At 59.2% G+C, this 55789-nt stretch carries 59 protein-coding genes (2 of these 59 running past the window's edge); 32 read left to right on the forward strand and 27 right to left on the reverse strand.

Features of this window, described 5'->3' with window-relative positions; all coding sequences use genetic code 11:
- The 7 genes in view from arnB to arnF are tightly spaced (at most 1 nt apart) and all read left to right on the forward strand, a layout consistent with a single transcriptional unit that may run on beyond the window.
- A protein-coding gene (arnB, locus tag SK50_RS02945) for a UDP-4-amino-4-deoxy-L-arabinose aminotransferase (RefSeq protein WP_047642291.1) crosses the window boundary here: on the forward strand, nucleotides 1–886 show its 3' portion. Its footprint begins 254 nt before the window's first position; the window shows 886 of its 1140 coding nt (coding positions 255–1140); the start codon falls outside the window, past its left edge; its stop codon occupies nucleotides 884–886.
- Between the two features lies 1 nt (nucleotide 887).
- The gene (gene arnC, locus SK50_RS02950) at nucleotides 888–1871 is read left to right on the forward strand and encodes an undecaprenyl-phosphate 4-deoxy-4-formamido-L-arabinose transferase (RefSeq protein ID WP_017384101.1); all 984 of its coding nucleotides are present in this window, start codon (nucleotides 888–890) and stop codon (nucleotides 1869–1871) included.
- Nucleotides 1868–3850 carry a bifunctional UDP-4-amino-4-deoxy-L-arabinose formyltransferase/UDP-glucuronic acid oxidase ArnA gene (gene arnA / locus SK50_RS02955; RefSeq protein WP_045344689.1) on the forward strand — a complete coding sequence of 661 codons (1983 nt, stop codon included), beginning with the start codon at nucleotides 1868–1870 and terminating at the stop codon, nucleotides 3848–3850. The genes arnC and arnA overlap by 4 nt, the downstream gene beginning before the upstream one ends.
- Complete coding sequence (arnD, locus tag SK50_RS02960; protein WP_045344690.1) at nucleotides 3847–4749, forward strand: 4-deoxy-4-formamido-L-arabinose-phosphoundecaprenol deformylase; 903 nt, start codon at nucleotides 3847–3849, stop codon at nucleotides 4747–4749. Before arnA ends, arnD begins: the two co-directional genes overlap by 4 nt.
- Complete coding sequence (gene arnT, locus SK50_RS02965) at nucleotides 4746–6389, forward strand: lipid IV(A) 4-amino-4-deoxy-L-arabinosyltransferase (protein WP_048229084.1); 1644 nt, start codon at nucleotides 4746–4748, stop codon at nucleotides 6387–6389. The genes arnD and arnT overlap by 4 nt, the downstream gene beginning before the upstream one ends.
- Nucleotides 6389–6712, forward strand: a complete 324-nt coding sequence (gene arnE, locus SK50_RS02970; RefSeq protein WP_015571497.1) for a 4-amino-4-deoxy-L-arabinose-phosphoundecaprenol flippase subunit ArnE — start codon at nucleotides 6389–6391, stop codon at nucleotides 6710–6712. Before arnT ends, arnE begins: the two co-directional genes overlap by 1 nt.
- Nucleotides 6709–7092, forward strand: coding sequence for a 4-amino-4-deoxy-L-arabinose-phosphoundecaprenol flippase subunit ArnF (gene arnF / locus SK50_RS02975; protein WP_045344692.1), 384 nt, complete (start codon nucleotides 6709–6711; stop codon nucleotides 7090–7092). The genes arnE and arnF overlap by 4 nt, the downstream gene beginning before the upstream one ends.
- Here the strand turns inward: arnF and acpT are convergent.
- From acpT to SK50_RS03075, 20 genes are all read right to left on the reverse strand, one after another.
- A complete protein-coding gene (gene acpT, locus SK50_RS02980) occupies nucleotides 7064–7657 on the reverse strand; it encodes a 4'-phosphopantetheinyl transferase AcpT (protein ID WP_045142172.1) in 594 nt (197 codons plus the stop codon). The two genes, arnF and acpT, sit on opposite strands and share 29 nt — an antisense overlap.
- 2 nt (nucleotides 7658–7659) lie before the next feature.
- Nucleotides 7660–8889, reverse strand: coding sequence for a beta-ketoacyl-ACP synthase (locus SK50_RS02985; protein ID WP_045344693.1), 1230 nt, complete (start codon nucleotides 8887–8889; stop codon nucleotides 7660–7662).
- Nucleotides 8886–9617 (reverse strand): 3-ketoacyl-ACP reductase FabG2, encoded by a 732-nt coding sequence (locus SK50_RS02990; protein ID WP_026080665.1) that lies wholly within the window; start codon nucleotides 9615–9617, stop codon nucleotides 8886–8888. The genes SK50_RS02985 and SK50_RS02990 overlap by 4 nt, the downstream gene beginning before the upstream one ends.
- Complete coding sequence (locus SK50_RS02995; protein WP_074163424.1) at nucleotides 9611–10084, reverse strand: hotdog family protein; 474 nt, start codon at nucleotides 10082–10084, stop codon at nucleotides 9611–9613. The genes SK50_RS02990 and SK50_RS02995 overlap by 7 nt, the downstream gene beginning before the upstream one ends.
- The gene (locus SK50_RS03000; protein ID WP_023304573.1) at nucleotides 10084–11250 is read right to left on the reverse strand and encodes a beta-ketoacyl-[acyl-carrier-protein] synthase family protein; all 1167 of its coding nucleotides are present in this window, start codon (nucleotides 11248–11250) and stop codon (nucleotides 10084–10086) included. The genes SK50_RS02995 and SK50_RS03000 overlap by 1 nt, the downstream gene beginning before the upstream one ends.
- A 1-nt stretch (nucleotide 11251) precedes the next feature.
- The gene (locus SK50_RS03005) at nucleotides 11252–11830 is read right to left on the reverse strand and encodes a DUF3261 domain-containing protein (protein ID WP_045344694.1); all 579 of its coding nucleotides are present in this window, start codon (nucleotides 11828–11830) and stop codon (nucleotides 11252–11254) included.
- Nucleotides 11827–14148 (reverse strand): MMPL family transporter, encoded by a 2322-nt coding sequence (locus tag SK50_RS03010; RefSeq protein WP_045344695.1) that lies wholly within the window; start codon nucleotides 14146–14148, stop codon nucleotides 11827–11829. The genes SK50_RS03005 and SK50_RS03010 overlap by 4 nt, the downstream gene beginning before the upstream one ends.
- Nucleotides 14117–14722, reverse strand: coding sequence for an outer membrane lipoprotein carrier protein LolA (locus SK50_RS03015; protein WP_023295558.1), 606 nt, complete (start codon nucleotides 14720–14722; stop codon nucleotides 14117–14119). The genes SK50_RS03010 and SK50_RS03015 overlap by 32 nt, the downstream gene beginning before the upstream one ends.
- Complete coding sequence (locus tag SK50_RS03020; RefSeq protein ID WP_045344696.1) at nucleotides 14719–15141, reverse strand: acyl-CoA thioesterase; 423 nt, start codon at nucleotides 15139–15141, stop codon at nucleotides 14719–14721. Before SK50_RS03020 ends, SK50_RS03015 begins: the two co-directional genes overlap by 4 nt.
- Before the next feature lie 3 nt (nucleotides 15142–15144).
- Nucleotides 15145–16836: a glycosyltransferase family 2 protein gene (locus SK50_RS03025; protein ID WP_045344697.1), complete on the reverse strand. Its 1692-nt coding sequence runs from the start codon at nucleotides 16834–16836 to the stop codon at nucleotides 15145–15147.
- Nucleotides 16827–17177 carry an ApeI family dehydratase gene (locus tag SK50_RS03030; RefSeq protein ID WP_017693835.1) on the reverse strand — a complete coding sequence of 117 codons (351 nt, stop codon included), beginning with the start codon at nucleotides 17175–17177 and terminating at the stop codon, nucleotides 16827–16829. Before SK50_RS03030 ends, SK50_RS03025 begins: the two co-directional genes overlap by 10 nt.
- Nucleotides 17164–18510, reverse strand: a complete 1347-nt coding sequence (locus SK50_RS03035; RefSeq protein WP_045344698.1) for a class I adenylate-forming enzyme family protein — start codon at nucleotides 18508–18510, stop codon at nucleotides 17164–17166. The genes SK50_RS03030 and SK50_RS03035 overlap by 14 nt, the downstream gene beginning before the upstream one ends.
- On the reverse strand, nucleotides 18503–19102 hold the full coding sequence (locus SK50_RS03040; RefSeq protein WP_048229087.1) for a COG4648 family protein: 600 nt from the start codon (nucleotides 19100–19102) through the stop codon (nucleotides 18503–18505). The genes SK50_RS03035 and SK50_RS03040 overlap by 8 nt, the downstream gene beginning before the upstream one ends.
- A complete protein-coding gene (locus tag SK50_RS03045) occupies nucleotides 19074–19325 on the reverse strand; it encodes an acyl carrier protein (protein WP_003861262.1) in 252 nt (83 codons plus the stop codon). Before SK50_RS03045 ends, SK50_RS03040 begins: the two co-directional genes overlap by 29 nt.
- Nucleotides 19326–19336: 11 nt before the next feature.
- The gene (locus SK50_RS03050; RefSeq protein WP_003861263.1) at nucleotides 19337–19594 is read right to left on the reverse strand and encodes a phosphopantetheine-binding protein; all 258 of its coding nucleotides are present in this window, start codon (nucleotides 19592–19594) and stop codon (nucleotides 19337–19339) included.
- The gene (locus SK50_RS03055) at nucleotides 19575–20390 is read right to left on the reverse strand and encodes a lysophospholipid acyltransferase family protein (protein ID WP_026094337.1); all 816 of its coding nucleotides are present in this window, start codon (nucleotides 20388–20390) and stop codon (nucleotides 19575–19577) included. Before SK50_RS03055 ends, SK50_RS03050 begins: the two co-directional genes overlap by 20 nt.
- Complete coding sequence (locus SK50_RS03060; protein WP_017693839.1) at nucleotides 20387–21109, reverse strand: beta-ketoacyl synthase chain length factor; 723 nt, start codon at nucleotides 21107–21109, stop codon at nucleotides 20387–20389. Before SK50_RS03060 ends, SK50_RS03055 begins: the two co-directional genes overlap by 4 nt.
- A gap of 125 nt (nucleotides 21110–21234) precedes the next feature.
- On the reverse strand, nucleotides 21235–22284 hold the full coding sequence (locus tag SK50_RS03065; protein WP_003861270.1) for an AI-2E family transporter: 1050 nt from the start codon (nucleotides 22282–22284) through the stop codon (nucleotides 21235–21237).
- Nucleotides 22285–22419: 135 nt separating this feature from the next.
- The gene (locus SK50_RS03070; protein ID WP_003861272.1) at nucleotides 22420–22977 is read right to left on the reverse strand and encodes a DcrB family lipoprotein; all 558 of its coding nucleotides are present in this window, start codon (nucleotides 22975–22977) and stop codon (nucleotides 22420–22422) included.
- A gap of 72 nt (nucleotides 22978–23049) precedes the next feature.
- Complete coding sequence (locus SK50_RS03075; protein ID WP_003861274.1) at nucleotides 23050–23715, reverse strand: 7-cyano-7-deazaguanine/7-aminomethyl-7-deazaguanine transporter; 666 nt, start codon at nucleotides 23713–23715, stop codon at nucleotides 23050–23052.
- A 169-nt stretch (nucleotides 23716–23884) separates the two neighbouring features.
- Here SK50_RS03075 and tusA point away from each other — a divergent pair, with 169 nt between their 5' ends.
- The 4 genes from tusA to SK50_RS03095 all read left to right on the forward strand — a co-directional run bounded on the left by tusA (nucleotide 23885) and on the right by SK50_RS03095 (nucleotide 27151).
- On the forward strand, nucleotides 23885–24127 hold the full coding sequence (tusA, locus tag SK50_RS03080; protein ID WP_017693840.1) for a sulfurtransferase TusA: 243 nt from the start codon (nucleotides 23885–23887) through the stop codon (nucleotides 24125–24127).
- Between the two features lie 233 nt (nucleotides 24128–24360).
- Nucleotides 24361–25332: a TRAP transporter substrate-binding protein gene (locus SK50_RS03085; protein ID WP_032620982.1), complete on the forward strand. Its 972-nt coding sequence runs from the start codon at nucleotides 24361–24363 to the stop codon at nucleotides 25330–25332.
- Between the two features lie 12 nt (nucleotides 25333–25344).
- Nucleotides 25345–25854 (forward strand): TRAP transporter small permease, encoded by a 510-nt coding sequence (locus SK50_RS03090; protein WP_015571482.1) that lies wholly within the window; start codon nucleotides 25345–25347, stop codon nucleotides 25852–25854.
- Nucleotides 25855–25864: 10 nt separating this feature from the next.
- The gene (locus tag SK50_RS03095; RefSeq protein WP_015571481.1) at nucleotides 25865–27151 is read left to right on the forward strand and encodes a TRAP transporter large permease; all 1287 of its coding nucleotides are present in this window, start codon (nucleotides 25865–25867) and stop codon (nucleotides 27149–27151) included.
- A 99-nt stretch (nucleotides 27152–27250) separates the two neighbouring features.
- Here SK50_RS03095 and zntA read toward each other — a convergent pair whose 3' ends face one another.
- Both zntA and SK50_RS03105 read right to left on the reverse strand, forming a co-directional pair.
- The gene (zntA, locus tag SK50_RS03100) at nucleotides 27251–29422 is read right to left on the reverse strand and encodes a Zn(II)/Cd(II)/Pb(II) translocating P-type ATPase ZntA (protein WP_045344700.1); all 2172 of its coding nucleotides are present in this window, start codon (nucleotides 29420–29422) and stop codon (nucleotides 27251–27253) included.
- A 76-nt stretch (nucleotides 29423–29498) separates the two neighbouring features.
- On the reverse strand, nucleotides 29499–30125 hold the full coding sequence (locus SK50_RS03105; RefSeq protein WP_003861515.1) for a lysoplasmalogenase: 627 nt from the start codon (nucleotides 30123–30125) through the stop codon (nucleotides 29499–29501).
- A gap of 129 nt (nucleotides 30126–30254) precedes the next feature.
- Between SK50_RS03105 and SK50_RS03110 the strand changes: the two genes are divergently transcribed.
- Nucleotides 30255–30614 carry a DUF2500 domain-containing protein gene (locus SK50_RS03110; RefSeq protein WP_032620984.1) on the forward strand — a complete coding sequence of 120 codons (360 nt, stop codon included), beginning with the start codon at nucleotides 30255–30257 and terminating at the stop codon, nucleotides 30612–30614.
- Between the two features lie 80 nt (nucleotides 30615–30694).
- On the opposite strand, the gene SK50_RS03115 is transcribed toward SK50_RS03110, so the two are convergent.
- Entirely contained in the window at nucleotides 30695–30976 is a 282-nt protein-coding gene (locus SK50_RS03115; protein WP_015571478.1) for a DUF1145 family protein, read from the reverse strand.
- Entirely contained in the window at nucleotides 30960–31562 is a 603-nt protein-coding gene (gene rsmD, locus SK50_RS03120; protein WP_045344701.1) for a 16S rRNA (guanine(966)-N(2))-methyltransferase, read from the reverse strand. Before rsmD ends, SK50_RS03115 begins: the two co-directional genes overlap by 17 nt.
- 127 nt (nucleotides 31563–31689) lie before the next feature.
- Between rsmD and ftsY the strand changes: the two genes are divergently transcribed.
- The 6 genes from ftsY (at nucleotide 31690) to livJ (ending at nucleotide 38674) form a co-directional block, all read left to right on the forward strand.
- Nucleotides 31690–33150, forward strand: a complete 1461-nt coding sequence (ftsY, locus tag SK50_RS03125; RefSeq protein WP_045344702.1) for a signal recognition particle-docking protein FtsY — start codon at nucleotides 31690–31692, stop codon at nucleotides 33148–33150.
- A gap of 2 nt (nucleotides 33151–33152) precedes the next feature.
- Nucleotides 33153–33818, forward strand: a complete 666-nt coding sequence (gene ftsE, locus SK50_RS03130) for a cell division ATP-binding protein FtsE (RefSeq protein WP_006812284.1) — start codon at nucleotides 33153–33155, stop codon at nucleotides 33816–33818.
- Nucleotides 33811–34866, forward strand: a complete 1056-nt coding sequence (gene ftsX, locus SK50_RS03135; protein WP_017384126.1) for a permease-like cell division protein FtsX — start codon at nucleotides 33811–33813, stop codon at nucleotides 34864–34866. Before ftsE ends, ftsX begins: the two co-directional genes overlap by 8 nt.
- A gap of 250 nt (nucleotides 34867–35116) precedes the next feature.
- Nucleotides 35117–35974 (forward strand): RNA polymerase sigma factor RpoH, encoded by an 858-nt coding sequence (gene rpoH, locus SK50_RS03140; protein WP_000159624.1) that lies wholly within the window; start codon nucleotides 35117–35119, stop codon nucleotides 35972–35974.
- Between the two features lie 136 nt (nucleotides 35975–36110).
- On the forward strand, nucleotides 36111–37376 hold the full coding sequence (locus tag SK50_RS03145; protein ID WP_017693844.1) for a 4-aminobutyrate--2-oxoglutarate transaminase: 1266 nt from the start codon (nucleotides 36111–36113) through the stop codon (nucleotides 37374–37376).
- A gap of 197 nt (nucleotides 37377–37573) precedes the next feature.
- Entirely contained in the window at nucleotides 37574–38674 is a 1101-nt protein-coding gene (gene livJ, locus SK50_RS03150; protein WP_015571474.1) for a branched chain amino acid ABC transporter substrate-binding protein LivJ, read from the forward strand.
- Between the two features lie 162 nt (nucleotides 38675–38836).
- On the opposite strand, the gene panM is transcribed toward livJ, so the two are convergent.
- Nucleotides 38837–39220: an aspartate 1-decarboxylase autocleavage activator PanM gene (panM, locus tag SK50_RS03155; protein ID WP_048229089.1), complete on the reverse strand. Its 384-nt coding sequence runs from the start codon at nucleotides 39218–39220 to the stop codon at nucleotides 38837–38839.
- A gap of 424 nt (nucleotides 39221–39644) precedes the next feature.
- On the opposite strand from panM, the gene livK reads away from it, so the two are divergent.
- The 10 genes from livK (at nucleotide 39645) to ugpQ (ending at nucleotide 49737) form a co-directional block, all read left to right on the forward strand.
- Complete coding sequence (gene livK / locus SK50_RS03170) at nucleotides 39645–40754, forward strand: high-affinity branched-chain amino acid ABC transporter substrate-binding protein LivK (RefSeq protein WP_023295547.1); 1110 nt, start codon at nucleotides 39645–39647, stop codon at nucleotides 40752–40754.
- Nucleotides 40755–40800: 46 nt separating this feature from the next.
- Nucleotides 40801–41727 carry a high-affinity branched-chain amino acid ABC transporter permease LivH gene (gene livH, locus SK50_RS03175; RefSeq protein ID WP_015571470.1) on the forward strand — a complete coding sequence of 309 codons (927 nt, stop codon included), beginning with the start codon at nucleotides 40801–40803 and terminating at the stop codon, nucleotides 41725–41727.
- Nucleotides 41724–43001, forward strand: a complete 1278-nt coding sequence (locus tag SK50_RS03180) for a high-affinity branched-chain amino acid ABC transporter permease LivM (protein ID WP_003861542.1) — start codon at nucleotides 41724–41726, stop codon at nucleotides 42999–43001. The genes livH and SK50_RS03180 overlap by 4 nt, the downstream gene beginning before the upstream one ends.
- Nucleotides 42998–43762 carry a high-affinity branched-chain amino acid ABC transporter ATP-binding protein LivG gene (livG, locus tag SK50_RS03185; RefSeq protein ID WP_003861544.1) on the forward strand — a complete coding sequence of 255 codons (765 nt, stop codon included), beginning with the start codon at nucleotides 42998–43000 and terminating at the stop codon, nucleotides 43760–43762. Before SK50_RS03180 ends, livG begins: the two co-directional genes overlap by 4 nt.
- A 1-nt stretch (nucleotide 43763) precedes the next feature.
- The gene (gene livF, locus SK50_RS03190) at nucleotides 43764–44477 is read left to right on the forward strand and encodes a high-affinity branched-chain amino acid ABC transporter ATP-binding protein LivF (protein WP_015571469.1); all 714 of its coding nucleotides are present in this window, start codon (nucleotides 43764–43766) and stop codon (nucleotides 44475–44477) included.
- Nucleotides 44478–44724: 247 nt separating this feature from the next.
- Nucleotides 44725–46041 carry a sn-glycerol-3-phosphate ABC transporter substrate-binding protein UgpB gene (gene ugpB / locus SK50_RS03195; protein ID WP_023304564.1) on the forward strand — a complete coding sequence of 439 codons (1317 nt, stop codon included), beginning with the start codon at nucleotides 44725–44727 and terminating at the stop codon, nucleotides 46039–46041.
- Between the two features lie 157 nt (nucleotides 46042–46198).
- The gene (gene ugpA, locus SK50_RS03200) at nucleotides 46199–47086 is read left to right on the forward strand and encodes a sn-glycerol-3-phosphate ABC transporter permease UgpA (RefSeq protein ID WP_003861551.1); all 888 of its coding nucleotides are present in this window, start codon (nucleotides 46199–46201) and stop codon (nucleotides 47084–47086) included.
- On the forward strand, nucleotides 47083–47928 hold the full coding sequence (gene ugpE / locus SK50_RS03205) for a sn-glycerol-3-phosphate ABC transporter permease UgpE (RefSeq protein WP_017693847.1): 846 nt from the start codon (nucleotides 47083–47085) through the stop codon (nucleotides 47926–47928). The genes ugpA and ugpE overlap by 4 nt, the downstream gene beginning before the upstream one ends.
- 1 nt (nucleotide 47929) lies before the next feature.
- Nucleotides 47930–49000: a sn-glycerol-3-phosphate import ATP-binding protein UgpC gene (locus SK50_RS03210; RefSeq protein WP_015571467.1), complete on the forward strand. Its 1071-nt coding sequence runs from the start codon at nucleotides 47930–47932 to the stop codon at nucleotides 48998–49000.
- On the forward strand, nucleotides 48997–49737 hold the full coding sequence (ugpQ, locus tag SK50_RS03215; protein ID WP_017693848.1) for a glycerophosphodiester phosphodiesterase: 741 nt from the start codon (nucleotides 48997–48999) through the stop codon (nucleotides 49735–49737). Before SK50_RS03210 ends, ugpQ begins: the two co-directional genes overlap by 4 nt.
- On the opposite strand, the gene SK50_RS03220 is transcribed toward ugpQ, so the two are convergent.
- Complete coding sequence (locus SK50_RS03220; protein WP_017384131.1) at nucleotides 49727–50098, reverse strand: DUF2756 family protein; 372 nt, start codon at nucleotides 50096–50098, stop codon at nucleotides 49727–49729. The genes ugpQ and SK50_RS03220 overlap by 11 nt on opposite strands.
- Before the next feature lie 122 nt (nucleotides 50099–50220).
- Between SK50_RS03220 and ggt the strand changes: the two genes are divergently transcribed.
- Nucleotides 50221–51966 (forward strand): gamma-glutamyltransferase, encoded by a 1746-nt coding sequence (gene ggt, locus SK50_RS03225; protein WP_075553092.1) that lies wholly within the window; start codon nucleotides 50221–50223, stop codon nucleotides 51964–51966.
- A gap of 87 nt (nucleotides 51967–52053) precedes the next feature.
- Here the strand turns inward: ggt and yhhY are convergent, their stop codons facing one another.
- Entirely contained in the window at nucleotides 52054–52542 is a 489-nt protein-coding gene (yhhY, locus tag SK50_RS03230; RefSeq protein ID WP_015571463.1) for an N-acetyltransferase, read from the reverse strand.
- A 311-nt stretch (nucleotides 52543–52853) separates the two neighbouring features.
- On the opposite strand from yhhY, the gene SK50_RS03235 reads away from it, so the two are divergent.
- The 3 genes from SK50_RS03235 to gntR form a co-directional block, all read left to right on the forward strand.
- Nucleotides 52854–53891 carry an oxidoreductase gene (locus SK50_RS03235; RefSeq protein WP_017693850.1) on the forward strand — a complete coding sequence of 346 codons (1038 nt, stop codon included), beginning with the start codon at nucleotides 52854–52856 and terminating at the stop codon, nucleotides 53889–53891.
- A gap of 123 nt (nucleotides 53892–54014) precedes the next feature.
- Entirely contained in the window at nucleotides 54015–54710 is a 696-nt protein-coding gene (locus SK50_RS03240; protein WP_003861565.1) for a pirin family protein, read from the forward strand.
- A 91-nt stretch (nucleotides 54711–54801) separates the two neighbouring features.
- Nucleotides 54802–55789: the 5' portion of a gluconate operon transcriptional repressor GntR gene (gene gntR / locus SK50_RS03245; protein ID WP_003861567.1), read on the forward strand. Its footprint extends 8 nt past the window's final position; 988 of the gene's 996 nt are visible here — the first part of the coding sequence; its start codon is at nucleotides 54802–54804; its stop codon lies beyond the right edge, outside the window.

Consider the following 55789-nt stretch of genomic DNA (forward strand, 5'->3'; position numbering starts at 1 on the left):
GACGCTGAATATGATCGTGCTGCTGGGTGCCATACCGGTGATGATCGACGTCGACAGAGACACGCTGATGGTGACGCCTGAAGCGGTCGACGCCGCCGTTACGCCTCGCACCAAAGCCATTGTGCCGGTTCATTATGCGGGTGCGCCGTGCGATATTGACGCCATCCGCGCCGTCGGTGAACGTCACGGTATTCCTGTCATTGAAGACGCGGCCCATGCCGCCGGAACGTACTACCACAGCCGTCATGTGGGCTGGCGAGGCACCGCAATTTTCTCCTTCCACGCCATCAAAAACATGACCTGCGCCGAAGGTGGGCTGGTGGTGACGGATGACGAGCAGCTGGCGCAAAACATCCGTAGCCTGAAGTTCCACGGTCTGGGCGTTGATGCCTATGACCGCCAGACCCATGGCCGCGCGCCGCAGGCCGAGGTCATCACCCCGGGTTTTAAATACAACCTCGCGGATATCAACGCCGCGCTGGCGCTGGTGCAGCTCGGCAAGCTGGGCGAAGCCAATAAGCGCCGTCGCGACATTGCCGACCGCTACCTGCTTGAACTCTCGGATACCCCTTTCCAGCCGCTGTGCATTCCGTCCTGGCCGCATCTGCACGCCTGGCACCTGTTTATAATTCGCGTGGATGAGGCCCGGTGCGGCCTCTCGCGTGATGCCCTGATGGCCGCGCTGAAGGAGCAGGGCATCGGTACGGGCCTGCATTTCCGTGCGGCACATACGCAAAAATACTACCGCGAGCGTTTCCCTGATGTGTCGCTTCCGAACTCTGAATGGAACAGCGCGCGTATTTGTTCTCTCCCTCTTTTCCCGGACATGACCCATGACGACACAACCCGCGTCATTACCGCGCTCCATCAGCTTGCAGGACATTGATATGTTCAGTGCGCCGCCTGTACAAAAAGTTTCCGTGGTGATCCCGGTCTATAACGAGCAGGAGAGCCTGCCGGAACTGATCCGCCGCACGACTGCCGCCTGCGAGACGCTCGGCAAAGCTTATGAAATTCTGCTGGTGGACGACGGCAGCAGCGACAATTCCGCGCGGATGCTGACCGACGCCGCGCAGGCGGAGGGCAGCCACATTGTTGCCGTACTGCTCAACCGTAACTACGGCCAGCACTCGGCAATTATGGCCGGGTTCAGCCACGTTACGGGCGATCTGGTGATTACCCTGGATGCTGATCTGCAAAACCCGCCGGAAGAGATCCCGCGTCTGGTCGCCAAAGCCGACGAAGGCTACGACGTGGTCGGCACCGTGCGGCAAAACCGCCAGGACAGCCTGTTCCGTAAGCTGGCGTCTCGCACCATCAACCGTCTGATCCAGCGCACCACCGGTAAAGCGATGGGCGACTACGGCTGCATGCTGCGCGCCTATCGCCGCCACATCGTCGACGCCATGCTGCACTGCCATGAGCGCAGCACCTTCATTCCGATTCTGGCGAACACCTTTGCCCGTAAAGCGACGGAGATCCCGGTGCTGCACGCCGAGCGCGAGCACGGGGAGTCAAAGTACAGCTTCATGCGTCTCATCAACCTGATGTACGACCTGATCACCTGCCTGACCACCACGCCGCTGCGCCTGTTGAGCGTGTTCGGCAGCGTTATCGCGCTGGCCGGGTTTGCGCTTTCCGTTCTGCTGGTCGTTCTGCGGCTGGTCTTTGGTCCCCAGTGGGCGGCGGAAGGGGTCTTTATGCTGTTTGCCGTGCTGTTCACGTTCATTGGCGCCCAGTTCATCGGTATGGGTCTGCTGGGTGAGTACATTGGCCGTATTTACAACGATGTTCGCGCGCGTCCGCGCTATTTTATTCAACGTGTTGTCCGTCAGGAGCACCTGGCATCTCAAGAGGAAAACCACCCATGAAAACCGTCGTCTTTGCCTATCACGATATGGGTTGCACGGGCACGCAAGCCTTGCTGGACGCAGGCTTCGACATTACCGCCATCTTCACCCATCCGGATGTTGCCGGGGAAAACCACTTCTTCGGCTCGGTGGCGCGTATTGCGGCTGAACACGGTATTCCGGTTTACGCCCCGGACGATGTGAACCATCCGCTGTGGGTGGATCGTATTCAGAAGCTTGCGCCGGACGTGATTTTCTCTTTCTACTACCGCAATCTGCTTTGCGACGACATCCTGAGCGTGGCGACAAAAGGCGCATTTAACCTGCACGGCTCGCTGCTTCCTGCCTACCGTGGCCGTGCGCCGCTGAACTGGGCGCTGGTTAACGGTGAAACGGAAACCGGCGTAACGCTGCACAAAATGGTACGCCGTGCCGATGCGGGCGGTATCGTGGCACAGCTGAAAGTGGGCATTGGCGCTGATGAAACGGCGCTGGAGCTGCACCACAAGCTCTGCATCGCCGCGCAAAGCCTGCTTCGCGACGCGCTGCCGACGATCCGTCAGGGGACTTTTACCGAAACCGCGCAGGACGAAAGCAAGGCAAGCAGTTTTGGTCGCCGCACGCCGGAGGACGGGCGACTGGACTGGGCGAAACCGGCGCGTCAGCTGCATAACCTGGTGCGCGCCGTGACCGACCCGTGGCCGGGCGCGTACAGCTTCGCCGGGGTCAGTAAATTTATCGTCTGGAAATCCCGCGTGCGTGAGGACATTCCGGCGGCAAAACCGGGCACCGTCATCTCCGTCTCTCCGCTGATTGTGAGCTGCGGCGAGCAGGCGCTGGAGATCGTCACCGGACAAACGGATAACGGGCTGTACGTGCAGGGGGCGCAGCTGGCGCAGTCTCTTGGGCTGGTGGCGGGGGCGCTGATCACCAGCGCGCCGGTGGTGGCGATCAAACGCCGCACGCGCGTCTTAATCCTCGGCGTGAACGGGTTTATCGGTAACCATCTGACCGAACGGCTGCTGGAAGACGACAATTACGAGATCTACGGTCTCGATATCGGATCCGATGCGATCGGTCGATTCCTCTCTAATCCCCGTTTCCACTTCGTTGAAGGGGACATCAGCATCCATTCCGAATGGATCGAGTACCACATCAAAAAATGTGACGTGGTGCTGCCGCTGGTGGCGATTGCCACCCCGATTGAATACACCCGTAACCCGCTGCGCGTGTTCGAACTCGATTTCGAAGAGAACCTGAAGATTATCCGCGACTGCGTGAAATACGATAAGCGCATCATCTTCCCGTCGACGTCGGAAGTGTACGGCATGTGTACCGACAATAACTTCGATGAAGACACCTCCAGTCTGGTGGTCGGGCCGATTAACAAGCAGCGCTGGATCTACTCCGTCTCCAAGCAGCTGCTGGATCGCGTGATTTGGGCCTACGGCGAGAAAGAGGGGCTACGCTTTACCCTTTTCCGTCCGTTTAACTGGATGGGGCCGCGCCTGGACAACCTGAACGCCGCGCGTATCGGCAGCTCCCGCGCCATCACCCAGCTGATCCTCAACCTGGTGGAAGGTTCGCCCATTAAGCTGATTGAAGGTGGCAAACAGAAACGTTGCTTCACCGATATCAGCGACGGTATTGAAGCGCTGTTCCGCATCATCGAAAACAAAGACGGCCGCTGTAACGGAGAGATCATCAACATCGGTAACCCGGACAACGAAGCGAGCATCCGCGAGCTGGCGGAAATGCTGCTGGCAAGCTTTGAACGTCACCCGCTGCGCAGCCAGTTCCCGCCGTTTGCCGGTTTCCGCGAAGTGGAGAGCAGCAGCTACTACGGCAAGGGTTATCAGGACGTTGAGCACCGCAAGCCGAGCATCCGCAATGCGAAGCGCTGCCTGAACTGGACGCCGACGGTGAAGATGGAGCAGACCATTGATGAAACGCTCGACTTCTTCCTGCGCACCGTGGAGCTGTCGGAACAGGCATCATGAAAAAGGTCGGTTTACGCATTGACGTCGACACCTTTCGCGGCACGCGTGAGGGTGTGCCGCGGCTGCTGGAACTGCTGAGCAAGCACGACGTGCGCGCGACGCTTTTCTTCAGCGTCGGGCCAGACAACATGGGGCGTCATCTGTGGCGCCTGGTTAAACCGGCCTTTCTGTACAAAATGCTGCGCTCGCGCGCGGCATCGCTCTACGGCTGGGATATCCTGCTGGCCGGAACCGCATGGCCCGGCAGGCGCATCGGCGCGGAAAATGAAGCGATCATCTGCAAGGCCGCGCAGCATCATGAAGTGGGGCTGCACGCCTGGGATCACCATGCCTGGCAGGCCTGGGCGGGCGTGTGGGATATCCCCCGCCTGGCGCGTGAGGTTGAGCGCGGCGTGCTGGAGCTGGAAGCCATTACCGGCCAGCCTGTGCGCTGTTCCGCCGTGGCGGGATGGCGGGCCGACCAGCGCGTGGTGAAGGCCAAAGAACACTTTGCCTTTCGCTACAACAGCGATTGCCGGGGCACCGGACCGTTTTTACCGCTGCTGGGGGAAAACCGAACCGGCACGGTGCAGATTCCGGTCACTCTTCCGACGTGGGATGAAGTGGTCGGGCGCGAGGTGAGTGCCGACAGGTTTAACCGTTACATTCTGGATGCGATGCACCGCGATGCCGGTACGCCGGTTTATACCATCCATGCCGAAGTGGAAGGCATTGCGTATCAGCAGGATTTTGACGCGTTGCTTGCGCTGGCGGCGCAGGAGGGCATTCAGTTCTGCCCGTTAAGCCAGCTGTTGCCGGACGATCCTGGCACGCTGCCCCTGGGAAAAATCGTCCGTCGTGAAATGGCTGGCCGGGAAGGCTGGCTTGGCTATCAACAAACCGTGAGCCCGGCACTATGAAAACAGTCCGCTATGGCCTGACGCTTCTCGCCCTGTTTGTCGTTTACTACCTCCTTCCGGTCAACCTTCGCCTGTTATGGCAGCCTGATGAAACGCGCTATGCGGAAATCAGCCGCGAAATGCTGGCCTCCGGCGATTGGGTGGTCCCGCATTTCCTCGGGCTGCGTTACTTTGAAAAACCCATTGCCGGTTACTGGGTGAACAGCATCGGGCAATGGCTATTTGGACACACCAATTTTGCCGTTCGCGCGGGGGCGATATTCTGCACCGGGCTGACGGCGCTGCTGGTGATCTGGCTGGCCTGGCGTCTCTGGCAGGATAAGCGGGTGGCGATCTTCTCCGGCCTGATCTTCTTAACCCTGTTCCTGGTCTATGGCATCGGCACCTACGCCGTGCTGGATCCCATTATCACCCTCTGGCTGGTGGCGGCTATGTGCAGCTTCTGGCTGGCTTCGCAGGCGAAAACGATAGCCGGAAAAGCGGGGGGCTACATTCTGCTGGGGCTGGCCTGCGGCATTGGCGTCATGACCAAAGGCTTCCTGGCGCTGGCGGTACCGGTGATTGGCGTGCTGCCGTGGGTGATTGCGCAACGACGCTGGAAGGAGGTGCTGGTTTTCGGCTGGCTGGCGATCCTCAGCTGCGTACTTATCGTCCTGCCCTGGGGGCTGGCAATCGCTCAGCGTGAACCCGATTTCTGGCGTTACTTCTTCTGGGTGGAGCATATCCAGCGCTTTGCCCGGAGCGATGCCCAGCATAAAGCGCCGTTCTGGTACTATCTGCCGTTCCTCATCGCGGGAAGTCTGCCGTGGCTGGCGATGCTGCCGGGCTCGCTGCGCCTGGGATGGCGAGACAGAGAAAACGAGAGGGCGGGGCTTTATCTGCTGGGCTGGATAGTGATGCCGCTGCTGTTCTTCAGCATCGCCAAAGGCAAGCTGCCGACCTATATCCTGCCGTGCTTTGCGCCGCTGGCGATCCTGATGGCGCGCTACGCCTGCACCGTCGCCGAAAAAGCGTTACGTATTAACGGTGGGATCAATATCGCGTTTGGCGTGCTTGGCATGCTGGCGGCGCTGGTGGTATCGCCATGGGGGCTTGCTAAACATCCGGTCTGGACACCGGTCGAATTGTACAAAGTCTTCTGTGCCGTGGTGGCGTTTCTGGTCTGGGCCTCGGTGGGCTGGTTTACCCTTAAAAATCCGCAGCGCTGGTGGCTGGCGGCGCTTTGCCCTGCCGGGCTGGCCCTGCTGGTGGGTTTTGCGATCCCGGACCGGGTAGTGGATTCCAAACAGCCGCAGTCGCTGGTGGATTCCGTTCGCGAGCCATTGCAGATGAGTAAATTCGTCCTGGCGAACAACGTTGGTATAGCCTCCGGGCTGGCGTGGGAGCTTCAGCGTAATGACATCATTTTGTATGGGCAGAGCGGTGAGCTGAAATATGGCCTGGATTATCCGGACGCTAAGGGGCGTTTTGTGAGCAAAGATGATATCGCGCACTGGCTTGAAGCGCATCGTCAGCAGGGACCGGTGTCGCTGGTGATCCTGCTGTCGAAAAACGACGACCTGGCCCGCGCCGGGCTGCCAAAACCGGACAACCTGACGATTCAGGGGCGTCTGGCTTACCTGCAATATCTGCCGCAGTGATGGCCTGGATCTGGCTGGTGCTGGCAAGCCTGTTGAGCTGCGCAGGTCAACTGTGCCAGAAACAGGCGACCCGGGCAGGCGGCGGTCAGCAGGTCGCCCTGTGGCTTGGGCTGGCCCTGCTGATGCTGGGTGGCGGGATGGTTGCCTGGCTGGTGGTATTGCAGCATCTGCCCGTCGGGGTGGCGTACCCCATGCTGAGCCTTAACTTTGTCTGGGTAACGCTGGCGGCAAAAATCGTCTGGCATGAGCCTGTCCCGCTACGTCACTGGCTGGGCGTCGGGTTGATTATCGTCGGGGTTATTTTGCTGGGAGGAAGCCTGTGAACGGTGCGTGTTGGGCGTTATGCAGCGTAGTGTTAGTCAGCGTGGCGCAGCTGCTGCTGCGTCATGCGATGGTAACGCTGCCCCCGATGGGCGACGCTTTCTGGGCAGCCCTCTGGCATATAGCCCCCGGTACGGGCGCGCTGATGCTGGGGCTGACAGGCTATTGCGCCTCAATGGGCTGCTGGTATCTGGCATTGCATCGTATGGCGCTCAGCAAAGCGTATGCCTTGCTGAGCCTCAGTTACATCCTGGTGTGGAGTGCTGCAATTTTACTGCCCGGCTGGGGAGAACACTTTTCCTGGCGCGGGCTGGCGGGCGTCGGCTTGATTATACTCGGTGTGCTGGTCATTTTTATGCCGCAGAAATACCGGAGTAAGTAACCGCTTCCGCCGTTAAGGTGAAAGGCGTAGTGGTACAGACCGCCAGGCTCAGCGAGCCGAAGCGTAGCTGACTGACCGGGAGGGTCTGGGCGGTGCTGTCAATACTGACAATCTGCCACGCGCTGCCGCCACGCTGTTTGACGATCGCCTCTTTGCGCGTCCAGATGCGCCAGAATGCGGAAAGCTGCTCTTCCGGCGCTTCACGTTCCAGCTCGTCATGTTCGGTGAGGCTGAAAACGGCATTCGCCAGCGCCTGCCAGTTTTCCCGCGGGCGGATCACTTCGATATCGCAGCCCACTTCACCTTCATCGCTCATCAGCAGGGCAATGTCGTCCCCGCTGTGGCTCAGGTTAAACCACAGAGGATGGCCGTTAGCGAAGGCCGGTTTTCCCTGCTCGCCGTAAATTATCTCGGGAAGCGGTGAGGGGGATAAGGTTCTGGCGAGCAGCGTCCGGCCTGCAAGCCAGGAAGCGTGTCGTGCACCCTGAGGTGCCATGTCTGCGAGCGTTGACGCCAGCGGGTCCGCGCTAAGGGTGGAGATCTTTCCCAGTACAAACTGGTACATAGTTACGCCCAGCGTTTAATGATTATCGAGGTATTGATGCCGCCAAAGGCAAAGTTATTGCTCTGAATAAATTCGCAATCAATCGGGCGGGTTTCCCCCATAATATAATCTAAAGCGCCGCATTGCTCATCCGGTTGTCTTAAATTGAGCGTTGGCGTGAACCAGCCCTCCCGCATCATGTGCAGACTCAGCAAGGCTTCCAGCGCGCCGCAGGCGCCCAGGGTATGGCCGAAATAACTCTTTAAGGATGAGATGGGCACGCTGTCGCCGAAAATGGCGGCGGTCGCCTGACTCTCGGCGATGTCCCCGCGATCGGTTGCCGTGCCGTGGGCAGAAATGTAGCCAATCTCCTGAGGGCCAAGGCCCGCCATCGCCAGCGACTGCGCCATACACACCTGCATGGTTTCACGCTGGGGCTGGGTGATGTGCGCCGCATCGCAGTTGGTGGCAAAGCCCACGATCTCGCCATAGATTGTCGCCCCGCGCGCTCTGGCGTGATCCAGCGCTTCCAGCACCAGCGTGCCCGCCCCTTCGCCAATCACCAGGCCATCGCGCTGAACGTCAAACGGCGACGGCGTGGTTTTTGGCGCGTCGTTACGCTGGCTGGTGGCAAACAGGGTATCGAAAACCGCCGCTTCCGACGGGCACAGCTCTTCCGCGCCGCCTGCCACCATCACCGTCTGGTAGCCGTGACGAATCGCTTCCCAGGCGTAGCCAATCGCCTGGCTGCCAGAGGTACAGGCGCTCGAGGTGGGGATCACCCGTCCGCGCAGGCCAAAGAACAGCCCGGTATTCACCGCCGTGGTGTGCGGCATCATCTGCACGTAGGTGGTGCCGGTGATGTTGTGGGTGTGCTTATCGGTGAGCATAGAGGCAAACTCGCTGACCGGCCCGGTGCTGCCGGTCGACGAGCCGTAGGCGATGCCGGTCTGACCGTTGGTCAGCACCGCGTCGTCGATCAGTCCCGCCTGCTCCAGCGCCAGCTCGGTGGCGCGGGTAGAGAGCAGCGACACCCGGCCCATGGCGCGAATGCGCTTACGGGTATAGTGAGCGGGGAGAGTGAAATCTTCAATCGGCGCGGCGAGCAGGGTTTGCAGGCCGTCATACGCCTGCCACTCCGTCATGGTACGCACCGCATTTTCATACTCGCGCAGACGGCGCGAGATGGTCGGCCAGTCCTCGCCGAACGCGGTGACGCCGCCCATGCCCGTAATCACTACCCGGCGGGTCATAGCATGCCTCCGTTAATCGAAATCACCTGACGCGTCACATAGCCTGCTTTATCCGACATCAGGTAACTCGCCAGCCCGGCGACCTCCTCGGCCTGGCCCATACGCTGCATCGGGATCATCGACATCGCCGCGTGCAGCGCGGCTTCGTCCATCTCGATCATGCCGGTATCGATCAGCCCCGGCGCGATGCAGTTGACGGTGATTTTGCGTTTTGCCAGCTCGGTGGCGAGCGCTTTGGTGGCGCCGATGATCCCGGCTTTCGCCGCGCTGTAGTTCACCTGCCCACGGTTGCCCATAATGCCTGACACCGACGACAGGGTGATGATCCGCCCGCCCTTGCGGGTGCCGATCATCGGCATAATGCAGGGATGAATGACGTTATAAAAACTGTCGAGATTGGTGTGGATCACGCTGTCCCAGTCATCGTCGCTGAGCGCCGGAAACGCACCGTCGCGGGTAATACCGGCGTTACTGACCACGCCATACCACGCGCCGTGGTCAGCGATCTCCTGTTCCAGCACCGTGCGGCACTGCTCGCGGTTGCTCACGTCGAAGGTGAGTAAACGGCCCGCGCCGCCTGCCTGGACAATCGCTTCCAGCGTCTCCTGCGCGCCCGCTTCATCACGATGGTAATGCACGCCGACGGTGAAACCGTCCGCCGCAAGCTGAAGGGCGATAGCGCGGCCAATGCCTTTGCTGGCGCCGGTGACCAGTACGGATCTCATGATGGTGTTCCCTGGTTGAAAAGTGTGGTTAATTCATCCTCGCTCGGCTGGAAGGTGTTCACGCGGCCCGTGGCGAGGGAGATACTATCCGCATGAATGGCGCACTCGAAGCTGCCAAAGCGTTCATCCTGCATCAGACGTTCGATGGTGATGATCAGCGTGCTGCCTGCGGCAAAATGCCCTGCGTCGCACACCAGCTCGCGCGCGCCCAGCACCATGCCCAGCGCACAGTGCGGCAGCCCTTTTTGCATCCGGTGCCATTCAGACCAGACGCCCACGGTCTGGGCCATCAGCTCCAGCGCAAACCAGCCAGGCAGGTTGCCGTCCGCGTCCAGGAACGGAGCCAGAACGCCCCGATCGTTCACCGTCACGCTGCAAACGGCGCGGTCATCGGTGACGTTTTCCACACTCTCAAGCAGCAGCATCGGCGTGTCGTGAGGAAGATAATCCCCGGGAGGTAAGTAGCGCATCATACCCTCCCCAGCAGAAGGCTGGCGTTGTTGCCGCCAAACGCAAAGGAGTTTGACAGGATCGCCGGTTTATTCAGCGGTGCGCTCTGGTGCAGCAGGCCGAAGGCGGGCAGGGTGTCGTCTGGCGCGTAGCGGGAAAAATCCTGCGGCGGCAGCGGCAGGTCTCGGGTCAGGATCAGCCAGCTCAGGGCGGCCTCGGTGATCCCCGCTGCGCCCAGCGTGTGGCCGGTAAGATGTTTCGTGGAGCTGCACGGCACGCGGTCGCCAAAGAGATCGTGGATCACCTGCGCCTCAATGCGATCGTTCAGCGGCGTAGCGGTGCCGTGCAGGTTGATATAGCCGACGTCCGCCGCCGTCATGCCCGCCTCGTTCAGCGCCTGGTTGATGGCGCGGATCGCCCCTTCGCCCTGCGGATGCGGGGCGGAAATATGGTACGCATCGCTGGATTCCCCCGCGCCCAGGAGCGCAACCTCGCCCGGCTCGCGGGTCAGCACCATCAGTGCCGCCGCTTCGCCAATGGTGATCCCCCGACGGTGGCGGCCAAACGGTTCGCACAGGGTTGGGGAGAAGGACTCCAGGCTGTTGAAGCCGTTGACCGGCATGCGGCTCAGGCTGTCGGCCCCGCCGACGATGGCGACGTCCACCAGCCCGGCGTCAATCAGGCGACGACCGCTGACGATCGCCCGCGCGCTGGAGGAGCAGGCGGTTGAGATGGTATACGCCGGGCCGTCCAGCGCAAGCCAGCGGGCGAGAAAGCGCGACGGATCGCCCAGCTCCTGCTGCGGATATTGCCACTGCGGGCTGCTCTCGCCGTTCTGCGCGCGGCGCACGTACTCATCACCCTCGTCCAGCCCGGAGGTGCTGGTGCCCAGCACAACCGCCACGCGGTCGCGCCCCACGCGCGCAATGGCCGCATCGACGGCGGGCCGGATTTGCGCCAGCGCCGCCAGCAGCAGCTGGTTGTTGCGGCTGCGATGCGCAGAAAAAGACCCGGGGACAGGGGGAAGTTCACCCTCCACGCCCCCCAGCACGGCCTCGGGTAAGCCCTGTAGCCAGCCCGCACGCTGGCGCATCCCGGGGGCCACGCCAGCGATCAGGTTTGCCGCTATTTCATCAGCCGAGTTGCCGAGCGCGTTGACCATGCCAACGGCAGAAAGGTAAATCATCTCAGTCACCCAGATATTGAATGGTGATGTGGTAGTGAAAAGCGTGCTGCACAATGCTAATCGGTTCGCGCCTGCCGTTACGGTTCAGGTAGACAATTTCCGTGACCAGTTTGCCCTCGGGGTTGCGCAGTTCGCGTCTGGTGTCAGTATCGTTCAGCGTCCAGCTTTTCGGCAACTGCGGCTGCCAGGCGCTGAGCGGCCAGTGGCTCAGCATCACGTCGGCCAGCACCTGGCTGGCGGGCGGCAGCTGCGGCATCACAACCGACTGCTCGGTGTGGATCCCGGTGTTGTCGTAGGTGGCGAGGAACAGGCGGATCCCGACGGAGGAGAGGCCGGCAAGCGTCACTTTATCTCCGTCGGCGTTCAGCATCACCAGCAGCGACTGGGTCTGGCCTTTAAAACTGCCGGTAAGCAACTGCTGCGCGCGGATGGCAGGCGTGATGCCCGGCGGGGGCAGCGTGACGCGGGTGCCGGGCTGGAGCCAGGCCTGAGGGCGCGCGTCATCGCGGTTCGTCGTATGGCTACACCCCGCCAGCAACAGGGCCATCATCACTGCCGCCAGGCGAATGAAACGGGTCATGGTAAGTTCTCTTTGTTAGACGGCATCGCCAGCGGGGCGAGCAGGAACGCGGTGAAGATACCGCTCACCAGCACAATGCCAAAGCTGCTGATGGCCTGAGTGGTGCTGAACACCAGCATCCCCAGCGTCAGCAGGGTAGTCATCATGGCGAGGGTAATCGCCAGCATGGAGGTCAGCGGCGTGCCGCGCGGGTTGCTGAAAAACAGCGTGTAGTTAATGCCAATGCCGAGGACCAGCACCAGCGCCAGCAGGGAAAACAGGTTCACCGGATGGCCCGTCATGGCCAGCGCCGCCAGCCCGCCGGCCAGCGACAGCACGGACGGCACCAGCGCCACCAGCCCTTTTCGCCAGCCGAGGCGTAGCATCGCGCCGCAGGCAATCACCGCCAGCGCCACGCCCAGCAGCCCCGTCAGCAGCGAGCGGTAGAGCGCAAACAGGCTGTCGAAGCTGGCCTTACGGTCAACCCAGACGACCCCGGGATGGCGGGCGGCCAGCTCACCGAGCGCGGCGCTGTTTCTGACGCCATCGACCGGGACCAGCACACCGCTTTTGCCGTCCGGCAGCGTCAGCCACAGCAAACGCCAGCCCTCGCTGGCCGGGCTGGCGAGCCACGCTTCCACGCTGACAGGCATGGCGTTCAGGTTCGGTGGGACGGCGTTCAGCCCCGTGCTTTGCAGCATTTTCATCACCGTCGGCGCGGCGTTACGCAGAAGATGCAGATCGCTGTTCTGCCGCGCCAGCGAGTTCAGCGGCAGGGTGCGCCAGCGGGTTAATTCACCGGCTTTTTGCGCTTGCGCCAGCGCCGGGGTAAACGCCTCCAGCCGCTCCAGCGTTTCCTGAGCCGACGCGCCGTACACCACGAACCACTTCTGATCGACATTTTGCCCGGTCAGGGCGGTGATGGTTTTTTCCTGCGCCAGAATGTCCTGCGGCAGCGCCTGAAGCCGGGCGATATCGTCATCCACCCGCAGGCTGGCGATCCCGATGGCGGAGAGCAGCGCCAGCGCTACCGGCAGCCCGACAGAGAGGGCTTTACCGTCGCGCCAGGCGTTCAGCCAGCGCTGCATCATCCCTCTCAGGGGGACCGGGCGGACCGGCATGCCCCGGCACAGCCACGGATGCCAGAACATTACCGTCAGGCACGAGGCGCTCAGCCCTGCGGCGGCGAACACCGCCATCTGACGAATGCCGGGGAAGGGGGCCAGCATCATGAAGAGATACGCCACGACGGTGGTCAGCAGCGCCAGCAGCAGCGCGTTACGTACTTTCGCCAGGCTTTGCCAGGGCGAGTGTTCCGCGCCGTGCACCATCCGCTCCGTGAGGTAGTAAATCGTATAGTCCGCCGAGATGCCGATGATGCTCATGCTCATCACCAGCGTCATCAGGTGCAGTTCACCGAACAGCAGCAGCGTCACGACCGTCCCCGCCAGCGCGCCGATGGCAATGGAGAGCAGGCTCAGCAGCAGCGGACGCACGGAGCGAAACACCGACACAATCAGCAGGATCACCCCGAGCACCGTGGCGACGCCAAGCGTGGAAATATCCTTTTTAGCCTGCTGGCTGGCGTAATCGCTGTAGAACACCGTCCCGCGCGAGAGCAGCTGCGCCTGTGGATACTGGCTTTTCAGCGTCTGCTGCAACGCGTTAAGGGTGGTCACCAGCTGGTGGGTTTGCTGCATATCAAACGACGAGCCCGCCAGCTCGCCGTGCAGCAGATACCAGTAGTTCCCGGCCGCGTCTTTTGTCACCAGCCAGCCGTCCATCAGCTGCATCTTCTGGCTGTTTTTCGCCAGTGCGAGCTGCGCGCCGCGCATCAGCATCAGCGGATCGTTTTGCAGCTCCTTGCCGCTCACGCCGGAAAAGGCGGAGTAGAGCTGGGACAGGATCCACTGGGCCTGTGCTTGACCGCCGTTTTGCAGGCGGGCGCGGGTGGCCGGATCGACCAGGCCATTGCGGTGTTGCCAGAAGAAATCTCCCCAGGCCTGTTGCCCGGCGGCATCCAGCGGACCTTTTACGACACTCAGCGCCTGGCTGCGTTGCAGCAGGGTTAACCACTGCTGCGCCACGCGCGGGTCCGGCTGTTTGCCGGGGCTGACCAGCCAGATGAGCTGGCGGTCGAGGCGCTGCATAAATCCGTCGTTGAGAGCGGGAGGGATCGCGCCGAGCGTCTGTTTCGGCAGCATGGCGAGCACGCTGCTGTTCAGCCGCGCGCCGGGCAGCAGCGACAGCAGCACGCCCAGCAGGATCAGGCATACCGCGGCCCACAGCAGCGCCGGGCGCAGGGCGTTACGGTGCGGCAAAGCGCTGGCGTTCTGCATCGGTCAGGCGGGCGGGCGTCAGTTGGTGGCGGGAGAGGGCGATATCCGTCGTGTCACCCTGCTTATCGTTCAGGCGAATGGATTCCAGATAGATCGCGCCCTTCAAATCAAGGGTGGAGAAAATCTTGTCCAGCGGCGTGGTGACGGGCGTCAGCACCAGTGACCAGCGGCCTTCACCCAGATCTTTGAAATCGACGCGGAAGTTCTCTTCCAGCACCTTGCGGTCGGCCTGGAACAGTGCCCGCAGCAGATGGTTGAACTGGAACATCTGCGGGTTAGTGTCGGCGGTAATGGTCTGCGGCGACTGACCGTTGACGATCTGCACCATCCGTTTGTCATCCAGCAGCAGCGTCATCGGGAACGGCGCTTTTTGATCCCACAGCAGGCCATTGTCACGGGCGATCAGCATCTCCCCCTGCGAGCGCAGGGGCTGAGGCATATCCTTGATCGTGCGGATCTGTTCGAAGTGTGCGCGTACCACTGGTTGCTCCGCAAACCGCTGTTGCAGTTCATCCAGCGTGATCGCGTTCACCAGCGGGCTTACCAGCAGCGCGAGTAGCGTTATCCATTTCATGGCGCGATCCCCATGCGTTCGAACAGAATGGCCGGGCTGACAAAGCACATCTCCCGGCTTGCTTCTTCCACCGCCACCTGAATGGTGTAGCCGGTGGTGGTGCGTTTCCCGGTTTGCGAGTCGAAGATTTGATAGGCGATGCGCAGACGGTTTTCAACCTCTTCAATGTGGGCGCGGACGCGAATGCGCTGCTCGAAGGTCACCGCGTCGCGGTATTTCACTCGGGTATCCACCACCGGCCAGACGTAGCCGGACGCTTTCATCTGGCGATAGCCGTAATCAAACTGGTTGAGCAGCGCTTCGCGGGCAATCTCAAAGTAGCGGAAGTAGTTGCCGTGCCACACCACGCCCATCATATCGACGTCGTGGAACGGAACGGTGATTTCAACTTCAGCCGTAAAGCGGGGATCGGTCAGCACCCTTTACTCCTTCTCGTTGACCTCTGGCAGCAGCCAGAAATCGAAAAAATTAAACCAGTCGAGCGGCGACAAGAGCGCGTAATGCTCCAGCCGCTGCGCATAGCGGTCGACGGTCTGCTGTAGCGCCTGCTGGCGTTCGCCGCGCGGCAGCAGCAGCGGGTCGGCAAACGGCTCGCAGTGCAGGGTCAGCTTTCCCTGCTGACAGAGGGCAAAAATCAGCACCACCGGGCAGCGCAAAATGGACGCCAGGATAAATGGCCCCTGCGGGAACGGCGCGGGCTGGCCCATAAATTCGCTCCATATCACCCGCCAGCTACCGCCGCGCTGCGGGGTGACGGCGATGCGATCGCCCACGATCGCCACCCATTCGCCGCGATCCAGCTTCTCTTTAATGAGGATGGCAGTCTCCGGGCCAATGTCGGTGACCGGCATCAGGTGAATGCCCGCCTGCGGTGCCATCTCCTCCATCACCTGCTTAAAGCGTCTGGCGTTGTCGCTGAAGACCAGCGCGTTGATGGTTTTCGCCCCTTCGCGCTGGGCCAGCGCCCGGCAGGCTTCCACATCGCCAAGATGCGACGCGAGCAGCAGTTTGCCCTGAGGATCGTCGAGCCCCAGCGCCTCCTGCGCGCCTGGCGCAAAGACCAGATCGCGATGGAGTTTCATTTCGCCGCGCCAGCTGGCCACTTTATTCAGCATGGCATGACCGAAGCGCAGGAAGTGGGAAAAACTGTTAAGCCGCGCGAGGGGCGGCATTTGCCGCTGTGCCATCACCGTTTTAACCCGCGCCAGCCACTGCTGCGACGCCTGACGCGCAGAGCGGGCGGTCAGCCAGTAGACGGCGGTAACCGGCCACAGCAGGGCGGTAAACGCCTTACGCCCCAGCAACTGCCAGACGCGCAGCATCAGGCGCATGCCCCATAATCCTTTTACCTCCTGCTGCTGCGCCCAGTGCTGTGAGCGGCGACGCATCAGCAGGGAAGGAATGCGCGGCAGCATGCCGAGAAACAGACGGGTATGCATCAACGAGATGCGCACGTTGTCTTTCAGGGCATCGAAATGGGATACCCCGTCCGGCGGATAGGTTACGCGGGTGGGCAGAAAATAGCTGGTGTTGCCCTGCCAGTAGAGGCGCACCATCACTTCGGTATCAAAATCCATTCGCCTGCCGAGCGGCGTGGTTGCTGCAAGGCGCAGAACCGGGGCTATCGGGTAAACGCGAAACCCGCACATGCTGTCTTTCAGTTGCAGGGAGAGGGTTTCAATCCAGACCCAGACGTGCGTTATCCAGCGCCCGTACAGGCGCGAACGGGGGATTGAGTCATCGTAAACGGGCTGCCCGGAAATGAGCGCATCGGGATGACGCCCGGCCAGCGCCAGCAGTTTGGGAATGTCCTCGATAGCGTGCTGGCCGTCAGCGTCCACCTGAACGGCGTGGGTGAAGCCGCGATCGGCGCAGGCTTTCAGCCCCTGCATCACCGCCGCGCCTTTGCCGCTGTTTTCGGCCAGCCGCAGCAGTGTCATCTGCGGACGATCCGCCGCCAGCGCTTCAAGCGTGCGGCGCGTGGTTTCATCGCTGCCGTCGTCCACCACCAGACAGGGCAGATCGAAAGGTGCCAGGCGCGCCAGCACCGAAGCCATCATCGCCCCGTGGTTGTAGCAGGGGATCAGCACGCAGGGACGGAAGGTTACTGACATAAGCGAATCTTCCCGCTGCTGGCGGTGTGGCGCTCGTTACCCGCATGGCGCTGGTAGCTAAAGGTCAGCAACTGGCGTTCAGGCTGCCAGGCAAGGAGCAGCGTGACCGTGTTCTCCGGCAACAGCGGGGCGGCGAACTTCACGTTCTGAATACTGTGAAAACGGTAGCCCGACGCCAGCGCGGCGGCGTAATGCATCACCCAGTCGAGCTGCGCCACGCCCGGCAGCAGCGGCTGTACGGCGAAATGTCCCTTAAACCAGAGCAGGTCAGGATCAAGATAAAAGGTTATCTCCAGATGCTGTGGATCGGGCTGGAGGCGCCCGATTTCAGGGATCTTCATGAAACAACTCCTGTAGCTGCGCAGTCACGCGCTTGTTCATGCTGTTGACCGGGATTTCATCAACGATCCGCCAGTAGCGCGGTACGGCAACCGGTTCAAGCCAGGGGCGAAGGGCGCGTCGCCAGGCGAGCTCCTGCGCTGTTTTGCTCTGTTCGTGTTGCTGACGCACCGCTTCATTCAGCACCAGCAATACGCCAATGCCCTGACGCCCGCCGCGCGTCACCGTCAGCGCGGCGGCCTCCCGGATGCCGTCCAGCGCCAGCAGGCGGTGCTCAATGTCATCGAGTGAAATGCGCTTATCTTCAATTTTGACCACCCGACCACGACGCCCGACGAGGCTGAACTGCCCGTCAGCCGTGAAGTGCAGGATATCATCCAGCAGAACCCCCTCCGCCTCGGGGATCAGCGGCGATATCACGCGATCGCCGTGAAACGTCACGCCGGGAAAAGGCTGCCAGCGCGTGCTTTCCTCCTGACGGTAGCGCCAGGCCATTACGCCCGTTTCCGTGCTGCCGTATATTTCATCCGGCCAGACGTTGAGCCAGGCCTGAACCGCGGCGACCTCCTGCCAGGGCAGCGCGCCGCCGGCGGAGACGAGCAGGTTGACGGGGGGCGGCGTCAGCGACGCGTCCAGCCGCTTGAGAAACGCCGGACTGCTGATGAAAAGGTAGCGTTTATCGTCGGGAAGGGCAGAGAGCTGCTCGGCATAGTTGAGCAGGCTGGCATGCAGCGGCAGGCCGAGCGCCATGGGTAAGACAACACGAAACGTCAGGCCATACAGGTGGTGCAGCACCACGGAAGCCACGACGTGACAGCCCGCCAGGCGCTCGCCAAAATGCGCCGCCAGCAGACGAGCCTCACGATCAAGGCTGGCCACCGGCTTACTGACCCGCTGCGGCGTGCCGGTCGAGCCGGAGGTGTAAAGCTCGATCGTGCGCGTCTCACCGATGGCTGGCAGCGGTGAAAAGGGATGGCCTGCCCGCTGCGCGGAAGCCACCCGCAGCTGTCGCCCCTGAAAATCGAGCGTGGTGTCGCTCAGGACGCCGCTGAACAGCGCCCGCTGTTCGTTAAGCTGCGCCGCCCGGCTGTGCCCGGGGAGGACCGGCGTTTTACCCGCATGCAGCGTCGCCAGCAGCGCGACAATAAACAGATAACCGTTTTCGATGCACAACGCCCAGCGTTCGCCATCTTCACGACGCAGCGTGTCGACCAGCTGAGTGACGTCGTGGCGCAGATCGCCAAGCGTCCAGAGGCGGTCGTCCTGCCAGGCGACAGGGGTGTTGTCAGGGCGGGGCGCACTGAGCCACTGGCTAAGCGGAAGAGGGTTAAGCATCGTTTTTAATCACCCGTTGTCGCACCAGCCACTCGCCAGCCATCAGCGTGCCCATCAGGAGATAGGCAATCATCCCGTTCCACAGCGTCCACAGACGGATATCGGCGTGTAATACGGTAAACAGCGCGATCGCCCCGTTGATAATAAAAAAGCCGCACCAGACCTGGGTAACCCGGCGCGTGTAACGTACCCCGACGGGGGAGAGATCCGGTTCACGCAGGCGCGCCAGCCGTTCAACAACAGGCATTGCCGTCCACAGCGAACCGCCAAACACCACCAGCATCACCAGATTCACCACCACCGGATATAACAGCACCCACTGGTGCGCGTGCAGGACGTAGCTCGCCGCGCAAAGTGCTATGCCGGCCAGCGCCACGCTCACGAACAGATAACGCAGGGGGCCGCCCTGCCGACGGGCCAGGCAGACGCGCAACAGCAGCACCAGCGCCATCACGGGCAGTATCCCGTGCAGGCTATTATTCGCCAGCCCGAAGCCGATCAAAAACGGCCATGCCAGCAGCATCAGCCCCGTCAGGGCGGGAAGAACTGGAATCGAACGCACGTTACGCGTCGCGCTGAAGCTGTTCCACAACGTCCACGACGTCCTGCACCGTGCGCACCGCTTTGAAGGTTTCGGGCTTGATTTTATGGCCCGTTTTCTTTTGCAGGTGCACCACCATATCGACGGCATCAATGCTGTCGAGATCCAGATCCTCGTAAAGACGTGCCTCAGGGGTAATATCCTCCGGGGCGATTTCAAACAGCGTAATAAGAAGCGCAGAGACTTCCTGATAAATCGTTTGTTGTTCTGTCATAGCGGTCATTCTCAGGCGCGTTGTTGATGGATAAAAGCCGCGAGCGTGGCAACGGAATAGAAGTGCTGACGCATCTCGTCACTTTCGGCAGAAAGCACTACGCCGTACTGATTTTTTACCGCCAGCCCCAGCTCAAGGGCGTCGATTGAGTCCAGACCGAGGCCGTCGCCAAAGAGCGCGGCGTCTGTATCAATATCCTCTGGGGTAAGTTCTTCCAGATTCAGCGTAGAGATAATGAGATTCTTAATTTCAAGATAGAGCGCTTGCATCTTTCGTTCCTGACAAAGATTGAAGACCGGTTGTTAACTGATGCTGCATATGCCGGTTTAACTGCCTTGCTGCCAGCGCGGGTTCGTGCTGACTCGCATCATAAAAATCATGAATGTTGATGCGTTCGCGAACATCCACGGTGAAAACAGGTTTGTTGGGGGGCACGTTATACCAGCTGCTCTGTTTATCCAGCATCCGTTCGCTACAGTGGATCACCACCACGCGCACGGCGCTGTTGCAGCGAACGGCGATATTCGCCGCCCCACGTTGCAGGGTCATGGCTTCCCCCACCCGGGTGCGGGTGCCTTCAGGGAAGATAAGCAGGGTATCGCCCTGGGCCAGACGCTGCTGGCTTGCGGCAAGCAGCGTGTCGGCTTCGCTGTTAATCAGATAGTCAGCCGCGCGGATCACGCCGCTGACGAACGGGTTACGCAGCAACGCGCTTTTCACCAGACAGTCGGTTTCGTTCATCACCGACGCCAGCAGAACGTAGTCCAGCAGCGAGGGATGATTCGCAATCACCAGACAGCCCCGCTCGGCGCGCAGAACGTCCAGGTTGTTGAAACGGTAATCCAGTACCCCTGCACCGCGTACCACCGCGAGGAACAGGCGAAAACTGGCAGAAATAGTGCGGCGTGCCAGGCGGCGACGTTGAGTGCGGTCGCGCTGGAAAATCAGCAGCAGGTTAAACCACACCAGCGACAGCGTCAGCCCGCCGAGGCCGAACAGGACGAAGCACAATCCGGTCATCAGCATCCGCCATACCCGATCGAGGCGGGAACGTAACCCTCTCATTGGCGCGTCCATTGCCACAGCAGGCGCTCGCCCGGCAGGATAAACTGGCGCTCGTCCCGCAGGTAATGGCGCAGGAACTGGAGGCTTTGCGGCAGCGCGGGCTCTTCAGGCGTGCGGTTGACGTGCGTTTCACAGCTGAGCGTATTTCCGGCCTCAATCACCAGCGCCAGCGCGTAGGGCCAGACGGGCATCTGCGGCGGCAGCCCGGCGTGATAAAAATCAGGCAGCAGACCGTCGAAATCCACCAGCAACACGCGGGAGTAGCCCGCATGCAGCAGGCTCAGCACGTCGCACAAGCTCTGCTGGAAGGTATCCATACCGGCGGAAACCGACGAAGAGACAACAGGCTGACGCGCGGCGATAGTGAGATTGCCGACCGCCGAGTTGTGTACCGACATGGCAAAATCGGTGGGGGAAACGGGCTGTTCTGCCGCCAGGGCCTGGAGAATACGGAAATTGCGCTCCAGCTCCCCATGACGGCTGCTGTAGACGACGGCATCGATGCGGTGTTTGCGCAGCATCATCAGGCCAAGATCGACGGCCAGCCTGCTGCCTGAATTCAGGCGGCGGGCGGTCATCATCGGCAGATCGGTCAGTTTCGCCAGCGGTGCAGCGGGATCGATGGCTTCAGACCGGCGTGACCATGCCTGCCATTCGTCGGCATCGCTGAGTCCTGGCGCTCTTGCCTGCCAGTCGATAAGGGTAAGTGTAAATTTCATCTACGCGCGTCCGCGATAAACCTGTTTCTGTGACTTTTTCTTCGCCAGCGCGATTTGCTGCGCACATCGTACAATGTTGTCGTCGCGCTGGCGAATAAACGTCACTTTTGACCCTTTCCACCCGGTTATCCCGGCAAACGGCTTTTTGGCCGACCCGGACCCAGAAGAATGGCGAGTTTACTGCCTCCTTTCGTGGTTTCCATCCAGATTTTACAGACGCTGGTGAGCGGCACGGAGAGCAGCATGCCCACCGGACCCAGCAGCCATCCCCAGATCAGTAACGATAAAAACACCACCATCGTCGACATGCCCAGACGATGGCCCATCATGCGCGGCTCGAGAATGTTACCCAGCACCATATGCACGACGAGGAACAGCGCCCCTACCAGCATGCACTCATAAAAACCGTTAAACAGGAACGCCTGGATCATCGGCGGAACGGCGGAAAGCACCGCGCCGATATTGGGTACGTAGTTTAGTAAAAAGGCCAGCACGCCCCACATCAGCGCGAACTGCACGTCCAGCAGTACCAGCCCCAGCCAGACGATCACGCCGGTCCACAGGCTTAACAGCGTTTTCAGCGCCAGATATTTGGATACGCCCTTCAGCGCGCGGTGCAAGCCGGCAATGTGGATCTGAGGATTGTTCAGGGCAAAACGCAGTTTATACGGCACGTGGCGCACTTCGAACAGCATAAACACCACCGTCATCACCAGCAGCAGAATGCTGGCCATTGCCCCGGAAAGCCCGGTCATCAACGTGGTGGCGTAGGTCATCACCTTCTCGGAATCCATCCGACGCAGCATCCGTTCCGGTGAGATATGCAGATTCACGAACGGCAACATGCGCTGAAGATCGACCAGCTTGCGCGTCAGCTCTTTATTGTACTGCGGCAGCATGGTGGAAAATTCGCTCAGCGAGGCGGCGAGCACGCCGAACAGCGCCGTCAGGACAACCAGCATCACCATCACCACAATGGTAATCGCGACCGGGCGGCTGATGCCCCGGCGTAAAAACCATGTCACCAGCGGGTTGAGCACAATGGCGAAAAACAGCGCCAGCAGAAGCTGAACAATGATATCCGCCGCCGCGTGGATACCCGCAAGGATAACCACCAGGCAGGCAAGTTTTAATAAAATATGAAGTCCGGCTTTGTCGGGCGGGCTGGCAGTCATAAGAATTCCTTTTTCCGGGGGGCGTGTTAATTGTAGTGCGCCGGATGGGCTTCGTCTGGCGTGTTAGTCTGAAAGTCGTGGCAAAAAAATGGCCTCCGGCGCAAGCGACGGAGGCCACGGCATCCTGGTGAACGATTACTGGATCACGAGGGTGTTAATGATGTTTTCAGCGGCGGTCTGCGCTTTCTGCTGATTGTCTGCCGGCAGGGTGATCTGCATGGTCAGCAGTTTATTGTCCACCTTGCCGAGCACCACGGAGGAGTAGGCGGTCTGGCCTTTGGCAGAGATGATGCTGTCCAGCTGTTGCAGCGTGTGGCCTTTCAGTTCAACAGACTTGTTGGTGACCACCTGAAGCTGCGGGTCGCGGCTGCGCTGCTGATCTTCCAGGCGTTTGGCCAGCACGCCAAGATCTTCGCTGGTATCGTCACCGACGATCACAATCACCGCTTTTTGGCCGGTGGCATCGGAATAGACGTGCATATTGTTCGCCTGGGTACCCAGCTTACCGCTCTGGTCGGTCATGTCCGCAGGCAGAGAGAAACTGAGTTTGCCATCCATCAGGCTCACCGGCTGACCGGTGGCGTTGCTTTCTGCTGACGCGCCCTGAGCAGGCGTTTTGGTGTCGCTGTTATCACAGGCTGCAAGGCCAACAACCAGCAGGCCAATCCCGACATATTTAACCAGATTGCGCATTGACTTCTTCCTTTCGATAAACGGCCATAACGGCTCATTCGTTCATCTTATCACAACTGATAAAGCGAACCCTTAACCTGCCTGCAATGCGGAGATTTCAGATTTATCTGCCAGCCTTTTCAGCAGCATATTCAACAGCACGCCGTACATCGGCAGGAAGAAAACCAGGCTGATAAGCACCTTAAAGGCGTAGTCCACCAGAGCGATTTCCATCCAGTGTTCTGCCATGAAGGCGTCCGGGCTGCGCCAGAAGGCGATGAAGAAGAAGGCCAGCGTATCGCTCACGTTACCGAACAGCGTAGAGGCCGTTGGTGCCATCCACCAGCGATGGTTTTGACGCAGGCGGTTAAACACGTGGACATCGAGGATCTGCCCCAGGGCATAAGCCATAAAGCTGGCGGTGGCAATACGCGCGACGAACAGGTTGAAGTGCGTCAGCGCTTCGAAGCCCTGCCAGCTGCCCATGTAAAACAGCGAGGAGATGGCGTAGGAGACAAACAGTGCCGGGATCATCACCGCAAAAATAATCCGCCGCGCCAGCGGTGCGCCAAAAATACGCACGGTTAAATCCGTCGCAAGGAAAATAAACGGGAAACTGAACGCGCCCCAGGTGGTATGGAAACCAAAAATGGAGATGGGGAGCTGTACCAGATAGTTACTGGAGATGATCACCAGCAGATGAAATAGCGAAAGCCAGAACAACGCCTTGACGCGCTGCGATTGTGTAAAGGAGTTCATATTGTACCTTTTTGATTAATATTTGGGGTGAGGGAACCCAATAAAGCCGCCGCATGATACTGCTTTGACGACACTTTGCAATGGCTAATTTTCACGCAATCGTTAACCTGGTTTGCATTAGCGATAGCGGGGCGTAAACTACAGCCGTTTTTACCTGAACGAGAAGAAAATGACCGACCTGTTTTCCAGCCCAGACCACACGCTTGATGCTCAGGGCCTCCGTTGCCCGGAGCCGGTAATGATGGTGCGCAAAACCGTGCGCAACATGCAGACCGGCGAAACGCTGCTGATCGTCGCTGACGACCCGGCTACCACCCGTGATATCCCCGGCTTTTGTACCTTTATGGAACATGAACTGGTGGCGCAGCAAACCGAGACCTTGCCGTACCGGTATTTGATTCGTAAGGGGTAAGTGCGGCCTGACGCCCGGCGGCGCTTCGCTTGCACGGGCCTACGGGTGTAGTAGGTCGGGTAAGGCGCAGCCGCCACCCGACAAGTACTCATCACAATTTCGAACCATCGTTTCAAAATTTCGCGCTTTTGTGAGGCGCTTCACCCTCCCTTTTCCAGCCGTAGTCTAATTTTTAAGCGTCAAAAACTAAAACACCGTTTTAACGCTTATCTCACTACCCTGGAGTTGACTCAATGAAAACGACCCTCAAGCCGTTACTGGCCGCGCTGTGCCTGTCTGCTTTTGCCTGCACCGTTTCTGCCCAGACCATCAAAGCCGCCGATGTGCATCCCGAAGGCTACCCGAACGTGGTGGCGGTTCAGCATATGGGTGAAAAACTCAAACAACAAACCGATGGCAAGCTGGAGATTAAGGTCTTCCCCGGCGGCGTGCTGGGGGATGAAAAGCAGATGATTGAGCAGGCGCAGATGGGGGCGATCGACATGATCCGCGTCTCCATGGCGCCGGTGGCTGCCATTCTGCCGGATATCGAAGTGTTTACGCTGCCCTACGTATTCCGCGATGAAGACCACATGCACAAGGTGATCGACGGGGATATCGGCAAGCAGATCGGCGACAAACTCACCGCCAACCCGAAATCGCGTCTGGTCTTCCTTGGCTGGATGGATTCCGGCACCCGTAACCTGATCACCAAAGAGCCGATCGTCAAACCGGACGATCTGAAAGGGAAGAAAATCCGCGTGCAGGGCAGCCCGGTGGCGCTGGCCACGCTGAAAGCGATGGGGGCGAACTCGGTGGCGATGGGCGTCAGCGAGGTTTACAGCGGCATGCAGACCGGGGTGATCGACGGCGCGGAGAACAACCCGCCAACCTTTATCGCCCACAACTATATGCCGGTCGCCAAAAACTACACGCTGAGCGGCCACTTCATCACCCCGGAAATGCTGCTCTATTCCAAAGTGAAATGGGACAAGCTCAGCGCTGACGAACAGCAAAAGATCCTGGCGCTGGCCCGCGAAGCGCAGTTCGAGCAGCGCAAGCTGTGGAATGCGTATAACGACCAGGCGCTGGCGAAAATGAAGGCCGGCGGGGTGCAGTTCCACGACATCGATAAAACGGTGTTTATCAAGGCGACAGAGCCGGTGCGCGCGCAGTATGGCGATAAGCATCAGGATCTGATGAAAGCCATCGCTGACGTCCAGTAAACCGGAGTACGTATGTCCGAACTCTACCTGAAGTGGATGGACCGTCTGTACCTGTTCGCCATGGCGGTGGCAGGTATTTCGCTGTTGGTGATGACGATTGTCATCCCCATCGGCATTTTTTCACGCTACGTGCTCAATCGCGGCGAATCCTGGCCGGAGCCGATCGCCATTATCTGCATGGTGACGTTTACCTTTATCGGCGCGGCGGTGAGCTACCGCGCCGGGTCGCATATTGCGGTCAACATGCTCACCGACCGCCTGCCCGCGTCGCTGCAAAGAGTGTGCGCGCGGATGGTGGATCTGCTGATGCTGCTGATTTCAGGCCTGATGTGCTGGTACAGCTACTGGCTGTGCGTCGAGCTGTGGGAGCAGCCGGTGGCGGAGTTTCCGCTTCTGACCTCCGGCGAAAGCTATCTGCCGCTACCTGTCGGGTCGGCCATTTTGATCCTGTTTGTGCTTGAACGCCTGCTGTTTGGCTCGCAGGAAAACCGTCCGGTCGTGCTGATCGGCAATCACAGTTAAGGGGTGAACAATGGATGCGTTTGTTTTGTTATTCACCCTCGCCATTTTGCTGGCGCTGGGGATGCCGGTGGCCTTCGCCGTCGGCTTAAGCGCCGTGGCGGGCGCGCTGTGGATTGACCTGCCGCTGGAGGCGCTGATGATCCAGATCACCAGCGGGGTGAATAAATTTACCCTGCTGGCGATCCCGTTCTTCATTCTTGCCGGGGCGATCATGGCGGAAGGGGGCATTGCCCGACGGCTGGTCAACTTCGCGTACGTTTTTGTCGGCTTTATTCGCGGCGGGCTGTCGCTGGTGAACATCGTGGCATCAACGTTCTTCGGCGCGATTTCCGGCTCGTCGGTGGCGGATACGGCGTCTATCGGCAGCGTGATGATCCCGGAGATGGAGAAGAAGGGCTATCCGCGCGAATACGCGGCGGCGGTGACGGCCAGCGGGTCGGTGCAGGCGATCCTGATCCCGCCCAGCCACAACTCGGTGATTTATTCCCTGGCGGCAGGGGGAACGGTTTCCATCGCCACGCTGTTTATCGCGGGCGTGCTGCCGGGCCTGCTGCTGGGCGTGAGCCTGATGGTGCTCTGCCTGTGCTTCGCCCGCAAGCGCGGCTATCCGAAGGGGGACAAAATCCCGTTCAGGCAGGCGCTGAAAATCATGCTCGATGCCCTGTGGGGGCTGATGACGGTGGTGATTATCCTCGGCGGGATCTTGTCCGGGATCTTCACGGCGACCGAATCTGCCGCCGTGGCCTGCCTGTGGGCGTTCTTCGTCACCATGTTCATTTACCGCGATTACAAGTGGAATGAACTGCCGAAGCTGATGTGTCGCACGGTGAAAACCGTCACCATCGTGATGATTTTGATTGGCTTTGCCGCGGCGTTTGGCGCGGTAATGACCTACATGCAGCTGCCGATGCGCATCACCGAATTCTTCACGTCGCTCTCCGATAACAAATACGTGATCCTCATGTACCTCAATATCATGCTGCTGTTGATTGGCACGCTAATGGACATGGCGCCGATCATCCTGATCCTGACCCCGGTACTGCTGCCGGTGACCAACTCGCTGGGGATCGATCCGGTGCATTTCGGAATGATCATGATGGTGAACCTGGGGATTGGGCTGATCACGCCGCCGGTCGGGTCGGTGCTGTTCGTGGCGAGCGCGGTGAGTAAGCAGAAGATCGAGCACGTGGTGCGGGCGATGCTGCCGTTTTACGGTATGTTGCTGGTAGTGCTGGGGATGGTGACATACATCCCGGCGATATCATTGTGGTTGCCGGGGGTGCTAGGGATGCAGTGACGCCGTTTTATGCCGGGTGGCGGCTACGCCTTACCCGGCCTACGGTTACGGTTCAGAGATGTTGTAGGCCCGGTAAGGCGTAGCCGCCACCGGGCATTTTTACCGACGGCGCAACAGCCGCAACGCGTTCGCCGTAACCAGCACCGTCGCCCCCGTATCCGCCAGTACCGCCAGCCACAGTCCGGTCATGCCGAGCAGCGTGGTGACCAGGAAAATCCCCTTCAGACCCAGCGCAATGCCGATGTTCTGCCGAATATTGGCCCGCGTCGCCCGCGCAAGATCTATCATCTGCGCCAGCCCGGTCAGGCGGTTGTGCGTCAGCGCCGCGTCGGCGGTCTCCAGCGCCACGTCGGTACCGCTGCCCATCGCAATGCCGATGGTGGAAGCCTTCATTGCCGGGGCATCGTTTATCCCGTCCCCGACCATCGCCAGCGGGGCATGACCGTTCAGCTCGGTTACCGCGCTGACTTTATCCGCAGGCAACAATCCGGCCTTAAACTCCAGCCCCAGCTCGCCGGCAATCGCCGCCGCCGCACGCGGGTTATCACCGGTCAGGATCACGCCCTGTACCCCCAGCCTGTGCAGCGCGTCGACGGCGTCTTTCGCATCGTCACGCAGGGTGTCGCGCAGCGCCAGCATGCCCATCGGTACACCGTCCTGCATCACGGCAACGACCGTCTGCCCGGCCTGCTCTAATGCCTCAACCTGTGGATTCGGGAACGCGCCTGCCGCGGCGATCAGCACTTTTTTGCCTTCGACCACAGCCTCAATCCCTGACCCGACCAGCGCTCGCTGGGCGGTTGCCGGAGGGATGGTCAGCCCGCGCCCCTTCGCTTCACGCACAATCGCCTGCGCCAGAGGGTGGGTGGAGCCCTGCTCCACGGCAGCGGCCAGCGTCAGCAGGGCGTCTTCACTGATGTCCTGCGGATACACGCCGGTCACCTGCGGCTTGCCGACGGTCAGCGTGCCGGTTTTATCGAAGGCGATGTGCTGGACCCGGCTCAGCTGTTCCAGCGCCGCGCCGCCCTTAATCAACGCCCCGCGCCGTGCCGCCGCCGCCAGCCCTGAGGTAATCGCCGCCGGGGTGGAGATCACCAGCGCACACGGACAGCCGATCAGCAGCAGCGTCAGCCCTTTGTAAATCCAGCCCTCCCACGGCGCGCCGAAGAACAGTGGCGGGACGACGGTGACCAGCAGCGCCACCAGCATGATGGCGGGGGTGTAAATCCGGCTGAAGCGGTCGATGAACCGCTCGACGGGCGCGCGGCGCTCCTCGGCCTCTTCAATCAACTTTAGGATACGGTCGATGGCGCTGTCGCCCGGTTCAGAAAGCACGGTGAGCTGCACCAGCCGATCGACGCTGGTGGCGCCCGCAGGCACCTTTTCGCCTGCCGCACGCTCCACCGGAATGGATTCCCCGGTCAGGGCGCTTTCGTCAAAGCTCGCGGTGGCGGTAACGAGGGTCCCATCGGCTGGCAGACGTCCGCCTGCGGGCACTTCAATCACGTCGCCCGGGCGCAGGGTGTTGATGGCGACTGTTTCACGTTTGCCTCCATTAACCCGCGTGGCGGTTTCCGGCTTCAGCGCCATCAGCGCGCTCACCCCTTTACGCGCCCGGCTCGCCGCCCAGCCCTCAAGGCGTTCGCCAATTAAGAACAGCAGCAGCACCATCGCCGCTTCCGCCGTCGCGCCAATAAACAGCGCGCCGATGGCCGCCACGCTCATCAGCGTTTCGATGGCAAACCAGCTGCCGCTTCTCATCAGACGCAGCGCCTGACGCGCAATCGGGAACAGGCCAACCAGCGTGGTGGCGATAAACGCCAGGTTGCCGAACGGGTGGTTGATTTGCTCCAGCCCCCAGCTCAGGGCCATCATGATGATGAGGGTGATAAGGGGCAGGTTTTCTTTCAGGGGAGAGGTTTTTTCTGCGGGCGCCGTTTCGCTGCGCAGGGTATAACCCGCTTTGCTGACGGCGGCTTCAACCTGTCTGCTGACGTCGTTTTCGGCGCTGACCAGCAGCTTTTCGGTAGCGAACAGCACCTGAACGTGGTTCACACCCGGCACCTGCTTCACTGCATTTTCCACTTTGCGGGCGCAGGCCGCGCAGTCCATGCCGTTGACCACCCAGCTGTAGTGATTGCCGTTTTCAGGCAGCGCTTCGGTCCGGGTTTCGCACGCGCCCTCGCAGCAGCAGTCCTCTTTTGGCGGAACCGGGCTGAGCTTAAGTGCCGAGAATTGGGGAACTTTTTTAGGTATTTCTGGAGTCGACATGGCAGTCTCCGGTAATGATAATTTTCTCATTAACCGCAGCATACACTCTGGAGTCGACTCCAGAGTCAAGCGTTATTTAGATATACAGCGAACGCACAATCAGGAAGTGTCCGGCAAAGTAACAGGCGGCGGAAATCGCATTATCCGCACGGAAGCGGCGGCGATAGTGGCTGCCCAGCCAGACGATATTACCCAACAGCAACAGTGCGGCACCGAAGAACGCAGACATTGCCGGAGCGGTCGGACGGAAGAACCACAGCTCGCCCGCCAGCCACACCATCACCAGCGTCATGGCGATAAACGTACAGACCGGGAGACGCATCTCTTCCAGACGCGACCAGATCACCGCGATCAGCAGGGCGCCAATCACCAGCAGCACCAGCGGCAGCGGCCAGAAGAAGGAGAGCGTCATCTGGCTGGCAAAGTAGATGGTATAGAGCAGATGCGACAGGAAGAATGCCCCCACGGCGTACAGCAGGCGCTGGCGCGGCAGCAGGGTTAAGGCATCGCCAATCAGGGAAGCACACAGCCCCGCGAGGACAAGATAGCTAACGGCGTTAAACATCGGGGCCTGCCAGGCAAGCAACAGCAGGAGTAATAGCGTGACGGGTTTAAACAACCAGCGCTGCCAGGCTGGGCCACGGTAAGACGCATCGACGTAAAGCCATGCGGAAAAACAGACAGCGATAAATGACCAAAGCATATTAACTCCCTGTAACTGTTGAGGCTGAATGATCAGTTCCTGATCCAGTGTAGTGACGCGAGCGGGCGTTTGGCAATGCCGGGGCAGGCGAGGTATCCTGAATTCCGCATAATCTGATGGGATTTTTCAATGAGCAAGATGCCGCTGTTTTTCATTATCGTGGTGGCGATTATCGTCATTGCCGCCTCGTTTCGCTTCGTGCAGCAGCGCCGCGAAAAGGCGGACAACGACGCCGCGCCGCTGATGCAAAAGCGCGTGGTGGTGACGAACAAGCGTGAGAAGCCGCTTAACGACCGCCGCTCCCGCCAGCAGCAGGTGACGCCAGCGGGCACAACGATGCGCTATGAAGCGAGCTTTAAGCCGGAAACCGGCGGGCTGGAGATGACCTTCCGCCTGGAGGCGCAGCAGTACCACCAGCTGACGGTGGGGGAGAAAGGCACGCTGAGTTACAAAGGGTCGCGGTTTGAAGGTTTTACACCTGAGCAGTAATGCCGGGCGGCACTGCGTTTGCCCGGCCTACGGGGTTACGTAGGCCCGGATCGCTGCGCGCCACCGGGCAATAGCGCACCTTACTTCTTCACCTGCGCCTTAAACTTCTTCATCCACACCAGCAGCTCAAACACGCCGAAAATAAACACCCGCAGCTGCTGCCAGCCGGTCATCGGTGGGCCATCTTTAGGCAGACCGTTTTTCAGCATCACCATCTGCAAGGCATGCATGAACGCGGTAAAAATCAGCGCCACGTTAATAAAGATATTCAGCGGACGCGGGAACGGGTGCACCAGATTCAAAATCAAAAATGCCCAGACGCCCAGCATCAGTACGCGCCCTACGTTAATCAGTACTGGCATCGGATCCTCCTTGTGCCTGACGGTGATACAGACGATAAGCCACCTGGCCGGCGACCTTCTCGCGGTGCAGATCCCAGTGAACGGGAACGGGCGGCAGGCCATTTTCCACTTCGCTTTCAACGTAAATCAGCGCGTCGTCTGCCAGCCAGCCATTTTTTTCCAGCAACGATAATGTCTCTTCCAGCAGCCCTTTACGGAACGGCGGGTCAACAAACACCACGTTGTACGGCGTCCCCTGTTGGGCGAGGAAGCTCAGCGTGTTGGTATTCACCACTTTCGCGTTGGTTGCCTTCAGCGTAGCCAGATTTTGCTGCAACGTCTGCGCGACGCCGCGCTCCATCTCCAGCAGCGTGGCGCTGGCGGCATAACGCGACAGCGCTTCCAGCCCCAATGCACCGCTTCCGGCGAAGCAGTCCAGGCAGTTGGCGTCTACCATAGACGGGGCGAGCCAGTTAAACAGCGTCTCGCGAACGCGGTCCGTGGTGGGGCGTAAACCGGGGCTGTCCGGCACCGGTAATTTCCGGCCTCGCCACTGACCGCCGATAATGCGAATTTGACCGGCCGGGGCGCGGGTGGGTTTCTTCATCTCAGGAAAGCTCTGTTAACCATTGCCCTGCGATTGCGGGCGGTGATGTCAATTAAGTAAAGTGTTAGACTATTTCATCATTTTTTTAGCTTCCCTGTATATAGCGCCGCGAGGAGTGTAGTCGCAGATGGCAAAACAAAAAAAACGTGGCTTCTTTTCCTGGTTGGGTTTCGGTGAAAAAGAGCAAGAAACAGAACAGAAAACCGAAGAACAGCAGGTTGTAGAAGAGCCGTCACAGCCTGAAACGCCTGTCGAAACCGCTGCGGTTGTCGAAGCGGAAGAGCCAGCCCACAGCAAAGAAGAGATTGAATCCTTTGCCGAAGAGGTGGTTGAGGTTACTGAACAGGTTCAGGAGAGCGAAAAACCAGAGCCGGTTATCGTTGAAACCCTTAACGAAGCGCCGCAGGCCACTATCGAACACGAAGAGCTGCCGCTGCCGGAAGAGGTGAAAGCTGAAGAGGTTTCTGCCGAAGAGTGGCAGGCCGAAGCGGAAACCGTTGAAATTGTTGAGGCGGTGGAAGAAGAAGCGGCCCTTGAGCCAGAGTTGACCGACGAAGAGCTGGAAGCCCAGGCGCTGGCGGCGGAAGCGGCTGAAGAAGCGATCATCGTCGTGCCGGTGGAAGAGCAGGCCGAAGAAGAGATCGTTCAGGAGCAGGAAAAACCGACCAAAGAAGGTTTCTTCGCGCGCCTGAAGCGCAGCCTGCTCAAAACCAAAGAAAACTTAGGTTCCGGATTTATCAGTCTGTTCCGCGGCAAAAAGATCGACGACGATCTGTTTGAGGAGCTGGAAGAGCAGCTGCTGATTGCGGACGTGGGCGTGGAAACCACCCGGAAGATCATCGCCAACCTGACCGAAGGGGCGAGCCGCAAACAGCTGCGTGACGCCGAGGCGCTGTACGGCCTGCTGAAAGACGAGATGGGTGAAATTCTCGCAAAAGTTGACGAACCGCTTAATATTGAAGGCAAAATGCCGTTTGTTATCCTGATGGTTGGCGTCAACGGCGTGGGCAAAACCACCACCATCGGCAAGCTGGCGCGCCAGTTTGAGCAGCAGGGCAAATCGGTGATGCTGGCGGCGGGCGATACCTTCCGTGCGGCAGCGGTGGAACAGCTTCAGGTGTGGGGCCAGCGCAACAATATTCCGGTTATTGCTCAGCACACCGGCGCGGATTCCGCGTCCGTGATTTTCGATGCCATCCAGGCGGCGAAGTCGCGTAACGTGGACGTGCTGATTGCGGATACCGCAGGGCGTTTGCAGAACAAATCGCACCTGATGGAAGAGCTGAAGAAAATCGTTCGCGTCATGAAGAAGCTGGACGAAGATGCACCGCATGAAATTATGCTGACTATCGATGCCAGCACCGGACAGAACGCCATCAGCCAGGCGAAACTGTTCCATGAAGCGGTAGGACTGACCGGGATCGCGCTGACCAAGCTGGACGGGACCGCGAAAGGCGGGGTGATCTTCTCCGTGGCCGACCAGTTCGGCATTCCTATCCGTTACATCGGTGTGGGCGAGCGTATTGAGGATTTACGTCCGTTTAAAGCGGACGACTTTATTGAGGCACTATTTGCCCGAGAGGACTAACAATGATTCGCTTTGAACACGTCAGCAAGGCCTATCTCGGCGGGAGACAAGCGCTACAGGGGGTGACATTCCACCTCCAGCCAGGCGAGATGGCATTCCTGACCGGCCATTCCGGCGCGGGGAAAAGTACCCTGCTCAAGCTGATCTGTGGGATCGAGCGGCCAAGCGCCGGGAAAATCTGGTTCAGCGGCCATGAAATTAGCCGTCTTAAGAACCGTGAAGTGCCGTTCCTGCGTCGTCAGATTGGCATGATTTTCCAGGATCACCACCTGCTGATGGATCGCACGGTTTTCGATAACGTCGCGATCCCGCTGATTATTGCTGGCGCCAGTTACGATGATATCCGCCGTCGCGTTTCGGCGGCGCTGGATAAGGTCGGGCTGCTGGACAAAGCGAAGAACTTCCCGATCCAGCTCTCCGGCGGTGAGCAGCAGCGCGTGGGTATCGCCCGCGCGGTAGTGAACAAGCCTGCCGTTTTGCTGGCGGATGAACCGACCGGTAACCTGGACGATGCTCTCTCTGAAGGGATCCTGCGTCTGTTTGAGGAATTTAACCGCGTGGGGGTCACGGTACTGATGGCGACGCACGACATGGGGCTGATCTCCCGCCGTTCGTACCGCATGCTGACCCTGAGCGACGGGCATTTGCACGGAGGCCACGGTGAATAAGCGTGATGCAATGAACCAGATTCGGCAGTTCAGCAACCGGTTTGACCGTTTCCGCAAGCCTCAGGGCGGCGGGGACGGCAATCGCAATGCGCCTAAGCGTGCCAAAGCGGCACCGAAACCGAACTCCCGCAAAACCAACGTCTTTAACGAGCAGGTGCGGTACGCCTTCCAGGGCGCGTTGCAGGATCTGAAAAGCAAACCGCTGGCGACGTTCCTGACGGTGATGGTGATTGCCATCTCCCTGACGCTGCCCAGCGTCTGCTACATGGTTTACAAAAACGTAAACCAGGCGGCGTCCCAGTACTATCCGTCGCCGCAGATCACCGTTTATCTGGATAAAGCCCTCGACGATAACGCGGCGGCTCAGGTGGTGGGGCAGATTCAGGCCGAGCAGGGCGTGGAGAAGGTGAACTATCTTTCCCGCGATGAAGCGCTGGGTGAGTTCCGCAACTGGTCCGGATTCGGCGGCGCGCTGGATATGCTTGAAGAGAACCCGCTGCCCGCGGTGGCGGTGGTGATCCCGAAACTCGATTTCCAGGGCACGGATTCGCTCAACACCCTGCGCGACCGCATTACCCGCATTAACGGGATTGATGAAGTGCGCATGGACGACAGCTGGTTTGCCCGTCTTGCCGCCCTGACCGGGCTGGTAGGACGCGTGTCGGCGATGATCGGCGTGCTGATGGTGGCGGCGGTGTTCCTCGTCATCGGTAATAGCGTGCGCCTGAGCATCTTCGCCCGTCGCGATACCATCAACGTGCAGAAACTGATTGGCGCAACGGATGGTTTCATCCTCCGCCCGTTCCTTTACGGCGGCGCGTTATTAGGTTTTTCTGGTGCATTTCTTTCATTGATATTGTCAGAAATTTTGGTGATGCGGCTGTCGTCTGCCGTGACTGAAGTGGCGCAGGTTTTCGGAACTAAGTTTGATATCAGTGGCTTAGGGTTCGATGAGTGCCTGCTGTTGCTGCTGGTGTGCTCCATGATCGGCTGGGTGGCGGCATGGCTGGCAACGGTTCAACATTTACGCCACTTTACTCCCGACTAATAAAAGCGTGATATAATCTTTCCCTGCACCGAGATGTTCGCTTGCAGGGAAAGCGTCCCTGTTGTCTCTTCCCCTGTAATCATCTTCATGTCACATTTTGTGCGTAATTTATTCACTGTTGCACCTGGAACTTGTGGATAAAATCACTGTCTGATAAAAGAGTGAATGCTAATCTCGTTGCTCAAACGCTTTGGCATGGTTGTTGCCTGACGGGGACAACCTGGACCAGAAGAAACATTGAGAGGAATGAATGACCAAAGAAATGCAAACTTTAGCTTTAGCCCCTGTTGGTAACCTGGAATCTTACATCCGGGCTGCGAACACTTGGCCGATGTTAACGGCTGAGGAAGAAAAGGAGCTTGCTGAAAAGCTGCATTACCAGGGCGATCTGGAAGCAGCTAAAACGCTGATCCTGTCTCACCTGCGCTTTGTTGTTCACGTTGCTCGTAATTATGCGGGCTACGGCCTGCCGCAGGCGGACCTGATTCAGGAAGGTAACATTGGCCTGATGAAGGCGGTACGTCGCTTTAACCCGGAAGTGGGTGTGCGACTCGTCTCCTTCGCCGTGCACTGGATCAAAGCGGAAATTCACGAATACGTCCTGCGTAACTGGCGTATTGTGAAAGTCGCCACGACGAAAGCGCAGCGCAAACTGTTCTTCAACCTGCGTAAAACCAAGCAGCGTCTGGGCTGGTTCAATCAGGATGAAGTGGAAATGGTGGCGCGCGAGCTGGGCGTTTCCAGCAAAGACGTCCGCGAGATGGAATCCCGTATGGCCGCGCAGGACATGACGTTTGATATGTCTGCCGACGACGACGCGTCCGACAGCCAGCCGATGGCCCCGGTTCTGTATCTACAGGATAAAACCTCTAACTTTGCTGACGGCATTGAAGAGGATAACTGGGAAGACCAGGCGGCGAACAAGCTGACCTTCGCGATGGAAGGCCTCGACGAGCGTAGCCAGGATATTATCCGTGCCCGCTGGCTGGACGAAGATAACAAGTCCACGTTGCAGGAACTGGCCGACCGCTACGGCGTCTCCGCTGAACGTGTGCGTCAGCTTGAGAAAAACGCCATGAAAAAACTTCGCGCCGCTATCGAAGCGTAATTTCCGCGAAGTACACCGAGAACCCTCGAATGCAAATTCGGGGGTTTTGTTTTTTTAGCGCCCGCTCTGGCGAATTTCTTCCCCCTGGCAAACACTTACTGATGCGCTAAGCAGGCGACTTTCAGAGGGTGACAGGGTGAAAAATAACGAACTGAACGACCGGCGTTTACAGGCGACGCCGCGCGGTATCGGCGTCATGTGTAACTTCTATGCCGATAAAGCCGAAAACGCCACGGTGTGGGACGTGGAAGGTAACGAGTATATTGATTTTGCCGCCGGGATCGCCGTGCTGAATACCGGGCATCGTCATCCTAAAGTTATCGCCGCCATCGAAAAACAGCTTCACGCCTTTACCCATACCGCTTATCAAATCGTCCCCTATGAAGGTTATGTGGCGCTTGCCGAGCGCATCAACCAGCGCGTACCCATAGAGGGGCCAGCCAAAACCGCCTTCTTCTCAACGGGGGCGGAAGCGGTCGAAAACGCGGTGAAAATCGCCCGCGCGTACACCAGACGTCCCGGCATTATCACCTTCGGCGGCGCGTTCCACGGCCGTACCTTTATGACCATGGCGATGACCGGCAAAGTGGCGCCCTATAAGCTCGGCTTCGGCCCGTTCCCCGGCTCGGTGTACCACGCGCAATTCCCCAACAGCCTGCACGGGGTTAGTACCGCCGAAGCGCTAAAAAGCCTGGAGCGCATCTTCAAAGCCGATATCGCGCCCGATCAGGTGGCGGCAATCATTATTGAACCGGTTCAGGGCGAGGGCGGGTTCAACGTCGCGCCCGCTGATTTTATGCAGGCGCTGCGTGCCCTGTGCGATACCCACGGGATTTTACTGATTGCCGACGAAGTGCAAACCGGCTTCGCCCGTACCGGCAAGCTGTTCTCCATGGAAAACCACTGCGTGAAGCCCGATCTGATCACCATGGCGAAAAGCCTGGCGGGCGGGATGCCGCTCTCTGCCGTCTCTGGCCGGGCGGAGGTGATGGATGCGCCCGCCCCGGGCGGGCTGGGCGGAACCTACGCGGGTAACCCGCTGGCGATTGCGGCGGCCCATGCGGTGCTGGATGTGATTGACGAGGACGATCTCTGCACCCGCGCGGCGCATCTCGGGCATCATCTAGTCGAGGTGCTGAATAAAGCGAAGGATGGCTGTCCGTATATCGCCGATATCCGTGGGCAGGGCTCGATGGTGGCGGTAGAATTTACCGATCCGCAAACCGGACAGCCGTCGCCCGAATTTACCCGTCAGGTTCAGGAGCGCGCGTTGAACGAAGGGCTGCTGCTTTTGAGCTGCGGCGTTTACGGCAACGTTATTCGCTTCCTCTACCCGCTCACCATCCCCGAAGTGCAGTTCCGTAAAGCGCTGGATATTATTTCCGCCTCGCTGACACGATAAAGCCAAAAGCCCGGCTGAAATGACAGTTGGGCTTATCATATTTTCATTTCAAATTAGCTATTCCAAAATCATAAAAATGGGGTATGTTTTAGCAGAGTATGCTGAAAAAGCGCGAACAGCACGCCTATAACTGAAATAAAGCGCTACACAACAACATCACAACAATCGTTATAACCATAATAATGGGGAATCTCAGGATGAACATGAAGGGTAAAGCGTTACTGGCAGGATGTATCGCGTTGGCATTCAGCACTATGGCCCAGGCCGATATTAAAGTGGCCGTGGTGGGCGCGATGTCCGGTCCGGTAGCACAGTACGGCGACCAGGAATTTACCGGCGCGGAACAGGCGGTTGCAGACATTAATGCTAAGGGCGGCATCAAGGGCGAAAAGCTGCAAATCGTAAAATATGACGATGCCTGTGACCCGAAACAGGCGGTCGCGGTGGCGAACAAAGTGGTAAACGACGGGATCAAATACGTTATCGGTCACCTGTGCTCCTCTTCCACCCAGCCCGCGTCTGACATCTACGAAGACGAAGGCATTCTGATGATCACGCCGGCCGCGACGGCGCCAGAGCTGACCGCGCGCGGCTATAAGCTGATCCTGCGTACCACCGGTCTGGACTCCGATCAGGGGCCAACCGCCGCGAAATACATCGTGGAAAAAGTGAAGCCGCAGCGCATCGCGATTGTTCATGACAAACAGCAGTACGGCGAAGGCCTGGCCCGTGCGGTGCAGGATAACCTGAAAAAAGCGAACGCCAACGTGGTGTTCTTTGACGGTATCACCGCCGGTGAGAAAGACTTCTCGACCCTGGTCGCGCGTCTGAAGAAAGAAAATATCGATTTCGTTTACTACGGCGGCTACCACCCGGAAATGGGGCAGATCCTGCGCCAGGCGCGTGCGGCGGGTCTGAAGACGCAGTTCATGGGGCCAGAAGGTGTCGCGAACGTTTCCCTGTCTAATATCGCGGGTGAATCCGCTGAAGGGCTGCTGGTGACCAAACCGAAGAACTACGACCAGGTGCCTGCGAACAAACCTGTTGTCGATGCCATCAAGGCGAAGAAACAGGATCCAAGTGGTGCGTTCGTCTGGACCACCTACGCAGCGTTGCAGTCTCTGCAAGCGGGCCTGAACCAGTCAGCCGATCCGGCGGAGATTGCCACCTGGCTGAAAGCGAACTCGGTGGAAACCGTGATGGGGCCGCTGTCCTGGGATGAGAAGGGCGATTTGAAGGGCTTCGAGTTCGGCGTGTTTGACTGGCATGCCAACGGCACGGCGACAGACGCAAAATAAACGCAAAAAGGCAACGCAAGTTGCCTTTTTTAATGTTTTCTCCCTCTCCCCGTGGGAGAGGGCCGGGGTGAGGGCATCAGGCCGCTCAGCCCTCTTTTGCCCGGTGGCGCTTCGCTTACCGGGCCTACAATAAGCACCTCGCAGCCGCCACCCGGCTTTCTTTTAGCGCTTCTCCCACCCGTTCGCCTGCGCCGTAAACCCTAACGCCTGCATAAACGCCGCCATCACGCCGCGATCCTCCACGCCCACGTCGGCCATCCACCAGGAGGTTACGCTCGGGTTTTCGCGGATCACCTCTTCAATCAAATACTGCCCGACCCCGCGACGACGGGTCACGTCGCGCACGCGCAGGGAATCCAGCGCCCCTTCCGTGCCGCTCAGCGTTACGCGGACGGCGGCCAGCAGACGTTCATTAAAACGCGCGGTATAGATGCGGTGGTTTTCATCGACGGCCAGCGATGAAGGGGAATATTCCGGCCAGATCTTGCCCAGGTCGATATGATCCTGGTCGCTAAAGGTCACCAGACGCACGATAGTCAGTTTCATTAGCTGCTTGTCCAAATCAAAAAGAGTAAGGCCAGTGTACTCAATTTATTTGCTCAGGCGCTTTCTCTTTTTCTTCCCATTTACCAGGTGATTAGTTTTTTGGCAGCGCGATGGGCAGTTTGAAAACACATGGATCGAAAAATAAGCAGAATTTTAACCTGAAGGGCAGTGATTTATTCGGCGCTTTGTACCGTTATTTTATGCTGCAAACCGCGCTTTTATTTGTTTATCTCCGCCTGATTTCAGAATATTATCTTTGCTTAATCGCCTGAAAAATAGAGATTTTAGTCTGGTTTTTGACAAAAAACTGCGCTAAACCATTAAGGGCACTGGTAAAAATAGCGTTGTTCATTAAAAGTACAGAATGCTTTTTAACCATAATAAAACAAAATATAAACATGACATCACGAATGGGGATTCAGAGATGAAAAGGAACGCGAAGACGTTAATCGCGGGGATGGTCGCACTGTCGATCTCGCATGCCGCTATGGCAGACGACATTAAAGTTGCGGTAGTGGGGGCGATGTCCGGCCCTGTTGCCCAGTGGGGTGACATGGAGTTCAACGGCGCGCGTCAGGCCATCAAAGATATCAACGCCAAAGGCGGCATCAAAGGCGACAAGCTGGTAGGCGTGGAGTATGACGACGCCTGCGATCCTAAACAGGCCGTCGCGGTCGCCAACAAAATCGTTAACGACGGTATCCAGTACGTCATCGGGCACCTGTGTTCTTCCTCCACGCAGCCTGCGTCTGATATCTACGAAGACGAAGGCATTCTGATGATCACCCCGGGTGCCACCAACCCGGAACTGACCCAGCGCGGCTACCAGCACATCATGCGTACCGCCGGTCTGGACTCCTCTCAGGGGCCAACCGCCGCCAAATACATCCTCGAAACCGTTAAGCCGCAGCGTATCGCCATCATTCATGATAAACAGCAGTACGGCGAAGGCCTGGCGCGTTCCGTACAGGACGGCCTGAAAAAAGGCGGCGCAAACATCGTCTTCTTCGACGGCATTACCGCTGGTGAGAAAGACTTCTCCGCGCTGATCGCCCGCCTGCAAAAAGAGAATATCGACTTCGTTTACTACGGCGGCTACTACCCGGAAATGGGGCAGATGCTGCGCCAGGCGCGCGCCACCGGCCTGAAAACCCAGTTTATGGGGCCAGAGGGCGTCGGTAATGCCTCCCTGTCCAACATCGCGGGCGATTCTGCCGAAGGCATGCTGGTGACGATGCCAAAACGCTATGACCAGGATCCGGCGAATAAGGCTATCGTGGATGCGCTCAAGGCGCAGAAGAAAGATCCGAGCGGTCCGTACGTCTGGATCACCTACGCGGCCGTGCAGTCTCTGGCCACCGCGCTGGACCGTACCGGCAGTAAAGAGCCGCTGGATCTGGTGAAAGATTTAAAAGCACACGGGGCGAACACCGTGATTGGGCCGCTGAACTGGGATGAGAAAGGCGATCTGAAGGGATTTGAGTTTGGTGTCTTTAAGTGGCACGCCGACGGGTCTTCCTCGGTCGCCAAATAATCATCCCACCGCCCGGCTCACCGGGCGGGTATAAAAAGGTTTTCTTATGTCCGAGCAGTTTCTCTACTTCTTGCAGCAGATGTTTAACGGCGTCACGCTGGGAAGCACCTACGCGCTGATCGCCATCGGCTACACGATGGTTTACGGCATTATCGGCATGATCAACTTCGCCCACGGCGAGGTGTACATGATCGGTAGCTACGTCTCCTTTATGATTATCGCCGCGCTGATGATGATGGGCATCGACAGCAGCTGGCTGCTGGTGGCCGCCGGGTTTGTCGGCGCGATTGTGATCGCCAGCGCCTACGGCTGGAGTATTGAACGGGTGGCCTACCGGCCGGTGCGCAGCTCCAAACGCCTGATCGCGCTAATCTCCGCCATCGGTATGTCCATTTTCCTGCAAAACTACGTCAGCCTGACCGAAGGTTCACGCGACGTGGCGCTGCCAAGCCTGTTTAACGGCCAGTGGATTGTGGGGGCCAGCGAAAACTTCTCTGCCACCATCACCACCATGCAGCTGGTTATCTGGGTTGTGACCTTTATTGCCATGCTGGCCCTGACCCTGTTCATCCGCTACTCCCGCATGGGACGCGCCTGCCGCGCCTGCGCGGAAGATCTGAAGATGGCGAGCCTGCTCGGGATTAACACCGACCGCGTGATTGCCCTGACCTTCGTGATCGGCGCAGCGATGGCGGCGGTGGCTGGCGTGTTGCTCGGCCAGTTCTACGGCGTAATCAACCCGTACATCGGCTTTATGGCCGGGATGAAAGCCTTCACCGCGGCGGTACTGGGCGGCATCGGCAGCATTCCGGGCGCGATGATCGGCGGCCTGATCCTGGGCGTGGCCGAAGCGCTCTCCTCGGCGTACCTGAGCACCGAATATAAAGATGTGGTGTCGTTTGCCCTGCTGATTCTGGTTCTGCTGGTAATGCCTACCGGTATTCTGGGCCGTCCGGAGGTAGAGAAAGTATGAAACCGATGCATTTTGCGATGGCGCTGCTCTCTGCCGCCATGTTCTTCGTCCTGGCGGGCGTCTTTATGGGCGTCCAGTTAGGACTGGACGGCACGAAGCTGGTGGTGGATACCGCTCCCGACATCCGCTGGCAGTGGGTGTTTATCGGCACCGCTGTGGTGTTCCTGTTCCAGCTGTTGCGTCCGCTGTTCCAGAAGACGCTGAAAAACGTCTCCGGGCCGAAATTCGTCCTGCCGGCGATCGACGGTACAACGGTGAAACAGAAGCTGTTCCTTGTGGCGCTGCTGGTGGCTGCCGTGGCGTGGCCGTTTATGGTCTCGCGCGGGACGGTGGATATTGCCACCCTGACCATGATCTACGTGATTCTGGGGCTCGGTCTGAACGTGGTGGTGGGGCTGTCTGGCCTGCTGGTGCTGGGCTACGGCGGGTTCTACGCCATCGGCGCGTACACCTTCGCGCTGCTGAACCACTATTACGGCCTCGGCTTCTGGACCTGCCTGCCGCTGGCGGGGCTGGTCTCTGCCGCCGCGGGCTTCCTGCTCGGCTTCCCGGTGCTGCGCCTGCGCGGTGACTATCTGGCGATTGTGACCTTAGGCTTCGGCGAAATCGTCCGTATCCTGCTGCTCAACAATACCGAAGTGACCGGCGGTCCGAACGGCATCAGCCAGATCCCGAAACCGACCTTCTTCGGCCTGGAGTTCAGCCGTACCGCCCGTGAAGGCGGCTGGGATACCTTCAGCAATTTCTTTGGCATCAAGTACGATCCGTCCGACCGCGTGATCTGGCTCTATCTGGTGGCGCTGCTGCTGGTGGTGATTACCCTGTTCGTGATCAACCGTCTGCTGCGCATGCCGCTGGGCCGCGCCTGGGAAGCGCTGCGCGAAGATGAAATCGCCTGCCGCTCCCTGGGCCTGAACCCGACCCGCATCAAGCTGACCGCATTTACCATCAGCGCCGCGTTTGCCGGTTTCGCCGGGACGCTGTTTGCCGCACGTCAGGGCTTCGTCAGCCCGGAATCGTTCACCTTTGCCGAATCCGCCTTTGTGCTGGCGATTGTGGTGCTCGGCGGAATGGGCTCGCAGTTCGCCGTGATCCTCGCGGCTATCCTGCTGGTGGTCTCCCGCGAGCTGATGCGCGACTTTAACGAATACAGCATGTTAATGCTGGGTGGTTTGATGGTGCTGATGATGATCTGGCGTCCGCAGGGTCTGCTGCCGATGACCCGTCCACAGCTGAAGCTGAAACGCACACAGGCGAAAGGAGAGCAGGCATGAAGCCTTTATTATCCGTTAACGGCCTGATGATGCGCTTTGGCGGCCTGCTGGCGGTCAACAATGTGAATCTGGATCTGCACAAGAAAGAGATTGTCTCCCTGATTGGCCCGAACGGCGCGGGAAAAACCACGGTCTTTAACTGTTTGACCGGCTTCTACAAGCCGACGGGCGGCACCATCATGCTGCGCGACCAGCACCTTGAAGGGCTGCCGGGCCAGCAGATTGCCCGCATGGGCGTGGTGCGCACCTTCCAGCACGTGCGTCTGTTCCGCGAGATGACGGTGATTGAGAACCTGCTGGTGGCACAGCATCAGCAGCTGAAAACCGGGCTGTTCTCCGGCCTGCTGAAAACCCCGGCCTTTCGCCGCACGCAGGAGGAGGCGCTCGACCGCGCCGCGACCTGGCTCGACCGTATCGGCCTGCTCCAGCACGCCAACCGCCAGGCGAGCAACCTCGCTTACGGGGATCAGCGTCGCCTTGAGATCGTGCGCTGCATGGTGACCCAGCCGGAGATCCTGATGCTCGACGAACCAGCGGCAGGTCTCAATCCGAAAGAGACCAAAGAGCTGGACGAGCTGATTGCCGAGCTGCGCGACCATCACGACACCACCATCCTGCTGATTGAGCATGACATGAAGCTGGTGATGGGCATTTCGGACCGTATCTACGTGGTAAACCAGGGCACGCCGCTGGCAAACGGCACGCCGGAAGAGATCCGCAACAACCCGGACGTGATCCGCGCATACCTTGGTGAGGCATAAGATGGAAAAAGCGATGTTAACGTTCGACAAGGTCAACGCGCACTACGGCAAGATCCAGGCGCTGCACGACGTCAGCCTGCACATCAATCAGGGCGAAATCGTCACCCTGATTGGCGCCAACGGCGCGGGTAAAACCACGCTGCTCGGCACCCTGTGCGGCGACCCGCGCGCCACCAGCGGGCGGATTGTGTTTGACGGCAAAGATATTACCGACTGGCAGACGGCTAAGATCATGCGTGAAGCGGTGGCGATTGTCCCGGAAGGGCGCCGCGTATTCTCCCGCATGACGGTGGAAGAGAACCTGGCGATGGGCGGTTTCTTCGCCCATCGGGATGAATTCCAGACCCGCATCAAGTGGGTGTACGAACTCTTCCCGCGCCTGTGGGAGCGTCGTATTCAGCGAGCGGGCACCATGTCCGGCGGCGAGCAGCAGATGCTGGCGATTGGCCGCGCGCTGATGAGCCAGCCGCGTCTGCTGCTGCTGGACGAGCCGTCGCTTGGCCTGGCGCCGATCATTATCCAGCAGATCTTCGATACCATCGAGCAGTTGCGCAAAGAGGGGATGACCATCTTCCTCGTCGAGCAGAACGCCAACCAGGCGCTGAAGCTCGCCGACCGTGGCTATGTGCTGGAGAACGGGCGCGTGGTGCTCTCCGATACCGGTGACGCGCTGCTGGCGAACGAGGCGGTGCGGAGCGCGTACCTCGGAGGCTAAGCCGTCTGTGTTGCCCGGTGGCGCTGCGCTTACCGGGCCTACATGGATCGACCAGGCCGGGTAAGGCGTAGCCGCCACCCGGCTTTTTTAACCACTAAACCCCTTCACACAACCATCATCCCCCTGACGCCTGGCTGTCACTTATCTGTAAACAAACAGTTATTTTTCTGTCATTCGAGCATGTCATGTTACCTCGCGAGCATAAAACGCGTGATATCGCGCATCCGGCACAATAAGAGAGATGACAATGACATCGTTACGACACACAGCTTTGGGTCTGGCACTGGGTCTGGCTTTTGCGACGAACGCAATGGCTGTGACCACCATTCCGTTCTGGCATTCCATGGAAGGGGAGTTGGGTAAAGAGGTTGACTCCCTGGCGCAGCGTTTCAACGACACCCACCCGGATTACAAAATTGTGCCGGTGTACAAAGGCAACTACGAGCAGAGCCTGAGCGCGGGCATCGCCGCCTTCCGTACCGGTAACGCGCCTGCGCTGTTACAGGTTTATGAAGTGGGCACCGCCACCATGATGGCCTCCAAAGCCATCAAGCCGGTCTATGAAGTGTTCAAAGAAGCGGGCATTAACTTCGATGAATCCCAGTTCGTACCGACCGTCTCCGGTTATTACACCGATTCCAGAACCGGCCACCTGCTGTCCCAGCCGTTTAACAGCTCCACGCCGGTGCTGTACTACAACAAAGACGCCTTCAAAAAAGCCGGTTTAGATCCGGAGCAGCCGCCAAAAACCTGGCAGGATCTGGCGGAGTACACCGCGAAGCTGAAAGCGGCGGGGATGAAGTGCGGCTACGCCAGCGGCTGGCAGGGCTGGATCCAGATTGAAAACTTCAGCGCCTGGCACGGGCTGCCGGTTGCCACCCAAAATAACGGCTTCGACGGTACCGACGCGGTGCTGGAGTTCAACAAGCCGGAGCAGGTGAAGCACATCGCGCTGCTGGAAGCACTCAACAAGAAGGGCGACTTCAGCTACTTCGGGCGTAAAGACGAATCCACCGAGAAGTTCTACAACGGCGACTGTGCCATTACTACCGCCTCGTCCGGCTCGCTGGCGGATATACGTCACTATGCCAAATTCAACTACGGCGTGGGCATGATGCCGTACGACGCTGACGTGAAGGGCGCGCCGCAAAACGCCATCATCGGCGGGGCGAGCCTGTGGGTGATGCAGGGTAAAGACAACGGCACCTACAAAGGCGTGGCCGAGTTCCTCGACTTCCTGGCGAAGCCGGAAAACGCCGCCGAGTGGCACCAGAAGACCGGCTATCTGCCGATCACCAAAGCCGCGTACGACCTGACCCGCGAGCAGGGCTTCTATAGCAAAAACCCAGGGGCGGACATCGCGACGCGCCAGATGCTGAACAAGCCGCCGTTGCCGTTCACCAAGGGTCTGCGTCTGGGCAACATGCCGCAGATCCGCACCATCGTGGATGAAGAGCTGGAAAGCGTGTGGACCGGTAAGAAAACGCCACAGCAGGCGCTGGACGCTGCGGTAGAGCGCGGGAATCAGCTGCTGCGCCGCTTTGAGCAGTCGACGAAATCGTAATCCGTGATTCGCCCGGTGACGCGTAGCGATCCGGGCCTACGGGGATCGTGCGGGCTGATGCCCTCACCCCAACCCTCTCCCACGGGGAGAGGGAGAAATATTTGTAGGCCGGGTAAGGCGTAGCCGCCACCCGGCATTGTTCAGGAACCTAATCTCAATGTCCTCATCCCGTCCGGTGTTCCGTTCCCGCTGGCTGCCGTACCTGTTGGTCGCACCGCAGCTGGTCATCACCGTTATCTTCTTTATCTGGCCTGCGGGCGAAGCGCTGTGGTACTCGGTACAAAGCGTCGATCCGTTCGGGCTTTCCAGCCAGTTTGTCGGGCTGGACAACTTTACCGCGCTGTTCCACGACAGCTACTACCTGGACTCCTTCTGGACGACGATCAAATTCAGTGCGCTGGTCACCGTGAGCGGTCTTGTCGCGTCGCTGTTTTTCGCCGCGCTGGTGGATTACGTGGTGCGCGGCAGCCGTCTGTATCAGACCCTGATGCTGCTGCCCTACGCCGTGGCTCCTGCCGTGGCCGCCGTGCTGTGGATCTTCCTGTTTAACCCAGGGCGCGGGCTGATTACCCACTTCCTGGGCGAGTTTGGCTACGACTGGAACCACGCTCAGAACAGCGGTCAGGCGATGTTCCTGGTGGTGTTCGCCTCGGTGTGGAAGCAGATCAGCTATAACTTCCTGTTTTTCTTTGCCGCGCTACAGTCTATCCCGCGTTCGCTGGTGGAGGCCGCCGCCATCGACGGCGCAGGGCCGGTGCGCCGCTTCTTCCGCCTGTCGCTGCCGCTGATCGCCCCGGTGAGTTTCTTCCTACTGGTGGTTAACCTCGTGTACGCCTTCTTCGATACCTTCCCGGTGATCGACGCGGCGACCGCAGGCGGTCCGGTGCAGGCGACAACGACGCTGATCTACAAGATCTACCGCGAAGGCTTTGCGGGGTTGGATCTCTCCGCTTCTGCCGCGCAGTCGGTGGTGCTGATGTTCCTCGTCATCATCCTCACGGTGGTGCAGTTCCGCTATGTCGAAAGTAAGGTGCGCTACCAATGATTGAGAACCGTCGCGGGCTGACGATTTTCAGCCATACCATGCTGATTTTAGGGATTATCGTCATCCTGTTCCCACTGTACGTGGCCTTCGTCGCCGCCACGCTGGACACCAAAGCGGTGTTCGACACGCCGATGACGCTGATCCCAGGCGGGCAGCTTTTCGAGAACATGAAAACTATCTGGACCCAGGGCGTGGGCGCCAACAGCGCGCCGTTCTGGCTGATGATGCTCAACAGCTTCATCATGGCGTTTGGCATCACCGTCGGCAAAATTACGGTGTCGATGCTCTCAGCGTTCGCCATCGTCTGGTTCCGCTTTCCGCTGCGTAACCTGTTTTTCTGGATGATTTTCATCACCCTGATGCTGCCGGTAGAGGTGCGTATCTTCCCGACGGTGGAGGTGATCGCCAACCTGAAGATGCTCGACAGCTACGCGGGCTTAACCCTGCCGCTGATGGCCTCGGCGACCGCCACCTTCCTGTTCCGCCAGTTCTTTATGACCCTGCCGGATGAGTTGATTGAAGCCGCGCGCATCGACGGGGCCTCGCCGATGCGCTTCTTCCGCGACATCGTGCTGCCGCTGTCGAAAACCAACCTCGCGGCGCTGTTTGTGATCACCTTTATCTACGGCTGGAACCAGTATCTGTGGCCGTTGCTGATCGTTCAGGACGTCAACCTCGGCACCGCCGTGGCAGGCATTAAAGGCATGATCGCCACCGGCGAAGGCACCACCCTCTGGAACCAGGTGATGGCGGCGATGCTGCTCACCCTTATCCCACCCGTAGTCATTGTTTTAGCCATGCAGCGCGCGTTTGTCCGCGGCCTGGTCGATAGCGAGAAATAAGATGGCAGGTTTAAAATTACAGGCAGTTACCAAAAGCTGGGACGGTAAAACCCAGGTCATTCAGCCGCTGACGCTCGACGTGGCGGACGGGGAATTTATCGTGATGGTCGGCCCGTCCGGCTGCGGAAAATCCACCCTGCTGCGTATGGTGGCGGGGCTGGAGCGCGTAACGTCCGGGGATATCTGGATTGACCGCCAGCGCGTCACCGAGATGGAACCCAAAGATCGCGGTATCGCGATGGTGTTCCAGAACTACGCCCTCTATCCGCACATGAGCGTGGAAGAGAACATGGCCTGGGGGCTGAAAATTCGCGGTATGGGCAAAGGTCATATCGACGAGCGCGTAAAAGAGGCCGCGCGCATTCTGGAGCTGGACGGCCTGCTTAAGCGCCGCCCGCGCGAGCTCTCCGGCGGCCAGCGTCAGCGCGTGGCGATGGGGCGCGCCATCGTGCGCGACCCGGCGGTATTCCTGTTCGACGAACCGCTGTCAAACCTCGACGCCAAACTGCGCGTGCAGATGCGCCTTGAGCTACAGCAGCTGCATCGCCGCCTGAAAACCACGTCCCTCTATGTGACTCACGATCAGGTTGAAGCCATGACCCTCGCCCAGCGCGTGATGGTGATGAACAAAGGCATCGCCGAGCAGATTGGCACCCCGGTGGAGGTCTACGAAAAACCGGCCAGCCGTTTTGTGGCGAGCTTTATCGGCAGCCCGGCGATGAACCTGCTGGACGGGCGGATCAATACGGCGGGAACCCACTTCGAGCTGGAAAGCGGGATGGCGTTGCCGATCAACTGGTACTATCGTGGCTACGCCGGGCGTAAGATGACTCTCGGTATCCGCCCGGAGCATATTGGTTTGACGTCTCAGGCGGACGGCGGCGTGCCGCTGGTGATGGATACGCTGGAGATGCTGGGCGCAGACAACCTGGCGCACGGGCGCTGGGGCGAGCAAAAGCTGGTGGTGCGCCTGCCGCATCAGGAGCGCCCGAAGGCAGGCAGCACGCTGTGGCTGCATATGCCGGAAAATCACCTGCACTTATTTGACGGTGAAACAGGACAACGAGTATGAGCAACTGGCCTTACCCCCACATCGTCGCCCACCGTGGCGGCGGTAAACTGGCGCCGGAAAACACCCTGGCGGCAATTGACGTTGGCGCGCGCTACGGCCACACGATGATCGAGTTCGACGCGAAGCTGTCGAAGGACGGCGAAATTTTCCTGCTGCACGACGATAATCTCGAACGCACCAGCAACGGCTGGGGCGTGGCGGGCGAACTGCCGTGGCGTGACCTGCTGAAGGTGGATGCCGGTAGCTGGTACAGCGGCGAATTTAAAGGCGAACCGCTGCCGCTGCTGGCGGAAGTGGCGGACCGCTGTCGTCAACACGGCATGATGGCCAACATCGAAATCAAACCAACCACCGGCACCGGGCCGCTGACGGGTAAAGTGATTGCCCTCGCCGCGCGCGAGCTGTGGGAAGGGATGACCCCGCCGCTGTTGTCGTCCTTTGACATCGACGCGCTGGAAGCCGCACAGGCTGCCGTACCGGAGTTGCCGCGCGGGCTGCTGCTGGATGAGTGGCGAGAAGACTGGCGCGCGCTGACGACCTTCTTAGGCTGCGTGTCGATCCACCTCAACCATAAGCTGCTGGATGAAGTGCGCGTGACGCTGTTGAAGGAGGCCGGTCTGCATATCCTGGTGTATACCGTCAATAAACCCCAGCGTGCAGCCGAGCTGCTGCGCTGGGGCGTGGACAGCATCTGTACCGATGCGATTGACCAGATTGGGCCGAACTTTATTTATTAAGCATACTGCCGTTCTGCTGGGTCGGCAGCATATGCTGCTGACCGCTGCTTTGCGACACCCCGCCCCCTAACATCCCACCGTTTGAGTTTGGCAGCGGCTGCTCCCGCATCTGGCCCTGCTGCACGCGCTGGGTGTTGGTATTCATCTGGTTTTGCAGGTGCTGCTGCTGCACCTGGGTCTGCGTTTTTAACTGCTGATTGAGCATCCCTTTCTGCTGCTGTTGCTGGCTCATCATCTCCGTCTGCATACGCTGCTGGCTCGGAATGACGTAGCCCGGCTGGTTCGGGTTGTTCAGGGTGTTGATTGGCTGTGCGAGCGCGGCGAACGGAAGCAGCGCGGTCAGGATCAGTAATCGTTTCATGGTTATCTCCTCCTTTGAGGCTTCTCTTAAGTTTACCCTGATTCCGGCATAACGATGATTTTTTAAGAGTTGTGAACCAGGCTTAAGCGGGGAATATGGGCCCCTTCACCTGGAGAACAATAATGATGAAACCAACCTTTTTGCGCTGGGTCGCCATCGCTGCGCTGATGGCAGGCGGCACATTTACCGTGGCGGCCAACCCGCCCGCCGCTCCTCCGGTCTCTTACGGCGTGGAGGAGGATGTTTTTCACCCCGTACGGGCGACGCACGGCATGGTGGCCTCGGTTGACGCGCTGGCAACGCAGGTGGGCGTCGATATTCTTAAACAGGGCGGTAACGCGGTGGATGCGGCGGTCGCGGTGGGATATGCGCTGGCGGTGACGCATCCACAGGCGGGGAACCTGGGCGGCGGCGGGTTTATAATGCTGCGCACCAAAGACGGTAAAACCACGGCCATCGACTTCCGTGAGATGGCGCCGAACCAGGCCTCCCGCGATATGTTCCTCGACGATCAGGGCAATCCGGACAGTAAAAAGTCTCTGACCTCGCACCTTGCCTCCGGCACGCCGGGCACCGTTGCGGGCTTCTCGCTGGCGCTGGAAAAATACGGCACGCTGCCGCTGAATAAAGTGGTGCAGCCAGCCATCAAGCTGGCGCGCGACGGCTTCGTCGTCAACGACGCGCTGGCGGACGACCTCAAAACCTACGGCAGCGAAGTTATTCCCAATCATGAGAACAGCAAGGCTATCTTCTGGAAAGACGGCGAGCCGCTGAAAAAGGGCGATAAGCTGGTGCAGAAGGACCTCGCAAAAAGTCTCGAACTGATTGCCGAAAACGGTCCGGACGCCTTCTATAAGGGGCCGATTGCCGATCAGATTGCCGATGAGATGCAGAAGAACGGCGGGCTGATCACCAAAGCGGATCTGGCGGAATATAAGGCGGTGGAGCGCGAGCCGATCAGCGGCACCTATCGCGGCTACGAGGTCTTCTCCATGCCGCCGCCGTCCTCCGGGGGCATTCACATCGTGCAGATCCTCAATATTCTGGAAAACTTCGATATGCACAAGTTCGGCTTCGGTAGTGCCGATGCCATGCAGGTGATGGCGGAGGCGGAGAAGCGCGCCTACGCTGACCGCTCGGAATACCTTGGCGATCCGGACTTCGTGAAGGTGCCGTGGCAGGCGCTGACCAACAAAGCCTATGCCAAATCGATTGCCGACGAGATCGACATCAATAAGGCTAAGCCGTCGAGCGAGATCCGCCCGGGCAAGCTGGCGCCGTATGAAAGTAACCAGACCACCCACTTCTCGGTGGTGGATAAAGACGGTAACGCGGTGGCGGTGACGTACACGCTTAACACCACTTTCGGCACCGGGATTGTGGCGGGCAACAGCGGTATTTTGCTGAACAACGAGATGGATGACTTCTCTGCCAAACCGGGCGTGCCGAACGTCTACGGCCTGGTCGGCGGCGATGCGAATGCGGTCGGGCCGAAGAAGCGCCCGCTGTCGTCCATGTCGCCCACCATCGTGGTGAAAGACGGCAAAACCTGGCTGGTGACCGGCAGCCCTGGCGGGAGCCGGATTATCACAACCGTGCTGCAAATGGTGGTGAACAGTATCGACTTTGGGATGAACGTCGCCGAAGCGACCAATGCGCCGCGTTTCCACCACCAGTGGCTGCCGGACGAGCTGCGCGTGGAGAAGGGCTTTAGCCCGGACACCCTCAAGCTGCTTGAGCAGCGCGGGCAGAAGGTGGCGGTGAAGGAGGCGATGGGCAGCACCCAGAGCATTATGGTCGGGCCGGACGGGGCGCTGTTTGGCGCATCGGACCCGCGTTCGGTGGATGATTTAACGGCGGGGTATTGATTTTTTTGCCCGGTGGCGCTGCGCTTACCGGGCCTGCAACGGCACGAACGTAGGCCGGGTAAGGCGAAGCCGCCACCCGGCAACAAACTACTTCATACGCGCCATATAATACGCATCCACATACTCGCCGTTGCGCAGGGCGTAGCGCCTGCCGGTGCCTTCAATCTCAAACCCGTGCTTTTTGTACACCGCGATTGCCGGTTCGTTATCCACAAACACCGTTAACTCGATGCGGTCGACGCGCAGCCAGTTGTCGCACATATCGATCATGGTGCGAATCAGTGCGCTGGCCACGCCGCGGTTATGCCACTGCGCGCCAACGCAGATACCGAAATCTGCAACGTGGCTGCGGCGTGGTCGCTGGGCGACATCAATGGTGAGGTGGCCGACCACGATATCATCAATGCAGGCAACCAGCTGTTTAATGCCCGGCTGTTCGCCTAGCCGCATTTGCCACATTTCCATTGAAGGATGAGGAACCTGTAGCGTGTTGTGGTACACCTCCGGCTGGGCGTGGATCTGACGAATGGCGTCGTAATCTTTCGGTTCAGCGTGGCGTATCACTATCTCACTCATTCCTTGTTCCTCAGTCAGTTAAAAGTCCCCTCCAACATCAGTGACTTTAAAAGTTGAGTCAATCGCTATTTTTTGCAAAAAGTGTTGGACAAGTGCGAATGAGAATGATTATTATTGCTCTGCATTCAGGAAGACCTCCTACGGGAACCTGAAAGCACGACATTGCTCACATTGCTTCCAGTATTACTTTAGCCAGCTTCTCGCTGGCTTTTTTTTTGCCCTTTTTCTCCCTCTCCCTGTGGGAGAGGGCTGGGGTGAGGGCAAAACATGCGCTATGGTAAAACTCAGTAACCTTCCAAAAGGACTGAGCCATGACACTACATTGTGCATTTATTGGATTTGGCAAAAGCACCACGCGTTACCACCTTCCGTATGTTCTTAACCGAAAAGAGACCTGGCACGTGGCCCATATCTATCGCCGCCGCGCGAAGCCAGAAGAGCAGTCTCCGCAGTATTCCCATATTCATTTCACCAGCGATCTTGATGAGGTGCTTAACGACCCGCAGGTGAAGCTGGTGGTGGTCTGTACCCACGCCGACAGCCACTTTGACTACGCGAAACGCGCGCTGGAAGCAGGTAAAAACGTGCTGGTGGAAAAGCCGTTCACCCCGACCATCGCCGAAGCGAAGGAGCTGTTCGCGCTGGCGAAAAGCAAAGGGCTGACCGTCACGCCGTACCAGAACCGTCGCTTTGACAGCTGCTTCCTGACGGCAAAAAAGGCAATTGAAAGCGGCAAACTCGGCGAGATCGTGGAAATCGAAAGCCACTTCGATTACTACCGCCCGGTGGCGGAAACCCAGCCCGGACTGCCGCAGGACGGATCTTTCTACGGTCTCGGTGTGCACACCATGGACCAGATCATCTCCTTGTTTGGCCGCCCGGACCACGTGGCGTATGACATCCGCAGCCTGCGCAATAAGGCCAACCCGGACGATACCTTTGAAGCGCAGCTGTTCTACGGCGACCTGAAAGCCATCGTAAAAACCAGCCATCTGGTGAAAATCGACTACCCGAAATTTATCGTTCACGGCAAGAAAGGCTCCTTTATCAAGTACGGTATTGACCAACAGGAGACCAGCCTGAAGGCCAATATCATGCCGGGTGAACCGGGCTTTGCGGCAGATGATTCCGTGGGCGTGCTGGAGTACGTGAACGACGAGGGCCTGGCGGTCAGGGAAGAGCTGAAGCCGGAAACGGGCGACTATGGACGCGTCTACGATGCGCTGTATGACACCCTCACCACCGGCGCGCCGAATTATGTCAAGGAATCTGACGTTCTGACCAATCTGGAAATCCTTGAGCGGGCCTTTGAACAGGCTTCTCCTGCCACGGTAACCCTCGCCAGATAAGCAAAAACGGCTCCTCTGCGCTTGTTCTAAATTTTTGAACAGAGGAGTCAATTTTCACCCTCTATGATCCCAGGGCGTTTGCGTCCACACTTACTCCATCGAAACGAACTGAGGGTGAAAACAATGATCTACTTACGCAAAGCAAACGAACGTGGTCACGCGAATCATGGCTGGCTGGACTCATGGCATTCATTCTCGTTTGCCGACTACTACGACCCGAACTTTATGGGCTTCTCCGCACTGCGCGTGATTAACGACGACGTGATTGATGCAGGCCAGGGCTTCGGTACCCACCCGCACAAAGACATGGAAATCCTGACCTATGTGCTGGAAGGGGCGGTTGAGCACCAGGACAGCATGGGCAACAAAGAGCAGGTTCCGGCGGGCGAGTTCCAGATTATGAGCGCGGGTACCGGGGTGCGTCACTCTGAGTACAACCCGAGCAAAACGGAAAAACTGCACCTGTATCAAATCTGGATCATTCCAGAAGAGACCGGCATCACGCCACGCTACGAGCAGCGCCGCTTCGACGCGAAACAGGGCAAACAGCTGGTGCTGTCCCCGGATGCGCGTGAAGGTTCCCTGAAAGTGCATCAGGATATGGAGCTGTACCGCTGGGCGCTGGCGAAAGATGAACAGTCTGTACACCAGATTGCCGCTAACCGCCGCGTGTGGATCCAGGTGGTGAAAGGTGAAGTGTCCATCAACGGCACCAAAGCGACAACCGCCGATGGCCTGGCAGTCTGGGATGAGCAGGCGCTCTCCGTGCATGCCGACAGCGAAAGTGAAATTCTGCTGTTTGACCTGCCGCCGGTCTAAATAATTTCTCAACCTTCCCTTTAAACGGGGAAGGTTGAGCTTTGTCCGTGATAAACTGAGCAAATCTCTCACTTCAAGATTTCTCAGGACGATGAAAAAGAAACGCCCCGTACTTCAGGATGTCGCCGATCGCGTCGGTGTGACCAAAATGACGGTCAGCCGTTTTTTACGTAACCCGGAACAGGTTTCCGTGGCGTTGCGTGGCAAGATTGCCGCCGCCCTTGATGAACTGGGTTATATCCCCAACCGCGCGCCCGATATTCTCTCCAATGCGACCAGCCGTGCGGTGGGCGTCCTGCTTCCTTCCTTAACCAACCAGGTATTCGCCGAAGTGCTGCGTGGCATTGAAAGCGTCACCGATGCGTTTGGCTATCAGACCATGCTCGCCCACTACGGGTACAAGCCGGAACTGGAAGAGGAACGTCTTGAATCGATGCTTTCCTGGAACATCGACGGCCTGATTTTAACGGAACGTACTCACACCCCGCGCACGCTGAAAATGATTGAAGTGGCAGGCATTCCGGTGGTGGAACTGATGGACAGCCAGTCGCCGTGCCTCGACATCGCCGTGGGGTTCGATAACTTTGAAGCGGCGCGTCAGATGACGGCGGCGATCATCGCCCGCGGTCATCGCCATGTGGCCTATCTGGGTGCGCGTCTGGATGAACGTACTATCATCAAACAGAAGGGATACGAGCAGGCGATGCTCGACGCCGGTTTAACCCCGTACAGCGTGATGGTGGAGCAATCTTCTTCTTACACGTCGGGTATTGAGCTGATGCGTCAGGCGCGACGCGAGTATCCGCAACTGGACGGTATTTTCTGCACCAACGATGACCTTGCGGTCGGCGCCGCGTTTGAGTGCCAGCGTCTGGGTTTAAAAATCCCGGATGATATGGCGATTGCCGGCTTCCACGGCCACGACATTGGCCAGGTGATGGAGCCGCGTCTGGCGAGCGTCCTGACCCCGCGTGAACGCATGGGCCGCATTGGCGCAGAACGCCTGCTGGCGCGCATTCGTGGTGAGGCAGTTACCCCGAAAATGTTAGATTTAGGTTTCACCTTGTCACCGGGTGGAT

Source organism: Enterobacter sp. BWH64 (genome assembly GCF_001037645.1).
GTDB lineage: Bacteria > Pseudomonadota > Gammaproteobacteria > Enterobacterales > Enterobacteriaceae > Enterobacter > Enterobacter hormaechei_C.

Coding starts and splice junctions, on each gene's coding strand:
- arnE (WP_015571497.1), top strand. CDS start 6,389: ATGGCCTGGATCTGGCTGGTGCTGGCAAGCCTGTTGAGCTGCGCAGGT.
- SK50_RS03240 (WP_003861565.1), top strand. CDS start 54,015: ATGATCTACTTACGCAAAGCAAACGAACGTGGTCACGCGAATCATGGC.
- SK50_RS02985 (WP_045344693.1), bottom strand. CDS start 8,889: ATGACCCGCCGGGTAGTGATTACGGGCATGGGCGGCGTCACCGCGTTC.
- livJ (WP_015571474.1), top strand. CDS start 37,574: ATGAACATGAAGGGTAAAGCGTTACTGGCAGGATGTATCGCGTTGGCA.
- SK50_RS03180 (WP_003861542.1), top strand. CDS start 41,724: ATGAAACCGATGCATTTTGCGATGGCGCTGCTCTCTGCCGCCATGTTC.
- SK50_RS03055 (WP_026094337.1), bottom strand. CDS start 20,390: ATGAGAGGGTTACGTTCCCGCCTCGATCGGGTATGGCGGATGCTGATG.
- rsmD (WP_045344701.1), bottom strand. CDS start 31,562: ATGAAGAAACCCACCCGCGCCCCGGCCGGTCAAATTCGCATTATCGGC.
- tusA (WP_017693840.1), top strand. CDS start 23,885: ATGACCGACCTGTTTTCCAGCCCAGACCACACGCTTGATGCTCAGGGC.
- rpoH (WP_000159624.1), top strand. CDS start 35,117: ATGACCAAAGAAATGCAAACTTTAGCTTTAGCCCCTGTTGGTAACCTG.
- livK (WP_023295547.1), top strand. CDS start 39,645: ATGAAAAGGAACGCGAAGACGTTAATCGCGGGGATGGTCGCACTGTCG.
- arnD (WP_045344690.1), top strand. CDS start 3,847: ATGAAAAAGGTCGGTTTACGCATTGACGTCGACACCTTTCGCGGCACG.
- SK50_RS03220 (WP_017384131.1), bottom strand. CDS start 50,098: ATGAAACGATTACTGATCCTGACCGCGCTGCTTCCGTTCGCCGCGCTC.
- ftsE (WP_006812284.1), top strand. CDS start 33,153: ATGATTCGCTTTGAACACGTCAGCAAGGCCTATCTCGGCGGGAGACAA.
- SK50_RS02995 (WP_074163424.1), bottom strand. CDS start 10,084: ATGCGCTACTTACCTCCCGGGGATTATCTTCCTCACGACACGCCGATG.
- ugpB (WP_023304564.1), top strand. CDS start 44,725: ATGACATCGTTACGACACACAGCTTTGGGTCTGGCACTGGGTCTGGCT.
- SK50_RS03045 (WP_003861262.1), bottom strand. CDS start 19,325: ATGACAGAACAACAAACGATTTATCAGGAAGTCTCTGCGCTTCTTATT.
- yhhY (WP_015571463.1), bottom strand. CDS start 52,542: ATGAGTGAGATAGTGATACGCCACGCTGAACCGAAAGATTACGACGCC.
- acpT (WP_045142172.1), bottom strand. CDS start 7,657: ATGTACCAGTTTGTACTGGGAAAGATCTCCACCCTTAGCGCGGACCCG.
- SK50_RS03070 (WP_003861272.1), bottom strand. CDS start 22,977: ATGCGCAATCTGGTTAAATATGTCGGGATTGGCCTGCTGGTTGTTGGC.
- SK50_RS03010 (WP_045344695.1), bottom strand. CDS start 14,148: ATGCAGAACGCCAGCGCTTTGCCGCACCGTAACGCCCTGCGCCCGGCG.
- SK50_RS03035 (WP_045344698.1), bottom strand. CDS start 18,510: ATGCTTAACCCTCTTCCGCTTAGCCAGTGGCTCAGTGCGCCCCGCCCT.
- SK50_RS03095 (WP_015571481.1), top strand. CDS start 25,865: ATGGATGCGTTTGTTTTGTTATTCACCCTCGCCATTTTGCTGGCGCTG.
- ugpQ (WP_017693848.1), top strand. CDS start 48,997: ATGAGCAACTGGCCTTACCCCCACATCGTCGCCCACCGTGGCGGCGGT.
- arnA (WP_045344689.1), top strand. CDS start 1,868: ATGAAAACCGTCGTCTTTGCCTATCACGATATGGGTTGCACGGGCACG.
- SK50_RS03210 (WP_015571467.1), top strand. CDS start 47,930: ATGGCAGGTTTAAAATTACAGGCAGTTACCAAAAGCTGGGACGGTAAA.
- livG (WP_003861544.1), top strand. CDS start 42,998: ATGAAGCCTTTATTATCCGTTAACGGCCTGATGATGCGCTTTGGCGGC.
- SK50_RS03235 (WP_017693850.1), top strand. CDS start 52,854: ATGACACTACATTGTGCATTTATTGGATTTGGCAAAAGCACCACGCGT.
- ugpE (WP_017693847.1), top strand. CDS start 47,083: ATGATTGAGAACCGTCGCGGGCTGACGATTTTCAGCCATACCATGCTG.
- SK50_RS03075 (WP_003861274.1), bottom strand. CDS start 23,715: ATGAACTCCTTTACACAATCGCAGCGCGTCAAGGCGTTGTTCTGGCTT.
- ftsY (WP_045344702.1), top strand. CDS start 31,690: ATGGCAAAACAAAAAAAACGTGGCTTCTTTTCCTGGTTGGGTTTCGGT.
- SK50_RS03050 (WP_003861263.1), bottom strand. CDS start 19,594: ATGCAAGCGCTCTATCTTGAAATTAAGAATCTCATTATCTCTACGCTG.
- SK50_RS03030 (WP_017693835.1), bottom strand. CDS start 17,177: ATGAAGATCCCTGAAATCGGGCGCCTCCAGCCCGATCCACAGCATCTG.
- SK50_RS03115 (WP_015571478.1), bottom strand. CDS start 30,976: ATGCCAGTACTGATTAACGTAGGGCGCGTACTGATGCTGGGCGTCTGG.
- zntA (WP_045344700.1), bottom strand. CDS start 29,422: ATGTCGACTCCAGAAATACCTAAAAAAGTTCCCCAATTCTCGGCACTT.
- SK50_RS03000 (WP_023304573.1), bottom strand. CDS start 11,250: ATGATTTACCTTTCTGCCGTTGGCATGGTCAACGCGCTCGGCAACTCG.
- ugpA (WP_003861551.1), top strand. CDS start 46,199: ATGTCCTCATCCCGTCCGGTGTTCCGTTCCCGCTGGCTGCCGTACCTG.
- arnC (WP_017384101.1), top strand. CDS start 888: ATGTTCAGTGCGCCGCCTGTACAAAAAGTTTCCGTGGTGATCCCGGTC.
- livF (WP_015571469.1), top strand. CDS start 43,764: ATGGAAAAAGCGATGTTAACGTTCGACAAGGTCAACGCGCACTACGGC.
- SK50_RS03110 (WP_032620984.1), top strand. CDS start 30,255: ATGAGCAAGATGCCGCTGTTTTTCATTATCGTGGTGGCGATTATCGTC.
- panM (WP_048229089.1), bottom strand. CDS start 39,220: ATGAAACTGACTATCGTGCGTCTGGTGACCTTTAGCGACCAGGATCAT.
- arnT (WP_048229084.1), top strand. CDS start 4,746: ATGAAAACAGTCCGCTATGGCCTGACGCTTCTCGCCCTGTTTGTCGTT.
- SK50_RS03005 (WP_045344694.1), bottom strand. CDS start 11,830: ATGACCCGTTTCATTCGCCTGGCGGCAGTGATGATGGCCCTGTTGCTG.
- SK50_RS03060 (WP_017693839.1), bottom strand. CDS start 21,109: ATGAAATTTACACTTACCCTTATCGACTGGCAGGCAAGAGCGCCAGGA.
- SK50_RS03085 (WP_032620982.1), top strand. CDS start 24,361: ATGAAAACGACCCTCAAGCCGTTACTGGCCGCGCTGTGCCTGTCTGCT.
- SK50_RS03105 (WP_003861515.1), bottom strand. CDS start 30,125: ATGCTTTGGTCATTTATCGCTGTCTGTTTTTCCGCATGGCTTTACGTC.
- SK50_RS03065 (WP_003861270.1), bottom strand. CDS start 22,284: ATGACTGCCAGCCCGCCCGACAAAGCCGGACTTCATATTTTATTAAAA.
- livH (WP_015571470.1), top strand. CDS start 40,801: ATGTCCGAGCAGTTTCTCTACTTCTTGCAGCAGATGTTTAACGGCGTC.
- SK50_RS03015 (WP_023295558.1), bottom strand. CDS start 14,722: ATGAAATGGATAACGCTACTCGCGCTGCTGGTAAGCCCGCTGGTGAAC.
- SK50_RS03090 (WP_015571482.1), top strand. CDS start 25,345: ATGTCCGAACTCTACCTGAAGTGGATGGACCGTCTGTACCTGTTCGCC.
- ggt (WP_075553092.1), top strand. CDS start 50,221: ATGATGAAACCAACCTTTTTGCGCTGGGTCGCCATCGCTGCGCTGATG.
- SK50_RS03025 (WP_045344697.1), bottom strand. CDS start 16,836: ATGTCAGTAACCTTCCGTCCCTGCGTGCTGATCCCCTGCTACAACCAC.